Source organism: Streptomyces sp. NPDC031265, assembly GCF_055570295.1.
In genome coordinates, this window is sequence record NZ_JBVIHM010000005.1 from 104,129 (window position 1) to 145,899 (window position 41,771).

At 71.5% G+C, this 41,771-nt stretch carries 33 protein-coding genes; 22 read left to right on the forward strand and 11 right to left on the reverse strand.

What is annotated here, in order from left to right; all coding sequences use genetic code 11:
- Positions 1–252 precede the first annotated feature (252 nt).
- From ACZ499_RS10645 to ACZ499_RS10675, 7 genes are all read right to left on the reverse strand, one after another.
- Positions 253–654, reverse strand: coding sequence for a GNAT family N-acetyltransferase (locus ACZ499_RS10645; RefSeq protein WP_371655132.1), 402 nt, complete (start codon positions 652–654; stop codon positions 253–255).
- Positions 638–1,924: an adenylosuccinate lyase gene (gene purB / locus ACZ499_RS10650; protein WP_385542176.1), complete on the reverse strand. Its 1,287-nt coding sequence runs from the start codon at positions 1,922–1,924 to the stop codon at positions 638–640. The genes ACZ499_RS10645 and purB overlap by 17 nt, the downstream gene beginning before the upstream one ends.
- A gap of 52 nt (positions 1,925–1,976) precedes the next feature.
- Positions 1,977–3,482, reverse strand: a complete 1,506-nt coding sequence (locus ACZ499_RS10655) for a glutamine synthetase family protein (protein ID WP_468673697.1) — start codon at positions 3,480–3,482, stop codon at positions 1,977–1,979.
- Positions 3,483–3,485: 3 nt separating this feature from the next.
- Complete coding sequence (locus ACZ499_RS10660; RefSeq protein ID WP_468673700.1) at positions 3,486–4,865, reverse strand: amidase; 1,380 nt, start codon at positions 4,863–4,865, stop codon at positions 3,486–3,488.
- Positions 4,866–4,898: 33 nt separating this feature from the next.
- Complete coding sequence (locus ACZ499_RS10665) at positions 4,899–6,818, reverse strand: hypothetical protein (RefSeq protein ID WP_468673702.1); 1,920 nt, start codon at positions 6,816–6,818, stop codon at positions 4,899–4,901.
- Positions 6,815–7,165, reverse strand: a complete 351-nt coding sequence (locus ACZ499_RS10670; RefSeq protein ID WP_218976530.1) for a 4Fe-4S dicluster-binding protein — start codon at positions 7,163–7,165, stop codon at positions 6,815–6,817. The genes ACZ499_RS10665 and ACZ499_RS10670 overlap by 4 nt, the downstream gene beginning before the upstream one ends.
- Positions 7,166–7,923: 758 nt before the next feature.
- Positions 7,924–8,859, reverse strand: coding sequence for a sigma-70 family RNA polymerase sigma factor (locus ACZ499_RS10675; RefSeq protein WP_468673704.1), 936 nt, complete (start codon positions 8,857–8,859; stop codon positions 7,924–7,926).
- Between the two features lie 238 nt (positions 8,860–9,097).
- Between ACZ499_RS10675 and ACZ499_RS10680 the strand changes: the two genes are divergently transcribed.
- From ACZ499_RS10680 to ACZ499_RS10690, 3 genes are all read left to right on the forward strand, one after another.
- Positions 9,098–11,287: an MMPL family transporter gene (locus ACZ499_RS10680; RefSeq protein ID WP_385827187.1), complete on the forward strand. Its 2,190-nt coding sequence runs from the start codon at positions 9,098–9,100 to the stop codon at positions 11,285–11,287.
- Between the two features lie 175 nt (positions 11,288–11,462).
- Positions 11,463–12,227, forward strand: coding sequence for an SDR family oxidoreductase (locus ACZ499_RS10685; protein ID WP_468408633.1), 765 nt, complete (start codon positions 11,463–11,465; stop codon positions 12,225–12,227).
- Positions 12,228–12,427: 200 nt separating this feature from the next.
- Positions 12,428–13,300 (forward strand): sigma-70 family RNA polymerase sigma factor, encoded by an 873-nt coding sequence (locus tag ACZ499_RS10690; protein WP_468673707.1) that lies wholly within the window; start codon positions 12,428–12,430, stop codon positions 13,298–13,300.
- 357 nt (positions 13,301–13,657) lie between these two features.
- On the opposite strand, the gene ACZ499_RS10695 is transcribed toward ACZ499_RS10690, so the two are convergent.
- From ACZ499_RS10695 to ACZ499_RS10705, 3 genes are all read right to left on the reverse strand, one after another.
- Positions 13,658–14,386 (reverse strand): gamma-glutamyl-gamma-aminobutyrate hydrolase family protein, encoded by a 729-nt coding sequence (locus ACZ499_RS10695; RefSeq protein WP_468673709.1) that lies wholly within the window; start codon positions 14,384–14,386, stop codon positions 13,658–13,660.
- Between the two features lie 42 nt (positions 14,387–14,428).
- A complete protein-coding gene (locus tag ACZ499_RS10700; protein WP_468673711.1) occupies positions 14,429–15,256 on the reverse strand; it encodes an SDR family oxidoreductase in 828 nt (275 codons plus the stop codon).
- A 269-nt stretch (positions 15,257–15,525) separates the two neighbouring features.
- The gene (locus ACZ499_RS10705; RefSeq protein WP_468408627.1) at positions 15,526–15,981 is read right to left on the reverse strand and encodes a VOC family protein; all 456 of its coding nucleotides are present in this window, start codon (positions 15,979–15,981) and stop codon (positions 15,526–15,528) included.
- A gap of 504 nt (positions 15,982–16,485) precedes the next feature.
- On the opposite strand from ACZ499_RS10705, the gene ACZ499_RS10710 reads away from it, so the two are divergent.
- The 10 genes from ACZ499_RS10710 (at position 16,486) to ACZ499_RS10755 (ending at position 27,185) form a co-directional block, all read left to right on the forward strand.
- Complete coding sequence (locus tag ACZ499_RS10710) at positions 16,486–17,991, forward strand: FAD-dependent monooxygenase (protein ID WP_468408625.1); 1,506 nt, start codon at positions 16,486–16,488, stop codon at positions 17,989–17,991.
- A 40-nt stretch (positions 17,992–18,031) separates the two neighbouring features.
- Positions 18,032–18,400 (forward strand): antibiotic biosynthesis monooxygenase family protein, encoded by a 369-nt coding sequence (locus ACZ499_RS10715; protein WP_468408623.1) that lies wholly within the window; start codon positions 18,032–18,034, stop codon positions 18,398–18,400.
- Between the two features lie 555 nt (positions 18,401–18,955).
- The gene (locus ACZ499_RS10720) at positions 18,956–20,011 is read left to right on the forward strand and encodes a hypothetical protein (protein ID WP_468673717.1); all 1,056 of its coding nucleotides are present in this window, start codon (positions 18,956–18,958) and stop codon (positions 20,009–20,011) included.
- 251 nt (positions 20,012–20,262) lie between these two features.
- Complete coding sequence (locus ACZ499_RS10725) at positions 20,263–21,405, forward strand: inositol-3-phosphate synthase (protein ID WP_468674076.1); 1,143 nt, start codon at positions 20,263–20,265, stop codon at positions 21,403–21,405.
- An 8-nt stretch (positions 21,406–21,413) separates the two neighbouring features.
- Positions 21,414–22,295 carry an SCO3242 family prenyltransferase gene (locus ACZ499_RS10730; RefSeq protein ID WP_468674079.1) on the forward strand — a complete coding sequence of 294 codons (882 nt, stop codon included), beginning with the start codon at positions 21,414–21,416 and terminating at the stop codon, positions 22,293–22,295.
- Positions 22,292–23,158, forward strand: a complete 867-nt coding sequence (locus ACZ499_RS10735; RefSeq protein WP_468673720.1) for a sugar phosphate isomerase/epimerase family protein — start codon at positions 22,292–22,294, stop codon at positions 23,156–23,158. Before ACZ499_RS10730 ends, ACZ499_RS10735 begins: the two co-directional genes overlap by 4 nt.
- A gap of 2 nt (positions 23,159–23,160) precedes the next feature.
- Complete coding sequence (locus tag ACZ499_RS10740; protein WP_468673722.1) at positions 23,161–23,769, forward strand: EboA domain-containing protein; 609 nt, start codon at positions 23,161–23,163, stop codon at positions 23,767–23,769.
- 2 nt (positions 23,770–23,771) lie between these two features.
- Entirely contained in the window at positions 23,772–24,620 is an 849-nt protein-coding gene (locus ACZ499_RS10745) for a TatD family hydrolase (protein ID WP_468408613.1), read from the forward strand.
- A 4-nt stretch (positions 24,621–24,624) separates the two neighbouring features.
- Positions 24,625–25,794 carry a metabolite traffic protein EboE gene (gene eboE, locus ACZ499_RS10750; protein ID WP_468673724.1) on the forward strand — a complete coding sequence of 390 codons (1,170 nt, stop codon included), beginning with the start codon at positions 24,625–24,627 and terminating at the stop codon, positions 25,792–25,794.
- Complete coding sequence (locus ACZ499_RS10755) at positions 25,791–27,185, forward strand: alkaline phosphatase family protein (protein WP_468673727.1); 1,395 nt, start codon at positions 25,791–25,793, stop codon at positions 27,183–27,185. The genes eboE and ACZ499_RS10755 overlap by 4 nt, the downstream gene beginning before the upstream one ends.
- Before the next feature lie 76 nt (positions 27,186–27,261).
- Here the strand turns inward: ACZ499_RS10755 and ACZ499_RS10760 are convergent, their stop codons facing one another.
- A complete protein-coding gene (locus ACZ499_RS10760; protein WP_385542143.1) occupies positions 27,262–28,344 on the reverse strand; it encodes a methyltransferase in 1,083 nt (360 codons plus the stop codon).
- 371 nt (positions 28,345–28,715) lie between these two features.
- On the opposite strand from ACZ499_RS10760, the gene ACZ499_RS10765 reads away from it, so the two are divergent.
- From ACZ499_RS10765 to ACZ499_RS10805, 9 genes are all read left to right on the forward strand, one after another.
- A complete protein-coding gene (locus ACZ499_RS10765; RefSeq protein WP_468673729.1) occupies positions 28,716–29,921 on the forward strand; it encodes a ScyD/ScyE family protein in 1,206 nt (401 codons plus the stop codon).
- A gap of 228 nt (positions 29,922–30,149) precedes the next feature.
- Positions 30,150–30,605, forward strand: a complete 456-nt coding sequence (locus tag ACZ499_RS10770; RefSeq protein ID WP_385542139.1) for a carboxymuconolactone decarboxylase family protein — start codon at positions 30,150–30,152, stop codon at positions 30,603–30,605.
- 252 nt (positions 30,606–30,857) lie between these two features.
- Positions 30,858–32,363 (forward strand): DUF4192 domain-containing protein, encoded by a 1,506-nt coding sequence (locus ACZ499_RS10775; protein WP_468673732.1) that lies wholly within the window; start codon positions 30,858–30,860, stop codon positions 32,361–32,363.
- Positions 32,364–32,611: 248 nt separating this feature from the next.
- A complete protein-coding gene (locus ACZ499_RS10780; RefSeq protein ID WP_468673734.1) occupies positions 32,612–34,714 on the forward strand; it encodes a glycogen debranching N-terminal domain-containing protein in 2,103 nt (700 codons plus the stop codon).
- A 209-nt stretch (positions 34,715–34,923) separates the two neighbouring features.
- Positions 34,924–35,694: an NUDIX hydrolase gene (locus ACZ499_RS10785; protein ID WP_371655158.1), complete on the forward strand. Its 771-nt coding sequence runs from the start codon at positions 34,924–34,926 to the stop codon at positions 35,692–35,694.
- Positions 35,695–35,961: 267 nt separating this feature from the next.
- Positions 35,962–37,764, forward strand: a complete 1,803-nt coding sequence (locus ACZ499_RS10790) for an ATP-binding cassette domain-containing protein (protein ID WP_468673737.1) — start codon at positions 35,962–35,964, stop codon at positions 37,762–37,764.
- A gap of 106 nt (positions 37,765–37,870) precedes the next feature.
- A complete protein-coding gene (locus ACZ499_RS10795) occupies positions 37,871–38,812 on the forward strand; it encodes a FadR/GntR family transcriptional regulator (protein WP_385542130.1) in 942 nt (313 codons plus the stop codon).
- 346 nt (positions 38,813–39,158) lie between these two features.
- Positions 39,159–40,703, forward strand: coding sequence for an RNA polymerase sigma factor (locus tag ACZ499_RS10800; RefSeq protein ID WP_468673739.1), 1,545 nt, complete (start codon positions 39,159–39,161; stop codon positions 40,701–40,703).
- Between the two features lie 155 nt (positions 40,704–40,858).
- Positions 40,859–41,689: a S1 family peptidase gene (locus ACZ499_RS10805; RefSeq protein WP_468673741.1), complete on the forward strand. Its 831-nt coding sequence runs from the start codon at positions 40,859–40,861 to the stop codon at positions 41,687–41,689.
- Positions 41,690–41,771: the final 82 nt, after the last annotated feature.

Here is a 41,771-nt window from a genome sequence, read left to right on the forward strand (position 1 = left end):
GCTTTTGGGTGGTCACCCCCCCGCGCCGCCCCCCCCACCCCCCCCCCTCCCCCCCCCACCCCCCCCCTCCCCCCCCCCCCCCCCCCCCCCCCCCCCCGCTGCATTACCAGTTACTCCCTGGAATATCAATTCCGTGCAACACCCGCGCTTGCACACCCGGAGCGCCCCGGAACACCCCAGTCCACACGAAAGGCCCCCGCGACCGGACGAGCCGGACCGCGGGGGCCTTTCGTATGAACTGCCGTCGGTTTCCTACGGGTTGAGGACCCAGGCGGAGTTGTGCTGGTTGAAGCCGATGTGCGGGTAGTAGTCCACCGCGGCCGGCGCCGACAGCAGGATGACCTTGGCCTGCGGGGCCTCCTTCTGCGTGGCGTCGATCAGCGCCCGGCCGATCCCCGAGCGCTGGTAGTCGCCGCTCACCGCGATGTCCGAGAGGTACGTCGCGTAGCTGAAGTCGGAGATGCTGCGGGCGATGCCGATGAGCCTGCCCTCCGCGCGGGCCACGACCACGAGATTGGCGTTCCGCACCATGGCGGCGAACCGCGTCACGTCCTCGATCGGACGGCGCTCGCCGAGCCCGGAGGAGCGGTAGACCTCAAGGACCTCCTCCAGGTCCAGGTCGGCACCCTCCACACGCTCAATCTTCCAGGTCACGAAGTTGCTCCAATCGATCGAGAATCACGCCGTGGTTGACGAGGAAACGCTCCGGGCGCAGCTGGCCGATGTCCATGCCCTCCTGGCGCAGCGTGTCCCCGAAGTGCTCGCCGGTGGCGATCGTACGGTTCGCGGCGGCCTGGACCCCGCGGTAGGCCTTCTCCCGCTCCACCCCGTCAGCCAGCAGGTCGGCGAGCACCGCCGAGCTGTAGACCAGGCCGTCGGTGCGGTCGATGCCCTCGCGCATCCGGTCCGGGAAGACCTTGAGGTCACGGACGAGCTGGGTCGCCATGGTGGCCTGGAAGTGCCCCACAGCCAGCGCGTCCGGCAGGATCACCCGCTCCACCGACTGGTGCGCCAGATCGCGCTCGTGCCACAGGGCCACGTTCTCCAGGGCGGTGGCCGCGTAACCGCGCAGCAGCCGCGCCAGACCGTTCAGCCGCTCGCTGGTGGTCGGGTTCCGCTTGTGCGGCATGGCGCTGGAGCCCTGGTACGCGGAGGTGCGCTGCTCCTCCACCTCGCGGACCTCGGTGCGCTGCAGCAGCCGCAGCTCCAGGGCGATCTGCTCGATGCTCGCGCCGAGCAGGGCGACCGCCTGGAGCAGCTGGGCGTGCCGGTCGCGGGCGACGACCTGGCTCGGCGCCGGCTCGACACCGAGCCCGAGCTCCTCGCAGACGTACGCCTCCACCGAGGGGTCGATCAGCGCGTACGTGCCGACCGAGCCGGAGATGGTGCCCACCGCCACGGCCTTGCGGGCCGCCTTGAGGCGGGTGAGGGAGCGGTCCACGGAGAAGGCGAACTGCGCCAGCTTGTGGCCGAACGACGTCGGCTCGGCGTGCACCCCGTGGGTGCGGCCGACGATCACGGTCTCCCAGTGCTCAAGGGCCCGCTCGACCAGGACCTTGCGCAGCTCCGCCCCGGCCGCGAGGACCAGATCGGTGGCGCGGGCCAGGTTGTGGCCGAGGGAGGTGTCGACGAGGTCGTAACTCGTCATGCCGAGGTGGACCCAGCGGGCCGACTCGTCGGGGATGCCCTCGCAGTAGGCGGCGAGGAACGAGAGCACTTCGTGGTCCCGCTCCCGCTCGATCTCCTGCACCCGCTCGGGGGTGGGGACCGCGGCCCGCCGCATGTCCTCGACGGCGTCCTCGGGCACCCGGCCAAGGCGCACCTGGGCCTCGGAGGCGAGGATCTCCACCCGGACCCAGGTCGCGTAACGCTCCTGGTCCGAGAAGATGTCCGCCATCGCGGGCAGGGTATAGCGGGGAATCATATGGGCCAGCACCCCCAGGGTGAGCTTGTCGGCAGGTGGTTCGGACGGGGCATCAGTAGGCCTCGAAGTATTCGCGCTGCTCCCACTCGGTGACCTGGCCCTCGGCGGGCCGCTCCTGGGCGCGCCAGGCCTCGAAGCGGGAGACCTCGCTGGCCTTGAGCTTGGCGAGGGTGGCGGCCAGCGGCTTGCCGAGCAGCTCGGCGCCCTGACCGGCCCGGAAGGCCTCCAGGGCCTCGTCGAGGGACTGCGGCAGGGTCTCGTACGCGTCCTCGCCGCCGGCCGGGCGCGGGGCCGCGCCCGGGGTGGCGGTGAGCCCGTCGAAGCCCGCGGAGAGCTGGGCCGCGATGGCGAGGTACGGGTTGGCGGTGGGCTCGCCGGTCCGGTTCTCGATGTGGGTCGCGGCGCCGCCGCCGACCACGCGGAGCATCACGCTGCGGTCCTCGTAGCTCCAGCCGATCCGGGTCGGCGAGAGCGAGAACTCCGAGCTGAGGCGGCGGTAGCCGTTGACCGTGGGCACGGAGAGCAGACACAGGTCGCGGGCGCGGGCCAGCAGGCCGTCGATGTACGCCCTGCCCTGGTCCGAGATGCCGCCTTCGGTGGCCGCGAAGATGTTGCGGCCGGTCTTCGCGTCCATCACCGACTGGTGCAGGTGCCAGCCGCTCGGGTCGAAGCTGTCGACGCGCGGCAGCGACATGAAGGTGGCGTGGTAGCCCTGCCGCGTCGCGGTCTGCTTGACCATGGTGCGGAACAGCAGCATCGCGTCGGCGGTGTCCAGCGCGTGCATCGGGTTGAAGGTCGTCTCGATCTGGCCCGGGCCCGACTCGTGCTCGATCGACCGCAGCGGCAGGCCGAGTTCGAGCAGCTTGAGGGCGAGCGGGCTGGTGAAGTGGGCGACCGAGTCGTAGTTGGAGTCCAGGTTGAACTGGTAGCCCGAGTTCACCGCCTCGACCTCGGGAGCGGCGCCCTGGAGGCCGAAGCCGTTACCCGCGTTTCCGGGGGGACCGGGCAGGCGCCTGGTCAGGTACCACTCGACCTCCAGGCCGAGGACCGGCGTCAGGTCGCGGGCCGCGTACCGGGCGATGACCTGGCGCAGCACGTTGCGCGCGGAGAGCGGGTGCGGGGAGCCGTCGCGCAGGTACTCGTCGCCGAGCACCCAGGCGGTGCGCGGCCCCTCGTGCGGCAGCAGCTGGAAGGTCAGCGGGTCCGGCACCAGGACGAAGCTGCCCGCGCCGGCGATCTCGTCGACGCCGACGCCCGGGTCGGAGAGGTAGTCGAGCGCGGCCGCGTGGCCGGTGTCGAAGATGAAGGGCCCCGAGCTGAAGTCCATGCCGTTGCGCAGGACCGAGCGGAACGCGTCGACGGTGAGCGTCTTGGAGCGGGCCAGACCGTGCGGGTCGCCGAAGACCAGGCGGACGAGGTCGACCTCGTCGAGCGACGCCTCGATCTGCTCGGCGGCGGCGGCCTGTTCATCGGTCCAGAGACCGAACTCGGTGACGAACGCGGGGCGTCCGACACCGCCCGACTCGGAGAAGGGGCGGGACCACGACCGGGAGAACATGGTTTACAGGATCCTTTCGGTTACTCGGTCCGGTGCGGCCGGCAGGGGCCCGAGGTCCGCCTCAAGGCGGCGTGCGGCTGACAGGACCAGATCGTCCGCCCCGAACGGGCCCACGAGTTGGAGCCCCACCGGGAGGCCGGCACGGGTGAGCCCGGCCGGGAGGGAAACGGCCGGCTGGCCAGTCATATTGAAGGGATACGTGGCGGGTGTCCACGCCAGCCAGAGCAGGTCCTCCGGACGGCTGGCCCACTGCGGGCCGATCGCGTGGGGGTCGAACGGCTCGATGGGCACGGTGGCCATGGCGAGCAGGTCGTACCGGTCGAAGATCTCGTGCAGTCTGGTGCGCAGCGCGAGGCGCACCTCCTCGGCCCGCATCACGGTCGCGCCGCTGAGCGTACGCCCGTGCCGGACGATCGCGAGGCGGCCCGGGTCGCACCACTCCTCGTCGGCGGGCGAGGTGGAGGCGGCGTCGCTGGCGGCGAGGATGTCGACGAGGGCCGGATACGGGTCGCGGAAGGGCACCTCGATCCGCTCGACCCGGTGGCCCTGCGCGCTGAGCGCGGGCAGCGCCTGCTCGCTGACCCGGCGGATCTCCGGCGAGGTGCCCGGGAACTCGATCCAGCCGATGCGCAACGAGCGCCGCTCGCCCGGCACTTCGACCGCGCCGATCAGCGAGTCCGGGTCGCCCGGGTGCCCGCCGGTGATCACCGAGGCGAGTTCGATGACGTCCGGCACGGTCCGCGCGATCGGCCCCTGGTGGGAGAGCCGGTCGGCGCACGCGGGCACATAGGGCACCTTGGCGAACGACGGCTTGTAGCCGACGACACCGCAGAACGCCGCGGGGATACGGATCGAGCCCGCGCCGTCGGTGCCGAGCGCCCCCGAGCCGAGGCCCGCCGCCACCGCGGCCGCGGCGCCGCCGCTGGAGCCGCCGGCGCAGAGCTCGGGGTCCCACGGGTTGCGGGTGGGCGGGGCCACCCGGCTCACCGTGGAGGCGCTCCAGCCGTACTCCGACGTCGTGGTCTTGCCGACCACGACGGCTCCGGCGGCCCGCAGCCGTGCGACCGAGGGCGCGTCGGCCCGGGCCCGCCGGTTCTCCAGGAGGGACCCGCGGGCGGTGGGCAGGTCCCCGGTCTGGACGAGGTCCTTCACCGAGACGGTGATCCCGAGCAGCGGCTGCCGCTCGAACGCCGCCCGGCCCAGCTCGCGGATCCGGGCGTCGGCCAGCTCGGCCTCGCGTACGGCCTCGTCGCCCGCGACCGAGACGAACGCCCCGAGCTCGATGTCGGTCTTCTGGATCGCGGTGAGGACCGACTGGACGTGCTCGGCCGCGGTGAGCTCGCCCCGGGCGAGGAGCTCGCGTATGTCACCGATGGAGGTCAACGGATCTCCTTGCAAGGACAGGTGGGACGCCGGTCACGACACCTGGTGCGGCTGCTTGGCGTTCGCCGCCGCGGCCTGGACCGACTTGAGGTGCCACTCGGAGTCGAAGGCGGTGACCTCGATGTCCTCGCCCTCGGCCACCAGCGCGGCGGCGGCGCTCATGGCGCTGGCGATGAACCCGGAGGTCCGGTGGGCGGCGAGCAGGTCGCTCTCGTCGAACGGCGTGCCCTCGCAGCGCAGCAGGCGCAGGTCCATGAACCCGTTGAACTTCTGGCCCATCACCTCGACCGACTGCGGGCTGCGGATGCTGAAGCGCACCTTCGACGCCACATGGCCGTGGTGGTGCTGGTCGGAGTAGAAGGCGACATCGGGGATGGTCGGCGGGATGAAGTGGTCCCGCTCCACCACGGCGGGCACCTTGGGCAGGTTTCCGGCGATGAAGTGCCAGGAGTTGTACTGCATGCGGGACGACATCGCCCAGGCGTTGTCCGCCAGTTGCAGCACCGAGTCCTCGTAGTGGCGCTTGGCGGCGGGGGCGGGCACCACGCAGCAGAAGAAGTCGGTGATGTCCCACTTGGTGATCTCGGCCCAGCTCTGCTCCCGCAGGGCGCGCATGAGTTCGGGTATGGAACGCATGCCGCGGCTCATCGCGAAGTCGGCCTCGAAGACGTTGGTCGCACCGGCCACCGTCTCGTACACCAGGGCTTCGAGCCCGGTGCCGAACTCGCCGTGCGGGCGCGCGAGCCAGCCGGGAGACGCGGTGAGGCTCGCGCTCAGCTCCTCGAAGGTGGCGCCGGTGACCGGCAGCCGGTCGCGCAGCCGCGCGGTGAGGTCCGCCTCGCGCTGCTTCGACGCCTCGCCGTACGGCCCGGCCAGGCGCTCGATCTTGTGCATCAGCGCGCCGTGGATCTCGCGGTAGAGCTGGGCGTTCGGCAGGACGTGCCCGACGCGGCGCTCGCGCAGCGCCATGGCGAGGGAGTTCAGCGCCTCGACCCGGTGCGTGGGGGCGGCCGGTACCGGCTCGCCGCCGGGCACCGCGTTGTAGTTCTGGCGCGTGCGCTCCAGCATGTACGCGAGGTGGTCCAGGGTGAGCTGGGTACCGTTGGCCTCCTCGATCCGGCCGGCGCCCGCCGACCGGACGAGCAGGGTGAGGCAGACGACCAGCATCGCGTCGTGGTCGGACCAGCGCTCCATCTCGACGCCGAGCAGGCTGCTGAACGTCTCGCTCGGGTGGCCCGCCCACAGGGTCTTGCCGATGAGGTTGTTGCCCTCGCGGAAGTTCGTGTAGAGCTTCCCCTCCTGGTGGAGGACGAAGGGGGCGGTCCGCAGCGCGGACTCCCGCACCGTCTCCAGGAGTTCGTCGCGGGCCGGGGTGCCGAGCGCCGCCAGCCACTGTCGGCAGTCGACGACCTGGTCGGCGTAGCGGGCGGCCGCGCGGTTGACCTCGCTCTCGTAGTCGAGCAGGTCCTGCGCCGACCACGGCACGTCGATCACGCCGTCGACCAGGTTCTCCTCGTCGGCGAGCGAGCCCTGGGAGGGGACGCGGATGACGATGCGGCCGGTGGTGGTCAGTCCCAGCTCGCCCAGGAACGCCGGGCGCTCCAAGGTGTCGCGCACCGGGGCGGGCAGGTTCTCCTCGCGCCACGAGACGCCGCAGAGCACCTTGAGCGCGGCCTCGTCCGCGGTGCGCAGCGCACGCAGCTGGACGTCGCCGGGTACGTGGCCGTCCAGGGTGAGCAGCGCGGTCACCGCGGCCCGCAGGTCGGGGGCCTCGACAGCGCTGTCCCAGGCGCGCTTGAGCAGGGTGGGGAAACCGGCGTCCTCGTCCTTGAGACGGTCCGGCTTCGGCGTGGCGCCGGCCACCGCGCCCAGGCGGCTGGGCCGGCGGCTCTGCCGCTTCTTGGCGTTGACGGCCCGGCGCGAAGTGCCGTTGCGCTCAGCGAAACTTGTCATGACACACCCTCAGCGGTAAGCCCGATGTGGTTCCACATCTCGTCGGACGTCGGGGTCCAGTCCTCGTCCACGTAGATGCAGTCGACGGGGCACTCCAGGACGCACTTGGGGCAGCCCGAGCAGAGTTCGGGGATGATGACGACGTCGAGCCCGTTGTCGAAAATGGCGTTGAACTCGGGCGGGCAGGCACGCAGGCAGGTGTCGCAGGTGATGCATTCGGCCCGCTCGATGCGGCGCGGCGGCTTCTTCCACGTCTCGCTGCGGGTGCGCTCGGCGATCACCTTGTTGCGCCCGGATACCGAGCCTTCCACCTCGTCGAGTGAGTCGTCCGAAGTATTCGTGGGCATGTGGCCCCCCTCTTGTCCTGTTTCGCTCGTGACCACGTAAGAGAGCATCAATAGCGCGCCGCACCTTGGCGACTTCGGTCAGAATTACACGGAGGCCCGCTTCATGGGAACGGCAGGCGAGCGGTGTGCAGGCGCGGATCAAAACGTGCGGTGGATTCCTGCTGGAGGGAATCTTGAATCGCGCGGACTCTTGATAATCCCCGGTTCCGCAAGGGGATGCAATATGCTCAAGTCACCACGCCGCAGGCGTGGTTACGCAGGCCCGATGGATCCCGTGAGTAACTCGCTGACCTGCGAGAAGTGTGGGATCCGGGCCCGGGATGCGGCCGGTCGGCCGGGACCCTGACGGCCACGCCGTACGAAGGTATACGCGAAGCGCGCCCGTGCAACCGCGGAACTTTCGCAGTCGAACACCTTGTGCGCACACCATCGCGCGGCAACACCACGCGCGGCTGCTTACTGGTGTCACCTTACCGTTTTCCGGGATTGCTGTCCGTTATCTTTTCCGTGCACATTCCCGCCTCGCGGGCCTATGGGTGAAGCAAAGGAATCCCGTGATCGGGCATCCGATTAACGGGCGGGTGAAGGCGTTCTCGGGACGTCAAATGTTCAACGAGGGCAATGTGCGGGCGACGGGCGCGAGCGGTGCTCCAGTCGTACGCGAACGGCGCGCCACCGGGGGGAACTACCCGTTGGCGCGCCGTGGTTGTGTGCGACGTCACCCCGACCGGGGCCGAGGGGCGTGGAGTTGTCCGGTCCTATTCGCCCAGGATCGTCAGATCGGTCCGGCTGAGCCGGTCGGGGGCGGCCCGCATGTCGATGCCGGTGATCCGCTCGTCCACGATCGTGAAGCCGAAGACGACCCGCGGCCGTCCGCGCGGCGCCCACACCGCGCCCACGGACCCGTCCACCAGGGCCAGTTGGGCGTAACGGGCCCGCCCCGAGAACGTCTTCGCCACCGACGTCGCGCCCCGCACCTCCGTCGGCGCGCCCACCGCCACCGCCTCCGGGTCGGCGTGCAGCACCACGTCCGGGTCGAGCATCGCGATCAGGGCGTCGAAGTCGCCGCCGCGCGAGGCGGCGAGGAAGGAGTCCACTATCCGCCGCAGCCGGTCCGGGCCGTCGTCCGGCAGCGGGTCGACGCTCTGCACCCGGACGCGCGCCCGGCCCGCGAGTTCGCGCGCGGCGTCCGGCCCCCGGGCGCCGACGATCGGCGCGATCTCCTCGTACGGCAGACCGAAGAGGTCGTGCAGGACGAACGCCATCCGCTCGGCCGGGTCCAGCGTCTCCAGGACCACGAGCAGCGCCAGGCCCACCGAGTCCGCCAGCAACTCCTCGTGGGCCGGGCCCATCCGGGCCAGGTCCGCCGCCAGCGCGTCGGGCAGCGGGGCCGCGAGGTCGTCCGGTGGCCGGCGCGCGGCCGGCACCAGCGGCAGCAGGGGCGCCTCCGGGGAAATCCTTCCGCGCGTGCGCAGCCGGTCAAGGGAGACGTTGGCGACCACCGTCATCAGCCAGGCGGGAAGGCCCCGGACACCCTCGTCCGTGGCGTCGTCGCCGCTGTCGATGATCTGTAGCCACGCTTCCTCGACGGCTTCGTCGGCCTCGTTCAGCGACCCCAGCATCCGGTACGCCACGGCCCGCAGATGCGGGCGGCTCTCCTCGAAACGCCGCGCCAGCCATTCGCCGTCGTCCATCGGTCACATTCCTTCGTCGCGCTCCGTCAGTGAGTGACGAACGCGTCACGGTCACACCCTCTGGCCACGTTCCGTCATACCAGTGACGAACAAAACCCAGCTCATGTGACAGGAAGAGGTACCCCGATCGAGTCGAGGCGATCGGGTCGTACAGGGGAGGCCCCTCGAACAGACCGAGTTCGACAGAGCCCTGGGCGCCGCACGGCCGCGCAGGACTCCCGACCCTTAGCGAGCAGTCATGACGACGCATCCTCCATCACCGAGGCAGTCCACCGAGGAGCCGCCGCCCCCATCCACGACGTCGTTCGCCCACAAATACGCGAGGGCCGTCGCCGGCCGCCGCGCCAAGTGGGCCGTCCTCGTGCTGTGGGTGCTGCTCATCGGCGTGGGCGGATCCCTGGCGGCCAAGCTCGGTGACGTCCAGAACAACGAGGCCCAGACCTGGTTGCCGAAGAACGCGCAGGCGACGAAGGCGGTGAAGATCGCCGAGGACTACTTCCAGGACAAGGGCAGGCTCGGCTCCGTCGTCGTCTACGCGCGCGACAGCGGCCTCACCGAAGCCGACCTGGCCAAGGTCAACAGCGACCGCGCCCAGTTCGTCACGGACAAGCTCGCGGCCGCGGAGATCCCCCAGGTCACCGTCGCCTCCGACAAGAAGGCCGCGTTCCTCAGCGTGCCCATCAAGTCGGACAAGAGCGACAACAGCGTCCTCGGCGACGGTGTGAAGGACCTGCGCAAGGCGGCGGAGAAGAACGCGCCGGACGGCCTCGACGTCCGGATCACCGGCCCGGCGGGCAGCATCTCCGACTTCATCGATGTCTACTCCGGCATGGACGGCGCGCTGATGGGCGCCACGCTCGGACTCGTCGCGATCTTCCTGCTGTTCACCTACCGCAGCCCCATCCTCTGGCTGATCCCGCTGCTCTCGGTGGGCCTGGCCAGCCAGGTCGCCAGCGCCGTCGTCTATCTCCTCGCCAAACACGCGGGGCTGACGGTCAACGGGCAGAGCGCCTATGTGCTGATCGTCCTGGTCCTGGGCGTCGGCACCGACTACGCGCTGCTGCTGATCGCCCGATATCGCGAGGAACTGCACCGCCACGAGGACCGGCACGAGGCGATGGTGTACGCGCTGCAACGCTGCCTGCCGGCGATCACGGCGTCCGCGGCGACCGTGGGCATCGCCACCCTCTGCCTGGTGTTCGGCTCGATGAACTCCACCCGGGGCCTCGGCCCGGTCGTCGCCCTCGGCGTCGTCATCGTCTACTTCGCGATGACCACGCTGCTGCCCGCGTTCCTGGTGATCCTGGGCCGCTGGGTGTTCTGGCCGTTCACCCCGCGCTACTCGACGGAGTACGTGGACGCGAGCGTCGAGAAGGAGCACGGCTTCTGGGGGAGGATCTCCGGCTTCGTGGGCCGCAGGCCGCGCCCGATCTGGATCGGCACGGTGGTCGTCCTCGGGGCGCTGGCGTTCGGCGCGATGTCGCTGAGCACCGGGCAGACCCAGGCCGAGCAGTTCACCAAGAAGGTCGACTCGGTGGCGGGCCAGGAACTGCTGGCCGAGCACTTCCCGGCCGGCTCGTCGGCGCCCGCCGACGTGTACGTCAAGGACGCGGGCGCGGCCGCCGCGCTCTCCACGGTCCAGGGCGTGCCCGGCGTCACCAGCGCGACTTCCGTGGCGTCCAAGAACGGCTGGACGCACATCGAGTCCGTCCTGAAGAACGCGCCCGACACCCAGGCCGCCCGGAAGACCGTCGACCGTATGCGCACCGCGCTCGACGACAGCTCCGGCGAGGCCAAGGACGCGGTGGTCGGCGGCCAGACCGCGATCGCCCTCGACACCTCCGACGCCCAGGGCAAGGAGGAGAAGGTACTGATCCCGCTCATCCTCGCGGTGGTCCTGATCATGCTGATCATCCTGCTGCGGGCACTGGTGGCGCCGCTGATGCTGCTGCTGTCCGTGGTGCTCTCGTACACCGCGGCCGTGGGAACCGCGGCGCTGCTGTTCCACGCCATCGGGTATCCGCGGATCGACCGGGGGCTGCTGCTGTTCGGCTTCCTGTTCCTGGTCGCCCTCGGTGTCGACTACACCATCTTCCTGATGACCCGGGCCCGCGAGGAGGTCGGCAAACGCGGCCACCGCGACGGCATCCTCACCAGCCTCACCGTCACCGGCGGTGTGATCACCTCGGCGGGCCTCGTCCTCGCCGCCACCTTCAGCGTGCTCGCGGCGATCCCGACGGTGGCCTCGCTTCAGCAGGGCCTGCTCGTCGCGGTCGGCATCCTGCTGGACACGTTCATCGTCCGCAGCCTGCTGATCCCGGCGCTCGCGCTTGAGCTCGGCCCGAAGTTCTGGCGCCCGGGCCATCCCGAGCGCGACGAGGCGGACCTCCCGGTCAGGCCGCACGCCGAATCGGCGCGCTTGGGCTGACCCCGTACGTACGACACACGCACTGGCTCGTACGTACGGTCCCCGATCGCGGGCGCATCGCTTCCTCGCGGGAGCGGTGCGCCCGTGCGCGTGTCCGGGGCCGGTCCGGAACCGCGGCGTCACACTTTCGCGGGCCGGCTCGTCAGTGTGGCGACACTTCAACCGAGGAGGAGCCATGACGTCGCCCATCCTGGTGACCGGCGGCACGGGCACGCTGGGACGACTGGTCGTCTCACGGCTGCGGGACGCCGGCGCCGACGTCCGGGTGCTCAGCAGGAAGAGCCGCCCGGCCGAGAACGGCATCGCGTACGTGACCGGCGACCTGGCCAAGGACCAGGGCATCGGCCCCGCGGTCGACGGCGTCCGGGCGCTGGTGCACTGCGCCAGCGACAAGAAGGGCGACGCCGACGCCACCCGCAACCTGGTCCGCGCGGCCGAGAAGGCGGGGGTAGCGCACCTGGTCTACATCTCCATCGTCGGCGTCGAGGACGTCTCTTTCGGCTACTTCAAGTCCAAGCTGGAGTCGGAGCGGGTGGTCACCGAGTCCGGGCTGCCGTGGACGCTGCTGCGGGTCACCCAGTTCTACGACTTCATCCTCAACGGGGCCCGGAAGGCGAAGAAGCTGCCGCTCGTCCCGGTGCCCTCGGGCTTCCGGGTGCAGCCGGTCGACCCCGAGGAGGTGGCGGTCCGGCTCGCCGAACTGGCCCTGGACAAGCCGGCCGGGCGGGTGCCCGACCTGGTGGGGCCGCAGGCCACCGACGCGGTCGCGATGATCCGCGCGTATCTGAAGGCCGTCCACAAGGGCGCCCCGGTGGTGCCGGTGTGGATGCCCGGCATCGGGAAGATCCGCTCCGGCGGGCTGCTGCCGAAGGGTCCGAAGGACGGGTACGACACGGCCCGGGTGACCTGGGAGGAGTTCCTCGCCGCGAAGCTCGGCTGACGGCGGGCGACGACGGACCACCTGGCGAGGGGGCCGTGCCCCGGACGCCGGGCGGCGTCCGGGGCAGGGAACGACCAGACAATTTCATATGAAATGACCGAACTGGATACCGAACATCCAAGATCCGAACGTGATGTGACTTGTCCCATAGGCTGGGTTTCGCAGTACGTGACGACGGGCCCGGCGGAGGAATGTGACCGATGGACGAGACCGAACGGCTGGCGGAGCGCTTCGAGGCGTACCGCCCCCATCTGCGGGCCGTCGCCTACCGGATGCTGGGCTCGCTGAACGAGGCCGAGGACGCCGTGCAGGAGTCCTGGTTCCGGCTCAGCCGCTCGGACGTGAACGCGGTGGAGAACCTGGGCGGCTGGCTGACCACGGTCGTCGCGCGCGTCTGCCTGGACCTGCTGCGCTCGCGCGAGTCGCGGCGCGAGGACCTGCTCGGCGAGCGGCCACCGCCCGCCCCGCACGGTGCGCACGAGAGCGCAGACCCCGAACAGGAGGCGGTGCTCGTCGACTCGGTCGGCCCGGCGCTCCTCGTGGTGCTCGACACGCTCTCCCCCGCGGAGCGGCTCGCCTTCGTGCTGCACGACATGTTCGCCGTCCCCTTCGACGACATCGCCCCGGTCGTGGGGCGCTCCACCATCGCCACCCGGCAGCTCGCCAGCCGGGCGCGCCGCCGGGTCCAGGGCGCCGAGGCCGCGCCCACCGCCGACCGGGGGCGCCAGCGGCAGATCGTCGACGCCTTCCTCGCCGCCTCGCGCGGTGGCCGGTTCGACGAACTGCTCGCCCTGCTCGACCCGGAGGTCGTGGTCCGCGTCGACGGCGCCGCCCTGGCGATGGGCGCGAGCGGCGCACTGGGTGCCCAGGCGGTCGCCAAGACGTTCTCGGGCAGGGCCCAAGTCGCCCAACTCGCGCTGGTGGACGGGGCCCCGGGCATGGTCTGGGCGCCGAACGGCAGTGTGAAGGTGGTCTTCGACTTCATCGTCGTGGACGGTCGGATCGCCGCGATCGACATGCTCGCCGACCCTGAGCACCTGGACGACATGGACGTGAAGGTCCTGGCGGAGTAACCGGCCATCCTCCGGACGGAGCCCCGAAACCGGGAGGGTTCCCTGTTCTCGGCGGCTCGCACCCCCTGGAACACCCCCTGAAACCTCTGGAACACCGCTCCACGCAACACGTTCCATGCAACACCAAGAGGCGCGGGGGGGGCAGTCGGGCGTGTCGTGCCTCTTTTCCTCCCTTCGCGTGGTCCTCCCGACGCGGGCCCCCCGCAGGGGCTCACCACCCGCCCCCCCCCCCCACCCCCCCCCCACCCCCCCCCCCCCCCCCACCACCCCACCCCCCCCCCCCCCCCCCCCCCCCCCCCCCGCCTCTGTCATTCCTTGAGCGGATTCCGACCGGTGCGGACTCCGGGCCGGTGCGAACTAGCCGCGCCGTACCGACATCCGCTGGCGCGCCGCCTCCGCGAGCGCGGTGAACGGGCTGTCGTCGTCGGACTCCTCGGCGTGCCACTGCACACCGACCGCGAACGGGTGGTCGTTGACCTCGATGGCCTCCACCGTTCCGTCCTCGGACCAGGCGGTCACCGTCAGGCCCTCGCCGAGCTCGTCGATGACCTGGTGGTGGTGGCAGGGCACGACGTCCTTGGCGAGGAACTTGGCGAGGTGGCTGCCGGGTTCGAGCCGCACCTTCTGCTGCCCGTACTCCTTCCCGCCGGGGGAGTGGTTGTCGTGGCCGACGATGTCCGGCAGGTGCTGCTGGAGCGTGCCGCCGCGCAGGATGTTCATCAGCTGCTCGCCCCGGCAGATACCGAGAGTGGGCAGGTCGGATGCCAACGCGGCTTCCAGCAGGGCCAGTTCGTGCCGGTCGCGGACCTTGTCGTTCCAACCGGTCTTCTCGTGCTTCTCCTGGCCGTAGAGCGCCGGGTCCGCATCCGGGCCGGCGAGCATGAGCAGACCGTCGAGCCCGTCGACGGCCTGCTCGATCCCGGGCTGGGGAGCCAGCAGAACCGGTATGCAGCCGGCGTCGGCGACCTTCTGGACGAACGTCTGGGGTACGAACGTCGCGTCCATCTCGAAGATCGCGAATTTGATCTGGGTCACGACGGCCGTGATGCCGATGACGGGCCGACGCGTGCGGTCCAGCGAGTTCAAGGTCTCATTGACGGCGGAATGCACAGTGCACCTCACAAAGTGTCAGAGCTGGGGTACGGGGCGGAGCTCCGCCTCGTGGTGGGTGATCCACTCGGCGTACGTGTAGGCCGGCCGGCCGGTGACGACGTCGACGGTGGGCAGCACTTCCGCGTCCTGGTCCTGCAACGCCTCGCGCCGGTCGAGGAGTTGATCGGCTACGTACCCGGAGAGGTACTTGACCATCTGGGCGCGGACGCGTTCGCGCGGCACTTCCTGGAAGCGGGTGGGGATGCCGAGCGCGGCACCGATCATGCGCACCCGCTCCGCCGCGCTGAGCGACTGGGGCCCGGTGATCGAATGGATGATTCCGGATTCCGCCGTGAGCAGGGACTTCACCGCGACCGCCGCGATATCGCGCTCATGGATCGGCGCCATCGCGGAACTTCCGTACACACCGTGCACCACTCCGTCTTTGGCGATCTGGGGTATCCAGAGGAGATCGTTGGACATGAACGCGCTCGGCCGCAGGAACGTCCACGACATTCCCGACTCGACGACTGCCTTCTCGCACGCGATGTGCGGCTCTTCGGCAGCATAGGCGACCGCCTCCGAAGACAGCATGACCACATGTTGCACCCCGGCCTTCGCGATGGCGTCGACGGCTCCCTGGAGCTCGCCGAACACGGGCCAGAGGTAGAGGCGTTCGACGCCGCGCAGCGCCGGGGCCAGGGTCTCGGGCCGGCTCAGGTCGGCCGCCATGACCTCCACTTCGCCCGGCAGGGCGCACTTGGCGGGATCGCGTGCGATGGCCCGTACCTGTTCCCCCGATTTCAGCAGCTCGTCGACGATGTTTCTGCCGACGTTCCCGGTCGCGCCGGTTACCAAGATCATGTGCTCTCCCGTGGTCAAGGGGACGTTCGACGGATCTTGCATTTTGCGAAGGAAACTCGAAAACGGGCACGGGAAAATCCGGGCAGGGTGAAACCCGGTGAGAGGAAGGCGCGCGGTGGACAAAACCGGCAGCGGACAGTCGAGCGGTGGGCGCCGAGAGTAAGTGACTGACTGGTAAGTAATGGGATTATGGAAGAAGGCTTCCGCAGGTAAGCGTCGGCCATGAGGCGGTAGTGCCTCATGGCCGACGGTGGAGCGGGGGAGTGCGGTTACTTGACCTTGCTCTCGGAAAGGTTGATCCGCCAGGAGACGCCGAAGCGGTCGTTGACCCAGGCGAACTTGGCGCTGAACCCGTAGGTGCCGATCGGCATGATCACCTCACCCTTCTCGGAGAGGCCCTCGAAGACCCGGTCGAACTCCTCGTCCGAGTCGCACTGGATGTACACCGCCATCGCGGGAGAGAACGAGTAACTGTCCCAGGGGGCGTGGTCGGAGCCCCGGGCGCCGTCCGGCGGAATGTTGATGCACATGAACTGCTGGCCGGCGATGGTGAAGACCGCGTGCTGCAGGGTCCCCTCCACCCAGCCGGGCTCACCGGCGCGGGCCCGAATGGTGTTGACCACCTCGGAGTCGTCGAAGAGGGACGTATAGAACGTCACCGCCTCCTCGGCATCCCGCGGGAACGCCAGAAAAACGGTGAGCTTCTGCGTGACTGCGGAGGACATCGTGGCTCTCCTTATTAAGTCTGGTGTTCTGCGTGGATCACCCTTCCAACATCCAATTCGCCGAGTCAAGAGGGCAACCGCGGAAAGTCGATGTCGAGCGGCAAAGTGGATCTTGATGCGTGACCGGCTATCCGGAACAAGGCACTACGGTCTCCTGAATGGGCCATTCCTATTCCGTTTTATTGATCCTTTCCGGGGAGTGGAAAAGGATCACTTGGAAGCGTGTGGCGAGTATTTCAATAAGGCTTGCCTAAGTGGCCAGTGGAGGGCTTCCGGAAAAGATCATGAAAAACAGCAGGACCCATTCCCCTTGACGCCCCTGATCGGCGAGTTGCAGACTTCTTCGGCGGCCCGAAAGGCTTTTTCCTGAGCCGCTGAGCATGATCACATCTAACGCTCCGTTTTCGAGCTCGACAGGCCGCTTGAACGGCATCGAGCGGCGTTGCGAGTTGATTCCCGAAGTACTGAATTCGATCTCGCATATCTCATCCAGGAGGACGAAAAATGGGAACTGGCGTGATCATTGCCGGTGCCGGACCGGTGGGGCTGATGCTGGCCGGCGAGCTCCGGCTGAACGGTGTCGACGTCGTTGTCTACGAGCAGAGAGCCACCCCGAGCGGCGAGTCGCGCGGAGTCGGCTTCACCCGGCGCGCCGCCGAGGTGTTCCACCAGCGCGGACTGCTGGCCCGCTTCGGTGACATCGAGATCGGCAACGAGGGCCACTTCGGTGGTGTGCGCATCGACTTCACCGCCCTGGAGGACAACCACTTCGGTATCCGCGGAGTGCCCCAGTACCGCATCGAGGAGATCCTGGAAGCATGGGTCCGCGACCTCGGCGTGGACGTACGCCGCGGATACGAGGTGGTCGACTACCGGGAAGGGGCCGACGACATCACGGTGGTGGTCGACGGGCCGGACGGCCGTGCCGAGCACGCCGCCCAGTACCTGGTGGGCTGTGACGGCGGGCGCTCCCGGATCCGCAAGCTGGCCGGCATCGACTTCCCCGGACGCGAGGCCACCCGGGGCATGTACGTGGCCGACGTCGTCGACCGCCCCGACATCAAGCCGCGCGTCATCGGCGAACGGGTCGACGGCGGCATGGTGATGGCGATCCGGCTGGAGGAGGGCGTGACCCGGATCATCATCCATCCGGCGAAGCTCACTCCCCGCGACAACACCAAGCTGACGTTCAGCGAGATCGCGGACTCCTGGCAGGAGCTCACCGGGCAGTCGCTGCACGGCGCCGAGACGAAGTGGGTCAGCGCGTTCACCAACGCCACGCGCCAGGCCGCCGAGTACCGGCGCGGCCGGGTCCTGCTCTCCGGCGACTCCACCCACATCCACATCCCGGCCGGCGCCCAGGGGCTGAGCGTCGGCGTCCAGGACGCGGTGAACCTCGGCTGGAAGCTGGCCGCCACCGTCAACGGCTGGGCGCCCGAGGGCCTGCTCGACACGTACCAGGCCGAACGGCACCCGGTGGGCGAGAAGCTGCTGCGCAACACCCTCGCCCAGGCGTCCCTCTATCTCACCGGTGACGAGATGGAGCCGATGCGCCAGGTGATGCGCGAGCTGGTGCAGTCGCCCGACGCGGCGCGGCGCCTCGCCGGGCACGTCAGCGGGCTCGGCATCCGGTACGACATGGGCGGCGCCACCGGCCATCCGCTGCTCGGGCTGCGCATGCCCGACCGCGAGGTCAAGCTCGGGGACGGCTCCACCACCCGGGTCTCCCAGCTGCTGCACCCGGCGCGCGGGGTGCTCCTCGTCGCGGACGGCAGCACCGAGGCGGCCCGGCTGGCCGCCGGCTGGTCCGACCGGATCGACATCGTCACCGACGCGGGCTGGTCGGACCGGGTGGACATCGTCCCGGACGGCTGGGTTCCGGCGGACACGGCCGAGGGGACGACGCCGGACGCCGTCCTCCTCCGTCCCGACGGACATGTCGCCTGGGCCGCGCCGGACGGCGGCGAGCTGCTCGACGCGCTGGCGCGCTGGTTCGGCTCGCCCCGCTGACCGGCACTCCGGCTCATCCCGCCGACCCGCAGGAGGTTCCGTGATCGAATTCGTGGAGGCCGACGAGAGCACTCCTTATATAAAGCAACTCCAGGAGCGGACCGGCCCGGTCGTGCTCGTCAACACGTTCACCGTTCCGGAGGGCAGGGCCGAGGAGTTCCTGGCGCTGTGGCGCGAGGACGCCGCATACTTCACGCGGCAGCCCGGCTTCATCTCCACCCAGATGCACCGGGGCATCGCCGGCAGCCGGATCCTGGTGAACGTCGCGGTCTGGCAGTCCGCCGCCCATCTGTCGGCGGCGCACAGCAACCCCGGCTTCCGCCCGGGCGGTGAGGGCTACCCGGAGGGGTGCACCGTCTCGCCCCATCTGTTCGAGAAGGTCGCGGTCGACGGCATCTGCGTCGGCTGACGCTTCGCAGGCCCGGGGCCCGTCATGCCGGTGTGACAGGTTCCGGGTCTGTTCTCGGCCAACAAACAGGCCAACTTCACGCCAGTCGGGTGGAGTTACACCACCGCTTCGCGCCCGGATTGCGACCGGCGGTTACCCCGGGGGTGGGCGACGGCCCCGGGAGCATCACGAGTGCGAAGCCGATCAACCGGGCGGAATGTGTGATTCCGGCTCCTCTTCTGACGCTCCCCGAACGTCCGGCCCCACTCCGTGGGCCGATTCCCTCGCCTGTTCACCTTCGACGGTACAGAAGGTTGTCCGCGCTTGACGGAACCTGAACTTCCGCTATTGACGGCGCGACGTTTGCCCTCGTACAGCAGTGCGGTTCACGCCGCTCCGAGGGCTCTTCGGGCTGCCCTGCAGGCCGCTCGCGCGCGCGTGAACGGCCTTGTCCCGCACGGGAATCCGGGCCTCGCGAGCCTGGCTCCAGGGTGGTTGACAAGGCTTCGCCCGTCGCCTTTCATTTCGCACACCGGAAGTGGATTCCGGTTCCGATTCATTGCGAGGGGGCGCAAAGTGAGTCTGGCCGAGCAATCAATTGACGATCAGTTACTGAAGATCCATGCGGCGGACCTCGACGAGGTCGTGACCTCCATGGTCTGGATCGAGTCGCATCCCGCCGGTGAAGTACGCATCGACTCCCTCGTCTTCGAGGACTCACCGCGTCTCGGCGGCGCGGACGAGGACCATGTACGCGTACTCGCCGAGGCAGGGGACTCGCTGCCGCCGATCACCGTCCACCGCTCGTCGATGCGCGTCATCGACGGCACTCACCGGGTGCGCGCCGCGCTCCTCAACGGCCGTACGACCATCCAGGCCCGGATGGTGGACTGCGACGAGGGCGCCGCATACGTCCTGGCGGTCAAGGCCAACGTCACCCACGGTCTGCCGCTGTCCCGGTCCGACCGCTCGGTGGCCGCCGCGCGCATCATCATGACCCATCCGCAGTGGTCCGACCGCGCCGTCGCCGCCGCCGTCGGCCTCTCCGACAAGACCATTTCCCGGATCCGGTCCCGCTCCTCGGCGGACGCTCCGCAGTCGAACGCGCGCCTCGGCCGCGACGGCCGCCTGCGCCCGCTGGACAGCGGATACCGCCGCCAGCAGGCCGCCGCGATGATCCACGAGCGGCCCAACGCGGGGCTGCGCGAGGTGGCCAGGGCGACCGGCCTCTCCCCGGCCACCGTGCGGGACGTGCGCCAGCGCATCGACCGGGGCGAGGACCCCGTGCCGGGCCGCTACCGCGCGGCCGCGGGCCAGAGCCCGGTGCCGGGCGGCCCCGTGGTGCCCCGCCAGACGCAGCGTGCGGTGAGCGCCCGCAGCGAGCGGCGGGACGTCTCCGTCGACCGGCAGAAGCTGCTCGCCAAGCTGAGCGAGGACCCCTCGCTGCGGCTCAACGAGGCGGGCCGGCGCACCCTGCGCTGGCTCCACCACTACACGGTGGACGGCGAGGGCATGGAGAGCCTGGGCCGCGGTCTGCCCGGTCACTGGGCGCCCGAGGTCGCCGACCTCGCGCGCAGCTGCGCGGCCGCCTGGCAGACCCTTGCCGAGCAGCTCCAGCAGCGGGCCGAGTGACCCGGCCGGGCGCCGGCCGTGACAGCGCCGGTGAGCGCTGAACACCGCGCACAAGTGAAGAGCGACGCGGAAGGAGTGCTGGTCGCGGGGCGAATGCCCGCGCCAGCACTCCGCCCGTTCGTCCGTGCAACTGCGGCACACCCGCATCCGTCCGCCGACGGGCGGATCATCGATACGTTCGAACAGCTGCCCAACCAGCCGCCACCACCGTCAGGTTGGAAAGGCTTCAACGCGCTGACGTAACCAGGAGGCTGTCCGTGTCCCCCTACGCAGATTCCCGCGAGAACGGCCCCCGGACGGGGGTCTGGTTCGTCGGAGCCCGCGGCTCCGTCGCCACCACGGCGGTCGCCGGATGCGCCGCCGTCGCCGCCGGGCTCCAGCCCGCCACCGGCATGGTCACCGAGACCCCCGACTTCGCCGGGACCGGACTTCCCGAGCTGTCGTCCTTCGTCTTCGGCGGCCACGACGTGTCCAGCAGCCCGCTGCCCAAGCGGGCCGAGGAGCTGGCCGCCGGCGGAGTGCTCCCGCACGGGCTGCCCGCCGCCGTGCGCGCCGAACTCGCCGCCGCCGACGAGGAGATACGCATGGGCGGCCCGCTGCCCGGCGACACCCGCGGCGACGAGGAGCTGATCGTCGCGTTCGCGGCCGACATCACCGACTTCGCCCGCCGCACAGGCGTGACCCGCACGGTCGTCGTCAACGTCTCCTCGACCGAGCCCGCGCCCACCGAGGGCGACACCCGGCTGCCCGCCTCCTCGCTGTACGCGGGGGCCGCGCTGCGCGCCGGGTGCGCATACGTCAACTTCACGCCGTCGACCGGCCTGCGCCACCCGGACCTGGAGGCGGCGGCCGACGCGGCCGGTGTCCCTTACGCGGGCCGCGACGGCAAGACCGGCCAGACCCTGCTCCGCGCGGTGCTCGCCCCGATGTTCCGTCAGCGCGCCCTGGCCGTACGGGCGTGGTCCGGCAGCAATCTGCTCGGCGGTGGGGACGGGGCGTCGCTCGCCGACCCGGCAGCCGCGGCGGCGAAGAACGCGGGCAAGAACCGCGTCCTGGAGGACAACCTCGGGTCGCTGCCCGAGGGCGAGGTGCACATCGACGACGTTCCGGCGCTCGGCGACTGGAAGACCGCCTGGGACCACATCGTCTTCGAGGGCTTCCTCGGCTCGCGGATGGTGCTCCAGACGATCTGGCAGGGCTGCGACTCGGCGCTCGCCGCGCCGCTCGTCCTCGACCTCGCCCGCCTCACCGCCCGCGCCCACGAGGCCGGACTGACCGGCCCCCGCCCCGAGCTGGGCTTCTACTTCAAGGACCCGGACGGCGGCTCCTCGGCGCTGGCCGAGCAGTACGGGGCCCTGCTGTCGTTCGCCGAGCGGCTGCGGGAGGCCCGGTGAAGCCGGTCCTGCGCGACTGGGCCGAACTCCTGCGCGTCTCAGCCCTGTTCACCGTTCCCGGCGACGCCCTCGCGGGGGCGGCGGCCGCCGGGCTGCGCCCCAACCGTCGCACCGCGCTCGCGGTGGGCTCCTCCCTCTGCCTGTATGAGGCGGGGATGGCCCTGAACGACTGGGCGGACCGCGAGGAGGACGCCGTCGACCGCCCCCACCGCCCGATCCCGTCCGGCCGCGTCAAGCCGGCCGCGGCCCTGGCGGCGGCGGCCGGACTCACCGGCGCGGGCCTGGCCCTCGCCTACCGCGCGGGCCGCCCGGCCGGGCTGGTGGCGACGGCGCTCGCGGGCACGGTGTGGGCGTACGACCTGCGCCTGAAGCACACGTCGGCGGGCCCGGCCGCGATGGCCGCGGCCCGCTCCCTGGACCTCCTCCTCGGCGCGACGGCCACGACCGGCACGGTGACGAGGCGCCCCCTGCTCCCGGCCATGGCCCTTGGCGCACACACGTACGCGGTGACGACGGTCTCCCGGCACGAGACGCAGGGGGGTTCGGTGCGGGCGCCGCTGGCGGCGCTGGCGGGTGCGGTGACCCTGGGCGCCCTGACGGCGCGGCGGCCGGGCGCCACGCAAGCGTTCCGGCTTCCGTCCGAGCCCCGTGACATCGCCCGGACCGCCTTCGCCGCAACCTACGTGGCCACGGCGGCAAAGCCCCTCTTCCACGCAGTCCTCAACCCGTCCCCTCCGCTCACCCAACGGGCAGTCGGCGGCGGCATCAAGGCGATGATCCCGCTCCAGGCTGCCCTCGCGGCGCGGGCAGGATCCGTCCGTACCGCCGCCGCCCTGACCGGCCTCATCCCCGTAGCCCGCAAGCTCGCACGAAAGGTCAGCCCCACATGAGCCTCCGCCTCGGCTACGGCACCAACGGCCTCACCGACCTCCGCCTCGACGACGCCCTCGGGCTCCTCGCGGACCTCGGGTACGAGGGCGTGGGGCTGACCCTCGACCACATGCACCTCGACCCGCTCGCCCCCGAACTCCCCGCCCGCACCCGCCGGGTGGCCCAGCGGCTCGGCGAGCTCGGCCTGGGCGTGACCGTGGAGACGGGCGCCCGGTACGTACTCGACCCGAGGCGCAAGCACGGCCCGTCCCTCCTCGACCCGGACCCGGACGCCCGCGCCCGCCGCACCGGACTGCTCGTCACGGCCGTCCGTGTCGCCGCCGACCTCGGCGCGCACGCCGTGCACTGCTTCAGCGGCATCACGCCCGACGGCACCGACGACGACACCGCCTGGAAGCTGCTCGGGGAGGCACTCGGCCCGGTCCTTGACATGGCCTCGGACGCGGGGGTTCCGCTCGCGATCGAGCCCGAGCCCGGCCACCTCCTCGCCACCCTCGCCGACTTCCACCGGCTGCGCGAGCAGCTGGGCGACCCGGAACCGCTCGGGCTCACGCTCGACCTCGGGCACTGCCAGTGCCTGGAACCCGCCTCGCCCGCGGAGTGCGTGCGCGCCGCCGCGCCCTGGCTGCGGCACGTCCAGATCGAGGACATGCGGCGCGGGGTGCACGAACACCTGCCGTTCGGGGACGGCGAGATCGACTTCCCGCCCGTCCTGGAGGCGCTCGCCGCCACCGGCTACGACGGTCTGACCGTCGTCGAGCTGCCCCGCCACTCCCACGCGGGCCCCGAACAGGCCCGCAAATCCATGGAGTTCCTGCGCCCGCTGATCGCGGGTGCCGCCTCGCCCCTGAAGGGAGCCTAGCCGTGATACCTCGTGCGGAACTCGACGCCCGCTTGGGCGGCGCCGCCCGTGCCTGGCTCGACGAGGCGCTCGCCGAGGCGGCGCACACCGCCGAGCGCCCGTCCGCCGGGTACGGCACCGCCCCCTGGGAGCTGCGATTCGCCTCGGCCGGGCGCCACCTCGGCGCCGACGCCGTCGATGAAGCACGCGTCCTGATGCTGCACACCGCCCGCGTGGACGCGCCCACCGCGACCCGGATCTACCAGCAGGGCAGCGCCGCCGAGCGCCGCGCCGTCCTGCTGGCGCTCCCGGACCTCGGCCTCGGCCCGGCGGCCGGGGTGCCGCTCGTCGAGGACGCGCTGCGCGCCAACGACACCCGCCTGGTGGCGGCGGCCGTCGGCCCCTACGCGGCGGCCCACCTGGACCCGCACGCCTGGCGGCACGCCGTACTGAAGTGCCTGTTCACCGGCGTGCCCGTGGACGCCGTCGCCTCCTTGCGGGAGCGCGCCCACGGCGACACGGAACTCGCCCGGATGCTCGGCGACTACGCGAAGGAACGTACCGCCGCCGCCCGCCCCGTCCCCGACGACCTGCACCGCGTACTGGCCCTCACCGGGGCCGAGGAGTCCTGACCATGCGTATCTTCGACCCGCACATCCATATGACGTCCCGCACCACCGACGACTACGAGGCGATGTACGCGGCGGGCGTGCGCGCGGTCGTCGAGCCCGCGTTCTGGCTGGGCCAGCCCCGTACCTCGCCCGCGAGCTTCTTCGACTACTTCGACGCGCTGCTCGGCTGGGAGCCGTTCCGGGCCGCGCAGTACGGCATAGCCCACCACTGCACGATCGCCCTCAACCCCAAGGAGGCGAACGACCCGCGCTGTACGCCCGTCCTCGACGAGCTGCCGCGCTATCTGGTCAAGGACGGCGTGGTGGCGGTCGGCGAGATCGGCTACGACTCGATGACGCCCGCCGAGGACCACGCGCTCGCCGTCCAGCTCCAGCTCGCCGCCGAGCACGGCCTGCCCGCCATGGTGCACACCCCGCACCGCGACAAGCTCACCGGTCTGCGCCGCACCATCGACGTCGTACGCGAGTCGGCGCTCGCCCCCGAGCGGGTGCTGCTCGACCACCTCAACGAGACGACCGTCAAGGAGGCCAAGGACAGCGGCTCCTGGCTCGGCTTCTCGGTCTATCCGGACACCAAGATGGACGAGGACCGGATGGTCGCGATCCTCGACGAGTACGGCCCGGAGAAGGTGCTGGTCAACTCGGCCGCGGACTGGGGCAAGAGCGATCCGCTGAAGACCCGCAAGGTGGCCGACGCGATGCTGAAGGCCGGGTTCGACGAGGACGCGGTGGACCTGGTGCTGTGGCGCAACCCGGTCGCGTTCTACGCGCTGAGCGGACGCCTGGACCTGGACCTGACCGCGCCGGACGCCCTGCACGAGGGCAACTCCATCCTCCGCGGCGGCGAGTGAGCCCATGCGACTGCGCCACCCCGACGGCTCCACGGTCCACCTCGCGTACTGCACCAACGTCCACCCCGCCGAGACCCTCGACGGCGTCCTCGCCCAGCTGCGCGACCACTGCGAGCCGGTGCGCCGGCGCCTGGGCACCGACCGGCTCGGCATCGGCCTGTGGCTGGCCCGGGGCGCGGCCGAGGAGCTGAGCGCCGACGCGGCCGCGCTGCGCGGGCTGCGTCGCGAACTCGACGGACGCGGCCTGGAGGTCGTCACCCTCAACGGCTTCCCTTACGACGGCTTCGGCGCCGAGGAGGTCAAGTACCGCGTCTACAAGCCGGACTGGACCGATCCGGAACGACTGGAGCACACCGCGGACCTGGCCCGGCTGCTCGCCGCGCTGCTTCCCGACGACGTCACCGGGGGCACCATCTCCACCCTGCCGCTCGCCTGGCGCACCGGCTTCGACGCCGCCGCGGCCGAGACCGCGCACACCGCGCTCACCACACTGGCGGCGCGCCTCGACGCCCTGGAGGAGGAGACCGGGAAGTCCATCCGGATCGGCCTGGAGCCGGAGCCCGGCTGCACGGTGGAGACCACCGCCGACGCGATCGCCCCGCTCACCGCGATCGGCTCGCCGCGCATCGGCATCTGCGTCGACACCTGCCATCTGGCCACCTCCTTCGAGGACCCGTCGCAGGCGCTCGACGCGCTGCACGCCGCCGGGATCGCGATCCCCAAGGTCCAGCTGTCGGCCGCGCTGCACGCCGAGGAGCCGGGCAGGCCCGAAGTCCGCGCCGCGCTCGCCGAGTTCGCCGAACCGCGCTTCCTGCACCAGACCCGTACCCGGCACGGCGAAGGGCTCCTCGGCACCGACGACCTCGACGAGGCCCTGGCCGGACAGGCCCTGCCGGACACCGCGCCCTGGCGCGCGCACTTCCACGTACCGCTGCACGCCCGGCCGGCGGCGCCGCTCACCTCCACGCTGCCCGTGCTGCGAGAGACCCTGGCGGGCCTGGTCGGCGGCCCGGTGGCGCACACCCGCAACCTGGAGGTCGAGACGTACACCTGGCAGGCGCTGCCCGCCGAGCTGCGCCCCCGCGACCGGGACCAGCTGGCCGACGGCATCGCCGCCGAACTCAGCCTCGCCCGGGACCTGTTGACCGACCTCGGCCTCAAGGAACTGCCATGACCGACGCCACCGCCGGCGCACCCAACCCGCTCCTCGTCCTGGACGTCGTCGGCCTCACCCCCAAGCTCCTTGAGCACATGCCCCGGCTCAAGGCGCTCAGCCGCTCCGGCTCCAGGGCGCGGCTCGGCACGGTGCTCCCGGCCGTCACCTGCGCCGCCCAGTCCACCTTCCTGACCGGCACGCTCCCCGCCGAGCACGGCATCGTGGGCAACGGCTGGTACTTCCGCGACCTGGGCGACGTCCTCCTGTGGCGCCAGCACAACGGCCTGGTCGAGGGCGACAAGCTGTGGGACGCGGCCCGCCGCGCGCACCCGGGCTACACGGTCGCGAACATCTGCTGGTGGTACGCGATGGGCGCGGACACCGACATCACGGTCACCCCACGCCCGGTCTACTACGCCGACGGCCGCAAGGAGCCCGACTGCTACACCCGGCCCCCGGCGCTCCACGACGAACTCCACGACAAGTTCGGCACGTTCCCCCTCTTCAACTTCTGGGGACCCGGCGCGAACATCGTCTCCTCCCAGTGGATCGTCGACGCCACCCGCCACATCCTGGCGACCCGCGACCCCGACCTGGCGCTGTGCTATCTGCCGCACCTGGACTACGACCTGCAGCGGTACGGCCCCGACGACCCGCGCTCCTACCGCGCGGCCGCCGACCTCGACGCCGCCATGGCTCCGCTGCTCGACGACGCGGAGGCGGCGGGCCGCACGGTCGTGGCCCTCTCGGAGTACGGCATCACGCGCGTCAGCCGGCCCGTGGACATCAACCGCGCGCTGCGCCGCGCCGGGCTGCTCGAAGTCCACACCCAGGACGGCATGGAGTATCTGGACCCGATGGCGTCCCGCGCGTTCGCGGTGGCCGACCACCAGCTCGCGCACATCTACGTCCGCAGGCCCGAGGACCTGGACGCCACCCGCGAGGCCCTCGCGGACGTGGCGGGCATCGACCAGCTGCTCGACGACGAGGGCAAGAAGAGCTTCGGCCTCGACCACCCGCGCTCGGGCGAACTGGTCGCGATCGCGGAACCGGACGCCTGGTTCACGTACTACTACTGGCTCGACGACGACCGCGCCCCGGACTTCGCCCAGCTCGTCGAGATCCACCGCAAGCCCGGGTACGACCCGGTCGAGCTGTTCATGGACCCGCTCGACCCGTATGTGAAGGTCAAGGCCGCGAAGGCGCTGACGCGCAAGAAGCTCGGGATGCGCTACCGGATGGCGGTCGTGCCGCTGGACCCCTCGCCGGTGCGGGGCAGCCATGGCCGGCTGCCCGACGACCCGCAGGACGGGCCGCTGCTGCTGTGCTCGGCTCCGGACGCGGTGGGCGACGCGGTGGAGGCCACCGAGGTGAAGGGTCTGCTGCTGAGGCTGGCGGGGCTGGAGTAGTTCCCCCGTCGCATGAAGGAGCTCCTGGCGGATCGTTCCGCCAGGAGCTTCCTCGTATACGTGAGGTGAGGCCGGGTCAGACCGGGCGTGCCTCGACGATCGAGACGCCCGCGGCGGTCTGCACGATCCGGTCCAGCTGGAAGCCGGTGGCGCGCAGGATCTCCGAGTACTGGCGCTCGGTGCGCTCCTTGCCGCCGACCAGGATCATCAGCCACAGGTCGACGAGCTTGGCGGGGTGCGCCGCGTTGCCCTCCGGAGGCACGAATTCCATGACGAGCAGCCGGCCGTCGGGGCTGATTGCCTCACGGGCGTTCTTGAGGATCTCCAGCGCCTTCGGCTCCGGCCATTCATGCAGAATGTGCTTCAACAGATAGGCGTCCGCACCGGCTGGCAGCGGACCGAAGAGATCGCCCTTGTCGATCTCGACCCGGTCGACCACGCCCTCTTCCGTGAGAAACGCGTCGGCGCCCAGCTCGTCCGCCCGGGAATCGAAGAGGATGCCCTTCGACTGGGGCGTCTTCTTCAGGATCGCCGACAGCAGTCCGCCGCGGCCGCCGAAGACGTCGACGAGCGTCTTGTACTTGGAGAAGTCGTACGCGGCGAGAATGGGCTCGGTCTCCATATTCGAGAGCGTGCCCATGCCGTTGAGGAAGATCTCCGCGAATTCCGGGTTCTGGCCCAGGTACTCGTACGCGTGCATGCCGCGGTTCTTCTCAAGGCTCGGCTGACCGGTGCGCACGGTGTGGATGAGCGCACCCCAGTCCTCCCAGCTCGCGGGGTGACCTGTCAACAGGGCCATGTCGCGCATCGACATCGGCGTACCGGTGCGCAGCGCGTCGGCCATCGGCGTCAGCTTGAAACGGCCGTCGCTCTGCTCGCTGAATATCCGGTAGCCGGCGAGGGCGCGCAGCAGCCGGTGGACCGCGTCCGGGTCGGCCTCGATCCGCCGGGCGATCTCCTCCGAGGACAGCGGGCCGTCGGCGAGCTGGTCGGCGATCTTCAGCTCGGCCGCCACGTAGATCGCCTGGGACACCCAGGCGCCCTGGGCCAGTTCGAGGACGGCGATCGGCGCGGGCACCATCAGCTGGGCGAGGCGCTGCACCCGCGCGCGCACCCCTTCGACGATGCGGACGACTCGGGCGGGCGGAATTGGGGGCATGCGTATCCTCCGTGGGCGGTTGCGCAGCGGTATCAAGAGTCTCAATTACCGGGATACCGGAAACTATGGGCATCGCCCGGCAGACTCTAGAGCCGCACACGGCGGCGAACAACCACTCAACGCGCGAGAACATGCCCCGAGTTGGCCGAAATCCGGCGCGAGTTCGGCGCCAGTGAATTCCGAGTGCCAATCAAGTGTGCAACTGCGGATAGGGCGCAGTCGGACAGGGCTTACAACTTACCTGCGAATACAGGACGGTTGAGGTAGAAGCGTCTATCGTGGCGCCGGTTGAGTCGGCTCCCAATGACGGGGGCACGCCATGATGAGGGAGAGACATGTCGAGAATACGCAGGTCTTGGAGTGGGGCCTTCGTGGCAGCGGCGGCGGTGGGCACCCTGGCCGTCACGCTGATCCCCGGCCCGGCACAGGCCTCGCCGAAGGAGGCGAAGGCCGCTGCCGGTACCACCGCGGGTGCCACTGCCAACATTGAGGTCATTGCGAGCAAGCTCAACAACCCCCGCGGTATCTCCGTCCAGGCGGACGGGACGATCCTGGTCGCCGAGTCGGGCGTGGGCAAGCCGGGCTGCGCGCCGGGCACCAAGTGCGTCGGGCTGACGGGTTCCGTCTACCGCGTCAAGGGCACCCAGCAGGGCCGCGTCGTCACCGGCCTGGCGTCCTCCGCCGTGGCCCCGACCAACCCGTACGAGCCGATCTCGGCCGCCGGCCCCAACGACGTGGAGGCCAACGGGTCGGGTTACCTCGTCCTCAACGGCTTCGGCGGCGGCACGGACGACCGCGCCAAGCTCGGCGCGGACGCGGCCAAGCTCGGCACGCTCCAGACGGCGAGCGGCTGGGTCGTCGGTGACCCGGTCAAGCACGAGACGCTCCTCGACCCGGACTGGATCCTCGGCCACCCGGCCAACCCGGAAGAGGCGTCGATCCACAGCAACGCCTGGCGCTTCGCCCGCAACGGCCGCGGCTTCCTGGTCACGGACGCCGGCGCCAACGACCTGATCGGCGTCGGCTTCGGCGGCCGCACCACCACCGAGGCGATCTTCCCGGACAACGAGCTCCCCGCCCCGGGCGGCGCCGCCACGGCCCCGTCGGCCAAGGAGAAGAAGGCGCTGGAGTCCCTCGTCCCGCAGACCAAGTCGGTCGCGGCCGACGGCACGGTCAAGGTCCAGGCGGTGCCCAGCGGCATCGTCAAGGGCGCGGACGGCGCGTTCTACATCGCCGACATGGGCGGTCTGCGTCCGGGCGCCTCGCGCATCTGGCGGATCGTGCCGGGCCACCGCGCGGAGGTCTTCGCCAGCGGTCTGACCGCGGTGACCGACCTGGCCGCCGACAAGAACGGCAACCTGATCGCGCTGACGCTGACCGGTGGCTTCCAGCAGCAGGGCCCGCCGCTGCCGGGCAAGCTGAGCCGGATCGACGTCAAGACCAAGGCGGTCACCGAGATCCCGACCGACGGCAAGCTGGCGATGTCCACCGGCCTGGCCGTCGGCCCGAAGAACGAGATCTACGTGACCAACAACTCGGTCGGCACCGAGGGTCAGCTGATCAAGATCACGGAGTAGTCCTGATCGACGTCCTGCTGACCGACTGATCAGCGCGTGACGTGCGGCCCCGCCGGGAACCTGACGCCCGGCGGGGCCGCTTCGCCGTACGCACGGAAAAATCTTCCCCGCCTTCGGTCACACTCCTGCGCCGGGACCCGTCAGACCAGTGACGCGGGATCCCGGCCGACGGGATCGAGCCGGCGTCACCGCTGAACGAACGCTGTTGATCTCTGAAGGAGAGCAGTCATGGAAGCACGGATGCAGAACCCGGCGATGGTCCTCCCCGACGCCATGCAGGCCATCCAGAGCCTGTACAAGGCCACCTACGCGGGGGGCGTCCCGGCGGGTCTGCTCGCGCTGAGCCACCTGCGCGCGAGCCAGATCAATGGCTGCAGCCCCTGTGTGGAGTCGGCTTCCGGCCAGGCGCGCAAGGCGGGCGAGAGCGACGAGAAGATCTTCTCCGTCGGCGCGTGGCGGGAGACCCCCTTCTACACCGACTCCGAGCGCGCGGCGCTGTCGCTCACCGAGCACGTGACGCGGCTGAACGACCGCGAGGACCCGGTCCCGGACGCGGTGTGGAACGAGGCCGCCCAGCACTTCAACGAGCAGGAGCTCGCGGCGCTCGTGCTGCACATCGCCGTCAGCAACCTGTTCAACCGCCTCAACGCCACGACGAAGCAGCAGGCCGGCCAGAAGTGGTAGGCACGGCCTAGCGAGGTGTTCGGTACGGCCCGGCCGGACCCGGACCGAGTGGGCGGTGTGACGGTCGCGCGACGACACGCGACGGCCACGCCGCCCCTCAGCACGCAGTCGGGTACACAGACCAGTACGCAGGTCGGTACGCGGGTTGGTACCTGGATCAGTATGCAGATCATCGCGATGGCTCGTTCTCGCCTGTGGACAACGTTATCCACAGGGCTGGTGAGGGGTGGCCGGGCGCGGGACCGTCGAGGCATGAACAAGCACCACGAATCGCACGGTTCCCACGGTCTGCCCGACGACGACCCGCAGCTCACCCTGCGCAACCCGGCCGAACTGGCCGACGCCCTACCGTATTTGATGGGCTTCCATCCGACGGACTCCGTCGTGATGGTCGCCCTCCATGGTCGTCGGGGCCGCTTCGGCGGGCGGCTCCGGCTCGGCATTCCCCGTGCGCCGGGAGAGTGGCCGCACGTCGCCGAGCAGCTGGCCGAGTGCCTGGTGACGGGGAGCGAGCGGCGGGGGCCGCGCCCGGACGCGATCATTGTGTTCCTCTGCCAGGACCCGGACCCGGCGGGTGAGGTGACGGCCGGTCAAGTCATGGAGAGGCTGCGGCCGTTGGCACAGATCCTGCGGACAGCTTGCGGTGCCCTGGACGTTCCGGTCCTGGAGGCGCTGTGCATCTCGGACGGAAGGTACTGGTCGTACTGCTGCCCGGACGCGCGCTGCTGCTCGCCGGAGGGGAACGTGCTGGCCCTGCCCGGTACGTCGGTGCTGGCGGCGGCCGCGACCTTCGCCGGACTCCAAGTCCGGGGATCACTGCGGGAGATGGAGGCGCGGCTCGCCCCCTGGCGGCGCCCGGCGGCGGCCGACCAGGAACGCGTGCTCGCGGTGGCGGAGGAGGCGCTCGTTCCGCGCATCCTGGACGAGGAGGAGCGGCTGCGGGTCGGGCGGGAGACCCTGGACCTGGCGGGCCGCCTGATGCGCCGCCTCTCCGGCGCGCCCCCGGCCACGGGCCGCACGGACGCGGACGCGCTGGACGACGGCCTGATCGCCCACGACGAGGCGGCGGCCCTGGTCCTCGGCCTCCAGGACCGCACCACCCGGGACCGTGCGGCCGAGTGGATGGAGGGCCCGGACGCGGTCCCGGCCCAGCGCCTGTGGCGCGCCCTCGCGCGCCGCTGCGTGGGCCGCTACGGGGAACACGCGGCGGCCCCGCTCACCCTGGCGGGCTGGGTGGCCTGGTCCACGGGCGACGAGCCGGCCGCCAGGGTCGCCCTGGGCCTGGCCCTGCGCGCGGACCCGGACTACCAGTTCGCCCAACTCCTCCACCAGGCATGCAACCAGGGCCTGGACCCGGAGGCGCTGCGCAGGTGCCTGCGGGAGGAGAGGCGGGAGCGGGAGGAGGGGGTGGAGGCCATGGCTCCGAGTGCGGGTGGGGATGCGTTCGTGGTTCCGGGACTTGGCGCCTCTGTGCCCGAGCCTGCCGGGCCCGAGCCTGTCGCCGCCGGACATGGAGTGGCCGTGGAGGCGTCAGCGTCCGACGTGGCCGGGCCCGCTCGGCGGCCCAAGTCCCGCCGTGAGGCTCCGGCGAACCGGAACGACGGTGCGGCGGGAGCCTCCCCGGCGAACAGGAGGGACGCGGCATCCGCCTCCGTCCGTCCCGAGGGTGTCGACGGTGGCTCCGCGACGGCCGGGTCGGCCCGGCGTGGGTCCCGGCGGGCCGGTCGGGCGGGGCAGCGGGACGGGACCGGCCGATGACTCCGGGTCCACACCGTGCCGTGTCGCTCCGTGACCCGTGCACCGCCCGCCGCGTTCACGAGGCGGGCGCCGCGCCAGGGCGGTCCACCCGACCCGCGAATGCGGCCGGAGTGCTCGGAAGGCAAGCTATGCCGTTCAATGTCCCTCCCCGGGCCAATCCCCCGTCCCGGGCCAATGCTCTTTCCCAGGCCGAAGTCCCGCCCTGGGGCGATGTCTCTCCCAGGGGCGAAGTCCCCTCCGGGAGCAATGTGACTCCTCGGGCCCCTGCCGGAGGCGGTCCGGCCTCCCCTGGAACGGGACGGGCAGCCGCGCCCGGGTCCGGGCCTCGACCCGGCGCAGGGCCGGGGCGGCGCCCGGCACCGGCGCCCCGGGCGTCCGGCCCGGCCGGAAACTCCGGACCCGGATTCGGCGAGCTCCCCCCACTGCACGCGGCCCTGATCTCCGTCGCCCTGCCCGGCCTCGTCGTCTCGGCGGAGCACGGCCAGCTCACCGGCCACGGCCTGGAGGGCTTCTACCGCAACGGCCGCCGGCTGCTCGCGCGCTGCCAGCTGAAGGTGGCCGGGCGGGAACCGATCGCCCTCCAGGGCAGACCGATATCGGCCGACCGCGCCCGCTTCTTCGCGGTGGTGCGCACCCCGGCCGACAGCGGCCCCGACCCCGAGATCACGATCGAGCGGCTGCGCCGGGCCGACGGCAGCGAGCGGATCACCCTGCGCAGCTCCTCGCCCCGCCCCCTGCGGCTGCCCGTGGAGATCGCCCTCGGGACCGACCTCGCCGACCTGGGCGCGGTCGCGGCGGGCCGGGCCGGACCCGAACTGCCGGGCAGCGTCCACGCCTCGGGCATGCGCTGGACGGCCCCGGGCGCGCACGCGGTGGTGAGCGCGCACCCGCCCCCGGCCGACGCGCTCGCCTCGGCGGGTGTGCTGCGCTGGGACGTGGAACTGCCCCCGGCCGGTTCGTACACGATCGAACTGCAGATCCGCACCGACCGCCCCGCCCGGCCGCCCGGCCAGGCCGCGAGCCAACCGCTGCCGCAGGCAGAGGCCGAGGGCGACGACCCCCGGGTCGGGCCGCTGCTCCAGAGCGGCCTCGACGACCTGCGGGCCCTGCTCGTACGGGACCCGGCCCACCCGGCGGACGTGTACGCGGCGGCGGGCGTCCCCTGGCGCACCGGCCCGGCGCCGGCCGAGGCGCTGTGGGCCGCGCGGATGGCCCTGCCGCTCTCCACCCGGCTGGCGGCCGCGACCCTGCGCGCCGTTTCGCGTACCCAACTGTCAGGCGGGGACGGAGAGTTCGGCCGCATCCCCGGGCCGTTGCGGGACGCGGGGCCCCATCTGCCGCCCAGCTGTACCGGAGTGGAGGCCACGCTCGCGTTCCCGGTGGTGCTCGCCGAGGCGCGCCGCTGGGGGCTTGCCGAGTCCGAAGTGGCCGAGCTGCTGCCGGCGGCGGAGCGGTGTCTGCGCTGGCTGCGCGCGTGCGCCGGTGACGACGGCTATCTCGGCGAGCCGGGCCCGGTGGCGGGCCTGGCGCGGGCCGAGACCCAGGCCCACGCCCACCGCGCCGCCGTCCTGGGTGCGGAGCTGCTGCGTGAGTGCGGCAGGCCCGGGGCCGAGGAGTGCGCGGCCTGGGCGGCGGGGCTGCGCGAGCGGTTCCGGGAGGAGTTCTGGATCGAGGACCTCGCGGGCGGGCGCCCCGCCGCCGCCCGTACCGCCGACGGCCGCCACCTGCCGTCGCTCGGCGCGGGCGCCGCCCACCTCCTGGACACCGGGCTGCTCGGCGCGGGACGGCTCGCCCCCGGGCTGCTCGACAAGGTGCAGACGGAACAGCTGGCCCGGCTCCTGGGCGGCCCGGCCATGGACTCCGGCTGGGGCCTGCGCGGCCTCGGCGCCAAGGAGCCGGGCTACAACCCGTTCGGCCACCGCGGGGGCGCGGTGCGGGTGTACGACACGGCCGTCGCCGTCACGGGCCTCGCGGCCGCCGGGTACGAGAAGGAGGCGAGCGCGCTGCTGCGCGGACTCCTGGACGCGGCCGAGGCGTTCGGCTACCGGCTGCCCGAGATGTACGCGGGGGAGCAGCGCACCGCGGACAGCGCCCCCCTGCCGCACCCGGCCGCGTGCCGCCCGGCCGCCGTCGCCGCGGCCTCGGCGGTCCAGCTGCTCACCACGCTCGCCGGGATCCGCCCGGACGCCCCGGCGGGCACGGTCGCCGTGTGCCCCGTACGGTCGGCGCCGCTCGGCGCGGTGCGGCTGTCAGGGCTGAGCGTCGCGGGGGAGCCGTTCGCCGTGCGGGTCAGCAGGCTCGGCGTAGGCATGGTCGAGCAGGCCGCCGGCCGGCTCCAGTTGGGAGGCTGAACGGAGTGCTGAGTGAATCCGGTACGGAGGAAGAGGCGGGGCCGGTCGCTGCGGCGGGAGCGGTGGGCGCCGAGGGCATCGAGCCAAATGTGGTGAGAAACCGCGCGCGGGGCGCCTCGGGAGGAACCCGTGGGGCGGCTGGTGAAGATGGTGCGACCGGCCGTGCCCGGGGGCGTGTTTATCGTCAGGGAGACGACTATGATCGCTTCATGTCTCCCTACGACCCGTCGGCCTTCCCGCCCTTCGCCGTGACCGTCGACCTGGTCGTGCTCACCGTGCGTCGCCACGCCCTGTGCGCGCTGGTCGTCCGTCGCGGGGAGCCGCCGTTCCAGGGGCGGTGGGCGCTGCCGGGCGGCTTCGTCCGGGGCGACGAGGACCTGTCGGCCGCGGCGGCCCGCGAACTGACCGAGGAGACCGGACTCTGCGCCCAGGACCCGGCGGCCACCGCCCCGGCCCCGGGCAACGGCGCCCATCTGGAGCAGCTCGCCACGTACGGCGACCCCCGGCGCGACCCCCGCATGCGGGTCGTCAGTGTGGCGCATCTGGCGCTCGCCCCCGATCTGCCCGCCCCACGCGCGGGCGGCGACGCCCACAGTGCGCGCTGGGCGCCGGTCGAGGACCTGCTGAGCCAGGACGGCGGCTTCGGCCGCGACGGCGAGCAGCCCGCCCCGCTCGCCTTCGATCACGCCCAGATCCTCGCGGACGGCGTGGAGCGGGCCCGTTCCAAGATCGAGTACTCGTCTCTGGCCACGGCGTTCTGCCCGGCCGAGTTCACCGTCGGGGAGCTGCGGCGGGTGTACGAGGCGGTGTGGGGGGTCGCGCTCGACCCCCGCAACTTCCACCGCAAGGTGACCGGCACCCCGGGCTTCCTGGTCCCGTCGGGCGGCACCACGACCCGCCAGGGCGGACGCCCCGCGCAACTGTTCCGCGCGGGCGGCGCGACACTGCTGAACCCCCCGATGCTCCGCCCGGAGGTCTGACCCACCGCTCGAAGGGGCGCGGGGCCGTGTCATCGCGCGGCTCCGCCGCGCGGGCGCGACCAGCCACGTCCGGTCCGCACTTGAAGGCCGCACACCTCCGGCGCTCCGGGCGGACGCATGCCTGCCGGGGGGCACACACGCGCCCGGCTTGCACAAAAAGCATGAAATGTCGCGTTATGTTACTCCGGTACTCGTCGTACCTGTCATACCCGCCGTACCCGTCCTCCCGCCGTGCCGTCGAGCGGTCTCACCCCCGCGAGAGAAGCGATGCTCCAGGCCATTGGACTCACCAGCACACCCCGCCGCGACCGTCCGCCCGAGGTGGACGACCTGACCTTCGAGGCCCGGCCGGGCCTGATCACCGCCCTGCTCGGCGCCCCCGGCTCCGGCAAGACCACGGCCCTGCGCCTGATGCTGGAGCTCGAACCGGGCCGGGGCGTCACCTACTTCCGGGGCCGCCCTCTCCACAAGGTGGCCCACCCGGCCCGCGAGGTCGGCACTCTGCTCGGCGACGTGCCGGGCCACCCCGCCCGTACGGTCCGGGGCCAGCTCCGCCTCATGTGCGCGGTCGCCGGGGTCCCGGCCGCCCGCGCCGAGGAGATGCTCCACGTCGTCGGCCTCGTCGGCCTCGGGGACCAGCGGCTCGGCACCCTCTCGCTCGGCATGGACCGCAGACTCGGGCTCGCTGCAGCCCTCCTCGGCGACCCGCACACGCTGGTTCTGGACGAGCCCGCCGAGGGCCTCTCGCCGCGCGAGAACAACTGGATGTACGGGCTGTTGCGCGGCCACGCGCAGCATGGCGGCACTGTGCTGTGCACCTTCGCCGACCCCAAGGAGGCGGCCCGGGTGGCCGACCGGGTGGTCACCATCGACGGGGGCCGCCTCGTCGCGGACCAGGACGCGACCGAGTTCGCCCGCACCCGGCTGCGCCCCCGGGTGGCCGTCGTGAGCCCGCACGCCGCCCGCCTCGGCGCCCTGGTCAGCCGCGAGGCCCGCGCCGCACGCCGCTCGGTCGAGGTGGTCGCCGAGGACGGCAGCCACCTCTCCGTCTACGGCACGACCTGCGCCGAGGTCGGTGAAACGGCGTTCCGCCACGGCGTCCTCGTCCACCGCCTCACGGAAGAGTCCGGCGACACGGGCCCGACAGCGCCGAGCCCCCGCCCGGCCCCGGCGTCCGGCCCTCACCCGGCTCCGGCGGCAGCCACCCCCCCGGACCCCGCCGCGCCGGCGGAACTGCTCCCGCCGCACAACGGCGCCCCCGCCCCCCACCCGCGCCCCCCGATCACCCCCGCCCGACCCCGCACACCACTCCGCCCCCTCCGCTACGAGCTCCGCCGCCTCCTCGGTGTGCGCACCACGTACCTGCTGGCCGCCGCCGTGCTCGTCGGGTCGGTCGCGCTCGCCGTGGTGCTCGGGCGCACCGGGCACACACCGCTGCCGCACCTGGCAGCCGCCTGGCCGGGGCTGCTGCCGCTGCCGCCCGCCGCGTTCGGCGCCGGGATCCTCGGCGCGCTCGCCTTCGGCGAGGAGTACCGCTACCCCGCGCTCGCCGCCGACCGCGGCACCGTCCCGCGCAGGCTCGGGCTGCTGCTCGCCAAGCTCGCCGTGTCGGCCGGGGCCGCCCTCCTGCTGGCCGTGCTCACCGTCGCCCTGGACGCACAGGCCCTGCGTCTGGTGTACGGCGGCGACTTGGTGCGGATCCCGCCGGACTGGCCCTCGCTGGCGGCGAGTTGGGCGGGGCTGACCGTCGGCTGCGCCTGGGCCGGGCTGCTCGCGGCCGGCATCTTCCGGGCCACCACGGCCGGGCTCGCCGCCGTCCTGGCGGTGCCGGTCGCCGTCGTACCCCTCGTACAGAAGGCGTTGGCGGCTCCACAGGCACGTTCGGTCGCCGGACTTCCGGCCAGGCTGCGGGACGTGGCCTGGCTGCGCTGGCCGCGCATGCTGGACAACGGGCTCGACGCGGCGCTGCACCTGCTCGCCCGGCCGCAGGGCGCGGCTCTCGTGCTGTCGCTCTCCGTGCTGCTCTGCGCCTACGTGGTCACCGGCCTTCGCGGGAGGGCCCGTTGGTGACCCTGTCCTGACCTCGGCGTATGCGGACAAGCACAACTCCCCAGGGAATGCCCGCTTCTTTCCGATAAAGCGTCAATTGCGAGGGGTGCGGCGATCACCCTTTCGTGTGCTTTTCACCAAAGACCTCAAGGGCCGTGGAAGTCCCGCCGACAAAGGATGCGTGAGTACCCTTGCGCACACCATGATGACCACCGCCCGCGCCGCCGACACCGGCCTCGCAGGACCGGGCGAACTCGACCGCTACCCCTACGCGGAGGCGCGTGGCGCCGACCGCGTCTCCCTCCCGGCGTGGGACGGAGCCGAGGCGGACCTCGGCCGGGTGAGCCGCCGCGCGGCGGGCAGCCGCGGGAGAGGACTGCACGGCCAACTCGTCCAGCAGCTCGGCCAGATGATCGTCTCCGGCGATCTCGGCGCCGACCGCCCGCTGGTTCCCGAGGAGATCGGCCAGCGCTTCGAGGTCTCCCGGACCGTCGTCCGCGAGTCGCTCCGCGTACTGGAGGCCAAGGGCCTGGTCAGTGCCCGCCCCAACGTCGGCACCCGGGTCCGCCCGGTCAGCGACTGGAACCTGCTGGACCCCGACATCATCGAGTGGCGGGCCTTCGGCCCACAGCGCGACGACCAGCGGCGCGAGCTCAGCGAGCTGCGCTGGACGATCGAGCCGCTGGCCGCCCGGCTCGCGGCGGGGCACGGCCGCGAGGACCTCCAGCAGCGCCTCGGTGACATGGTCGAGATCATGGGCCACTCGCTCTCGCAGGGTGACGTGATCACCTGCTCGCGGGCGGACGCGGAGTTCCACTCCCTGCTGATCCAGGCCGCGGGCAACCGCATGCTGGAGCACCTCTCCGGCATCGTCGGCTCCGCCCTCCAGGTCTCCGGCGGACCGATCACCGGCTGTGACCGCCCCTCCGAAGCCGCGCTCACCCACCACGCCCGGATCGTGGACGCGCTGGCGAACGCCGACGGGACGGCGGCCGAGACGGCCATGCGGCAGCTGCTCAACGTCCACCCCGAGGTCGAGCGCGTCGTCCCCGCGCCGCGCGAGCACTGACGGCGGAGCGCGGCCGGGTGCGGGCTGGCCGCCCCGCCCGGAGGAAGCACGCGTCGCCGGACCTCGGGGGGTCCGGCGACGCGATTATGGGCACTATGACCCTTGTAGACGTTTTGTCGTAAATGGGGTGTGACTCGGGCCACGTGGATTGGGCGTAACACTCCTCGAAATCGTGCGATGACCTAAGAGGTAACAGCCGAGGAAGGAATACAGCTGCCGCTCGCGGCGCTGTGCACCTCCGAGGTTCAGCCCGCGCCGTCGGCACAATCCCCAGCCGACGGTCGTCGGCTCCGGCCCGATCATGGGCGGGGCCGGAAGCCGTTTCCATCGTTCCGAGAGGTTGTTCGTGTCGGCCAGCACATCCCGTACGCTCCCGCCGGAGATCGCCGAGTCAGAGTCTGTGATGGCGCTCATCGAGCGGGGAAAGGCTGATGGGCAGATCGCCGGCGATGACGTGCGTCGGGCCTTCGAAGCCGACCAGATTCCGCCAACCCAGTGGAAGAATGTTCTGCGCAGCCTCAACCAGATCCTCGAGGAAGAGGGTGTGACGCTGATGGTCAGTGCCGCGGAATCTCCCAAGCGCACCCGGAAGAGCGTCGCAGCGAAGAGCCCGGCGAAGCGCACCGCCACCAAGACCGTCGCGGCCAAGACGACCGTGACCAAGACCGTCGCGGCCAGTGCGGCCCCGGCGGCCGAGACCGTGGACGTGTCGGCGGACGACGCCGAGGCGCCCAAGAAGGCCGCCGCAAAGAAGACGGCCGCGAAGAAGACCGTCGCCAAGAAGGCCGTGGCCAAGAAGACGGCCGCGAAGAAGACCGCCGGCAAGAAGGGCGACGACGAGGCCGTCGAGGGCGAAGAGCTCCTTGAGGACGTCGCGCCGGGCAAGGGCGACGAAGAGGAGGCCGAGGGCGAGAACAAGGGCTTCGTCCTCTCCGACGACGACGAGGACGACGCTCCCGCGCAGCAGGTCGCCGTCGCCGGTGCCACCGCCGACCCGGTCAAGGACTACCTGAAGCAGATCGGCAAGGTCCCGCTCCTCAACGCCGAGCAGGAGGTCGAGCTCGCCAAGCGCATCGAGGCCGGCCTGTTCGCCGAGGACAAGCTCTCGGCCGCCGACAAGCTCGCCCCCAAGCTCAAGCGCGAGCTGGAGATCATCGCCGAGGACGGCCGCCGCGCCAAGAACCACCTGCTGGAGGCCAACCTCCGCCTCGTGGTCTCGCTGGCCAAGCGCTACACGGGCCGCGGCATGCTCTTCCTGGACCTGATCCAGGAGGGCAACCTCGGTCTGATCCGCGCGGTCGAGAAGTTCGACTACACCAAGGGCTACAAGTTCTCCACGTACGCCACCTGGTGGATCCGTCAGGCGATCACCCGCGCCATGGCCGACCAGGCCCGCACCATCCGTATCCCGGTGCACATGGTCGAGGTCATCAACAAGCTCGCGCGCGTGCAGCGCCAGATGCTCCAGGACCTGGGCCGTGAGCCCACCCCGGAGGAGCTGGCCAAGGAACTCGACATGACCCCGGAGAAGGTCATCGAGGTCCAGAAGTACGGCCGTGAGCCGATCTCCCTCCACACCCCCCTGGGTGAGGACGGCGACAGCGAGTTCGGTGACCTCATCGAGGACTCCGAGGCGGTCGTCCCGGCCGACGCGGTCAGCTTCACGCTCCTCCAGGAGCAGCTGCACTCGGTCCTCGACACCCTGTCGGAACGCGAGGCGGGCGTGGTCTCCATGCGCTTCGGCCTCACCGACGGCCAGCCGAAGACCCTGGACGAGATCGGCAAGGTCTACGGAGTGACGCGTGAGCGCATCCGTCAGATCGAGTCGAAGACCATGTCGAAGCTCCGCCACCCGTCGCGCTCGCAGGTGCTGCGCGACTACCTCGACTAGGTCGCGTTCTCACGTACGCGGTACGTAGTCGTACGTGACGCAGGGCCCGGTTTCCGCAAGGGAGCCGGGTCCTCGCGCGTGTCTGAGCGGGTGCGGGCCGTCAATAGCTCGTTGACTCTTGGGTGTGCCTGTGTCACCCAAAGTCAGGAGACCGTATGCGACGCCCCACCGTCCGAGCGCTGCGCGGGGTGCTGGCCCTCACGGCGGCCGCGACCGCCGTACTGCTGGCCGCGCCCGTACCGGCCGCCGCCGGCAGTGTGGTCATCGGGGGCACGCCCGCCTCCGTCGAAGACAACCCGTACGCCGTCGCGCTCTCCAGCCGTACCCGCTTCGGGGGTACGCGCGCGGGCCAGTTCTGCGGGGGAGCGGTGGTCGCCCCCACCAAGGTGGTCACCGCCGCGCACTGCCTCAGCAAAGAGGTGCTCGGCGCCAACGGGGTGCGGGACCTGAAGGTGATCGCAGGGCGCGCCCAGCTGCTCAGTAGCAAGGGCCAGGAGGTCGTCGTGCGGGACACCTGGGTCAACCCCGGGTACAACCCGGTCAGCAACGCCGGTGACATCGCGGTGCTCACCCTGGCGAGCGCGCTGCCCGAGTCGTACGTCATCGGGCTGGCCGGGCCGCGCGACGCCGCGTACGCACCGGGCACCGCCGCTACCGTCTACGGCTGGGGCGACACCTCCGGGCGGGGCACCTACGCGTCGGTGCTGCGGTCGTCCCGGGTGCAGGTGCTGTCGGACGGGGCCTGTGAGCGCGCCTACCCGGGGAACACGGAGGGCGAGTACCTGGGCGCCACCATGCTCTGCGCAGGCGATCCCAGGGGCGGCCACGATGCCTGCCAGGGCGACAGCGGGGGGCCGCTGGTCGCCGGTGGGCGCCTGATCGGCCTGGTGTCCTGGGGCAGCGGCTGCGGGCAGGCCCAGAGTCCGGGGGTGTACACCCGGATCTCCGCGTTCGTCAGCCCGTCACGTAACGCGGCGCCGCTGTAGCGGGGCGCGGGCATGAGAACGGGCGGCCGGCCTCACATCTCGGGGGGGCCGCCCATCGCCGGTCTTGGGACAGGCCCTGTTC

What these genes read in the sequence shown, in the direction of transcription:
- ACZ499_RS10760 (WP_385542143.1), bottom strand. Translation starts at nt 28,344, where the DNA reads ATGCCCCCAATTCCGCCCGCCCGAGTCGTCCGCATCGTCGAAGGGGTG.
- ACZ499_RS10675 (WP_468673704.1), bottom strand. Translation starts at nt 8,859, where the DNA reads ATGGACGACGGCGAATGGCTGGCGCGGCGTTTCGAGGAGAGCCGCCCG.
- ACZ499_RS10685 (WP_468408633.1), top strand. Translation starts at nt 11,463, where the DNA reads ATGACGTCGCCCATCCTGGTGACCGGCGGCACGGGCACGCTGGGACGA.
- ACZ499_RS10785 (WP_371655158.1), top strand. Translation starts at nt 34,924, where the DNA reads ATGTCTCCCTACGACCCGTCGGCCTTCCCGCCCTTCGCCGTGACCGTC.
- ACZ499_RS10805 (WP_468673741.1), top strand. Translation starts at nt 40,859, where the DNA reads ATGCGACGCCCCACCGTCCGAGCGCTGCGCGGGGTGCTGGCCCTCACG.
- ACZ499_RS10770 (WP_385542139.1), top strand. Translation starts at nt 30,150, where the DNA reads ATGGAAGCACGGATGCAGAACCCGGCGATGGTCCTCCCCGACGCCATG.
- eboE (WP_468673724.1), top strand. Translation starts at nt 24,625, where the DNA reads ATGCGACTGCGCCACCCCGACGGCTCCACGGTCCACCTCGCGTACTGC.
- ACZ499_RS10775 (WP_468673732.1), top strand. Translation starts at nt 30,858, where the DNA reads ATGAACAAGCACCACGAATCGCACGGTTCCCACGGTCTGCCCGACGAC.
- ACZ499_RS10755 (WP_468673727.1), top strand. Translation starts at nt 25,791, where the DNA reads ATGACCGACGCCACCGCCGGCGCACCCAACCCGCTCCTCGTCCTGGAC.
- ACZ499_RS10690 (WP_468673707.1), top strand. Translation starts at nt 12,428, where the DNA reads ATGGACGAGACCGAACGGCTGGCGGAGCGCTTCGAGGCGTACCGCCCC.
- ACZ499_RS10705 (WP_468408627.1), bottom strand. Translation starts at nt 15,981, where the DNA reads ATGTCCTCCGCAGTCACGCAGAAGCTCACCGTTTTTCTGGCGTTCCCG.
- ACZ499_RS10655 (WP_468673697.1), bottom strand. Translation starts at nt 3,482, where the DNA reads ATGTTCTCCCGGTCGTGGTCCCGCCCCTTCTCCGAGTCGGGCGGTGTC.
- ACZ499_RS10710 (WP_468408625.1), top strand. Translation starts at nt 16,486, where the DNA reads ATGGGAACTGGCGTGATCATTGCCGGTGCCGGACCGGTGGGGCTGATG.
- purB (WP_385542176.1), bottom strand. Translation starts at nt 1,924, where the DNA reads ATGATTCCCCGCTATACCCTGCCCGCGATGGCGGACATCTTCTCGGAC.
- ACZ499_RS10665 (WP_468673702.1), bottom strand. Translation starts at nt 6,818, where the DNA reads ATGACAAGTTTCGCTGAGCGCAACGGCACTTCGCGCCGGGCCGTCAAC.
- ACZ499_RS10670 (WP_218976530.1), bottom strand. Translation starts at nt 7,165, where the DNA reads ATGCCCACGAATACTTCGGACGACTCACTCGACGAGGTGGAAGGCTCG.
- ACZ499_RS10745 (WP_468408613.1), top strand. Translation starts at nt 23,772, where the DNA reads ATGCGTATCTTCGACCCGCACATCCATATGACGTCCCGCACCACCGAC.
- ACZ499_RS10735 (WP_468673720.1), top strand. Translation starts at nt 22,292, where the DNA reads ATGAGCCTCCGCCTCGGCTACGGCACCAACGGCCTCACCGACCTCCGC.
- ACZ499_RS10680 (WP_385827187.1), top strand. Translation starts at nt 9,098, where the DNA reads ATGACGACGCATCCTCCATCACCGAGGCAGTCCACCGAGGAGCCGCCG.
- ACZ499_RS10790 (WP_468673737.1), top strand. Translation starts at nt 35,962, where the DNA reads ATGCTCCAGGCCATTGGACTCACCAGCACACCCCGCCGCGACCGTCCG.
- ACZ499_RS10700 (WP_468673711.1), bottom strand. Translation starts at nt 15,256, where the DNA reads ATGATCTTGGTAACCGGCGCGACCGGGAACGTCGGCAGAAACATCGTC.